The sequence below is a fragment of the Ruegeria sp. HKCCA0235A genome (genome assembly GCF_013033235.1).
Lineage (GTDB): Bacteria > Pseudomonadota > Alphaproteobacteria > Rhodobacterales > Rhodobacteraceae > Ruegeria.
On record NZ_WQDQ01000008.1, the window covers coordinates 7,501 to 63,752 of the forward strand.

56 protein-coding genes and 2 tRNA genes (2 of these 58 only partly in view) are annotated in these 56,252 nt (G+C 55.7%); 31 read left to right on the forward strand and 27 right to left on the reverse strand.

The annotated features are described in order from the left end of the window. Positions 1-256: the beginning of a protein-methionine-sulfoxide reductase heme-binding subunit MsrQ gene (gene msrQ / locus GOW56_RS14240; RefSeq protein WP_171206300.1), read on the reverse strand. The gene continues 359 nt to the left of window position 1, outside the view; only the first 256 of its 615 coding nucleotides appear in the window; its start codon is at positions 254-256; the stop codon falls past the left edge of the window. A gap of 4 nt (positions 257-260) precedes the next feature. Continuing rightward, on the reverse strand, positions 261-1,163 hold the full coding sequence (gene msrP, locus GOW56_RS14245) for a protein-methionine-sulfoxide reductase catalytic subunit MsrP (protein WP_171172626.1): 903 nt from the start codon (positions 1,161-1,163) through the stop codon (positions 261-263). A 331-nt stretch (positions 1,164-1,494) separates the two neighbouring features. Here msrP and GOW56_RS14250 point away from each other — a divergent pair, with 331 nt between their 5' ends. Both GOW56_RS14250 and GOW56_RS14255 read left to right on the forward strand, forming a co-directional pair. After that, positions 1,495-2,310: a cyclase family protein gene (locus tag GOW56_RS14250; RefSeq protein ID WP_171120595.1), complete on the forward strand. Its 816-nt coding sequence runs from the start codon at positions 1,495-1,497 to the stop codon at positions 2,308-2,310. Between the two features lie 120 nt (positions 2,311-2,430). Continuing rightward, positions 2,431-2,967, forward strand: coding sequence for a hypothetical protein (locus GOW56_RS14255; protein WP_171206301.1), 537 nt, complete (start codon positions 2,431-2,433; stop codon positions 2,965-2,967). Between the two features lie 45 nt (positions 2,968-3,012). Here GOW56_RS14255 and clpB read toward each other — a convergent pair whose 3' ends face one another. From clpB to GOW56_RS14275, 4 genes are all read right to left on the reverse strand, one after another. Then, entirely contained in the window at positions 3,013-5,631 is a 2,619-nt protein-coding gene (clpB, locus tag GOW56_RS14260) for an ATP-dependent chaperone ClpB (protein ID WP_171206302.1), read from the reverse strand. A gap of 128 nt (positions 5,632-5,759) precedes the next feature. Continuing rightward, positions 5,760-6,074, reverse strand: coding sequence for a hypothetical protein (locus GOW56_RS14265; protein WP_171206303.1), 315 nt, complete (start codon positions 6,072-6,074; stop codon positions 5,760-5,762). 100 nt (positions 6,075-6,174) lie between these two features. Further along, positions 6,175-7,017: a tetratricopeptide repeat protein gene (locus GOW56_RS14270; protein ID WP_171206304.1), complete on the reverse strand. Its 843-nt coding sequence runs from the start codon at positions 7,015-7,017 to the stop codon at positions 6,175-6,177. Between the two features lie 30 nt (positions 7,018-7,047). Continuing rightward, positions 7,048-7,227: a hypothetical protein gene (locus GOW56_RS14275; RefSeq protein WP_171206305.1), complete on the reverse strand. Its 180-nt coding sequence runs from the start codon at positions 7,225-7,227 to the stop codon at positions 7,048-7,050. Between the two features lie 290 nt (positions 7,228-7,517). On the opposite strand from GOW56_RS14275, the gene pyrF reads away from it, so the two are divergent. Beyond that, on the forward strand, positions 7,518-8,231 hold the full coding sequence (gene pyrF / locus GOW56_RS14280; protein WP_171120607.1) for an orotidine-5'-phosphate decarboxylase: 714 nt from the start codon (positions 7,518-7,520) through the stop codon (positions 8,229-8,231). Between the two features lie 336 nt (positions 8,232-8,567). Continuing rightward, positions 8,568-9,821, forward strand: coding sequence for a DNA polymerase IV (locus tag GOW56_RS14285; protein WP_171206306.1), 1,254 nt, complete (start codon positions 8,568-8,570; stop codon positions 9,819-9,821). 2 nt (positions 9,822-9,823) lie between these two features. Here the strand turns inward: GOW56_RS14285 and GOW56_RS14290 are convergent, their stop codons facing one another. Then, complete coding sequence (locus GOW56_RS14290; RefSeq protein WP_171172618.1) at positions 9,824-10,684, reverse strand: N-formylglutamate amidohydrolase; 861 nt, start codon at positions 10,682-10,684, stop codon at positions 9,824-9,826. A gap of 148 nt (positions 10,685-10,832) precedes the next feature. On the opposite strand from GOW56_RS14290, the gene GOW56_RS14295 reads away from it, so the two are divergent. The 6 genes from GOW56_RS14295 (at position 10,833) to GOW56_RS14320 (ending at position 14,801) form a co-directional block, all read left to right on the forward strand. After that, positions 10,833-10,907 (forward strand) — tRNA-Val (locus tag GOW56_RS14295). Positions 10,908-10,997: 90 nt separating this feature from the next. After that, positions 10,998-11,123: a type B 50S ribosomal protein L36 gene (ykgO, locus tag GOW56_RS14300; RefSeq protein WP_008755722.1), complete on the forward strand. Its 126-nt coding sequence runs from the start codon at positions 10,998-11,000 to the stop codon at positions 11,121-11,123. A 114-nt stretch (positions 11,124-11,237) separates the two neighbouring features. Further along, on the forward strand, positions 11,238-12,398 hold the full coding sequence (locus tag GOW56_RS14305) for a sialidase family protein (RefSeq protein ID WP_171206307.1): 1,161 nt from the start codon (positions 11,238-11,240) through the stop codon (positions 12,396-12,398). Positions 12,399-12,593: 195 nt separating this feature from the next. Then, positions 12,594-13,610 carry a Fe(3+) ABC transporter substrate-binding protein gene (locus GOW56_RS14310; RefSeq protein WP_171172616.1) on the forward strand — a complete coding sequence of 339 codons (1,017 nt, stop codon included), beginning with the start codon at positions 12,594-12,596 and terminating at the stop codon, positions 13,608-13,610. 118 nt (positions 13,611-13,728) lie between these two features. Beyond that, positions 13,729-14,283: a helix-turn-helix domain-containing protein gene (locus GOW56_RS14315; RefSeq protein ID WP_171206308.1), complete on the forward strand. Its 555-nt coding sequence runs from the start codon at positions 13,729-13,731 to the stop codon at positions 14,281-14,283. Beyond that, on the forward strand, positions 14,280-14,801 hold the full coding sequence (locus tag GOW56_RS14320; protein WP_171206309.1) for a GNAT family N-acetyltransferase: 522 nt from the start codon (positions 14,280-14,282) through the stop codon (positions 14,799-14,801). The genes GOW56_RS14315 and GOW56_RS14320 overlap by 4 nt, the downstream gene beginning before the upstream one ends. A 194-nt stretch (positions 14,802-14,995) precedes the next feature. Here GOW56_RS14320 and GOW56_RS14325 read toward each other — a convergent pair whose 3' ends face one another. From GOW56_RS14325 to GOW56_RS14335, 3 genes are all read right to left on the reverse strand, one after another. Next, the gene (locus tag GOW56_RS14325) at positions 14,996-17,788 is read right to left on the reverse strand and encodes a bifunctional aconitate hydratase 2/2-methylisocitrate dehydratase (protein ID WP_171206310.1); all 2,793 of its coding nucleotides are present in this window, start codon (positions 17,786-17,788) and stop codon (positions 14,996-14,998) included. 182 nt (positions 17,789-17,970) lie between these two features. After that, positions 17,971-19,308, reverse strand: a complete 1,338-nt coding sequence (locus tag GOW56_RS14330) for a serine hydrolase (protein WP_171206311.1) — start codon at positions 19,306-19,308, stop codon at positions 17,971-17,973. A 127-nt stretch (positions 19,309-19,435) separates the two neighbouring features. Further along, entirely contained in the window at positions 19,436-20,359 is a 924-nt protein-coding gene (locus tag GOW56_RS14335) for a LysR family transcriptional regulator (RefSeq protein WP_171206312.1), read from the reverse strand. A gap of 122 nt (positions 20,360-20,481) precedes the next feature. Between GOW56_RS14335 and GOW56_RS14340 the strand changes: the two genes are divergently transcribed. Together GOW56_RS14340 and GOW56_RS14345 are read left to right on the forward strand one after the other, a co-directional pair. Then, on the forward strand, positions 20,482-21,495 hold the full coding sequence (locus GOW56_RS14340; protein ID WP_171206313.1) for a D-cysteine desulfhydrase: 1,014 nt from the start codon (positions 20,482-20,484) through the stop codon (positions 21,493-21,495). Between the two features lie 6 nt (positions 21,496-21,501). Then, positions 21,502-22,206, forward strand: coding sequence for an aspartate/glutamate racemase family protein (locus tag GOW56_RS14345; protein ID WP_171206428.1), 705 nt, complete (start codon positions 21,502-21,504; stop codon positions 22,204-22,206). A gap of 50 nt (positions 22,207-22,256) precedes the next feature. On the opposite strand, the gene GOW56_RS14350 is transcribed toward GOW56_RS14345, so the two are convergent. Continuing rightward, positions 22,257-23,141 carry a LysR family transcriptional regulator gene (locus GOW56_RS14350; RefSeq protein ID WP_171206314.1) on the reverse strand — a complete coding sequence of 295 codons (885 nt, stop codon included), beginning with the start codon at positions 23,139-23,141 and terminating at the stop codon, positions 22,257-22,259. Between the two features lie 268 nt (positions 23,142-23,409). On the opposite strand from GOW56_RS14350, the gene GOW56_RS14355 reads away from it, so the two are divergent. The 4 genes from GOW56_RS14355 to GOW56_RS14370 all read left to right on the forward strand — a co-directional run bounded on the left by GOW56_RS14355 (position 23,410) and on the right by GOW56_RS14370 (position 27,752). Then, the gene (locus GOW56_RS14355; RefSeq protein WP_171206315.1) at positions 23,410-24,375 is read left to right on the forward strand and encodes a glycine betaine ABC transporter substrate-binding protein; all 966 of its coding nucleotides are present in this window, start codon (positions 23,410-23,412) and stop codon (positions 24,373-24,375) included. Between the two features lie 67 nt (positions 24,376-24,442). Continuing rightward, positions 24,443-25,498, forward strand: coding sequence for a glycine betaine/L-proline ABC transporter ATP-binding protein (locus GOW56_RS14360; protein ID WP_171172607.1), 1,056 nt, complete (start codon positions 24,443-24,445; stop codon positions 25,496-25,498). Next, complete coding sequence (locus tag GOW56_RS14365; RefSeq protein ID WP_171206316.1) at positions 25,495-27,036, forward strand: proline/glycine betaine ABC transporter permease; 1,542 nt, start codon at positions 25,495-25,497, stop codon at positions 27,034-27,036. Before GOW56_RS14360 ends, GOW56_RS14365 begins: the two co-directional genes overlap by 4 nt. Continuing rightward, the gene (locus tag GOW56_RS14370) at positions 27,033-27,752 is read left to right on the forward strand and encodes an alpha/beta fold hydrolase (RefSeq protein WP_171206317.1); all 720 of its coding nucleotides are present in this window, start codon (positions 27,033-27,035) and stop codon (positions 27,750-27,752) included. Before GOW56_RS14365 ends, GOW56_RS14370 begins: the two co-directional genes overlap by 4 nt. A gap of 268 nt (positions 27,753-28,020) precedes the next feature. Here GOW56_RS14370 and GOW56_RS14375 read toward each other — a convergent pair whose 3' ends face one another. After that, complete coding sequence (locus GOW56_RS14375; protein WP_171206318.1) at positions 28,021-28,926, reverse strand: hypothetical protein; 906 nt, start codon at positions 28,924-28,926, stop codon at positions 28,021-28,023. Between the two features lie 146 nt (positions 28,927-29,072). Between GOW56_RS14375 and GOW56_RS14380 the strand changes: the two genes are divergently transcribed. The 5 genes from GOW56_RS14380 (at position 29,073) to GOW56_RS14405 (ending at position 32,758) form a co-directional block, all read left to right on the forward strand. Further along, positions 29,073-29,148 (forward strand) — tRNA-Thr (locus GOW56_RS14380). A gap of 61 nt (positions 29,149-29,209) precedes the next feature. Then, positions 29,210-29,899 (forward strand): DUF6538 domain-containing protein, encoded by a 690-nt coding sequence (locus GOW56_RS21850; protein WP_254447232.1) that lies wholly within the window; start codon positions 29,210-29,212, stop codon positions 29,897-29,899. Beyond that, positions 29,896-30,411, forward strand: coding sequence for a DsbA family oxidoreductase (locus GOW56_RS14395; RefSeq protein ID WP_254447233.1), 516 nt, complete (start codon positions 29,896-29,898; stop codon positions 30,409-30,411). The genes GOW56_RS21850 and GOW56_RS14395 overlap by 4 nt, the downstream gene beginning before the upstream one ends. Before the next feature lie 198 nt (positions 30,412-30,609). Continuing rightward, complete coding sequence (locus GOW56_RS14400; RefSeq protein WP_171206319.1) at positions 30,610-31,800, forward strand: low temperature requirement protein A; 1,191 nt, start codon at positions 30,610-30,612, stop codon at positions 31,798-31,800. After that, entirely contained in the window at positions 31,793-32,758 is a 966-nt protein-coding gene (locus tag GOW56_RS14405; protein WP_171206320.1) for an ion transporter, read from the forward strand. The genes GOW56_RS14400 and GOW56_RS14405 overlap by 8 nt, the downstream gene beginning before the upstream one ends. A gap of 787 nt (positions 32,759-33,545) precedes the next feature. Here the strand turns inward: GOW56_RS14405 and GOW56_RS14410 are convergent. The 3 genes from GOW56_RS14410 to GOW56_RS14420 form a co-directional block, all read right to left on the reverse strand. Beyond that, on the reverse strand, positions 33,546-34,082 hold the full coding sequence (locus GOW56_RS14410) for a hypothetical protein (protein WP_171206321.1): 537 nt from the start codon (positions 34,080-34,082) through the stop codon (positions 33,546-33,548). Further along, entirely contained in the window at positions 34,066-34,836 is a 771-nt protein-coding gene (locus GOW56_RS14415; RefSeq protein ID WP_171206322.1) for a hypothetical protein, read from the reverse strand. Before GOW56_RS14415 ends, GOW56_RS14410 begins: the two co-directional genes overlap by 17 nt. Before the next feature lie 75 nt (positions 34,837-34,911). Further along, complete coding sequence (locus GOW56_RS14420; protein WP_171206323.1) at positions 34,912-35,427, reverse strand: DUF805 domain-containing protein; 516 nt, start codon at positions 35,425-35,427, stop codon at positions 34,912-34,914. Positions 35,428-35,982: 555 nt separating this feature from the next. On the opposite strand from GOW56_RS14420, the gene GOW56_RS14425 reads away from it, so the two are divergent. The 7 genes from GOW56_RS14425 to GOW56_RS14455 all read left to right on the forward strand — a co-directional run bounded on the left by GOW56_RS14425 (position 35,983) and on the right by GOW56_RS14455 (position 41,336). Beyond that, positions 35,983-36,282, forward strand: a complete 300-nt coding sequence (locus tag GOW56_RS14425) for a hypothetical protein (RefSeq protein WP_152456658.1) — start codon at positions 35,983-35,985, stop codon at positions 36,280-36,282. Positions 36,283-36,646: 364 nt separating this feature from the next. Continuing rightward, complete coding sequence (locus GOW56_RS14430) at positions 36,647-36,946, forward strand: hypothetical protein (protein WP_152456656.1); 300 nt, start codon at positions 36,647-36,649, stop codon at positions 36,944-36,946. A 55-nt stretch (positions 36,947-37,001) separates the two neighbouring features. Next, positions 37,002-37,616, forward strand: coding sequence for a hypothetical protein (locus GOW56_RS14435; protein WP_171206324.1), 615 nt, complete (start codon positions 37,002-37,004; stop codon positions 37,614-37,616). A 53-nt stretch (positions 37,617-37,669) separates the two neighbouring features. Beyond that, on the forward strand, positions 37,670-37,975 hold the full coding sequence (locus GOW56_RS14440) for a hypothetical protein (RefSeq protein ID WP_152456654.1): 306 nt from the start codon (positions 37,670-37,672) through the stop codon (positions 37,973-37,975). 41 nt (positions 37,976-38,016) lie between these two features. Further along, on the forward strand, positions 38,017-38,190 hold the full coding sequence (locus tag GOW56_RS14445) for a hypothetical protein (RefSeq protein WP_171206325.1): 174 nt from the start codon (positions 38,017-38,019) through the stop codon (positions 38,188-38,190). Between the two features lie 781 nt (positions 38,191-38,971). Continuing rightward, a complete protein-coding gene (locus tag GOW56_RS14450; protein ID WP_171206326.1) occupies positions 38,972-40,405 on the forward strand; it encodes a hypothetical protein in 1,434 nt (477 codons plus the stop codon). Further along, positions 40,395-41,336 (forward strand): metallophosphoesterase, encoded by a 942-nt coding sequence (locus tag GOW56_RS14455; protein WP_171206327.1) that lies wholly within the window; start codon positions 40,395-40,397, stop codon positions 41,334-41,336. The genes GOW56_RS14450 and GOW56_RS14455 overlap by 11 nt, the downstream gene beginning before the upstream one ends. On the opposite strand, the gene GOW56_RS14460 is transcribed toward GOW56_RS14455, so the two are convergent. Beyond that, positions 41,337-42,062: a DUF4956 domain-containing protein gene (locus GOW56_RS14460; RefSeq protein WP_217358825.1), complete on the reverse strand. Its 726-nt coding sequence runs from the start codon at positions 42,060-42,062 to the stop codon at positions 41,337-41,339. 214 nt (positions 42,063-42,276) lie between these two features. Between GOW56_RS14460 and GOW56_RS14465 the strand changes: the two genes are divergently transcribed. After that, a complete protein-coding gene (locus GOW56_RS14465) occupies positions 42,277-43,209 on the forward strand; it encodes an SdiA-regulated domain-containing protein (RefSeq protein ID WP_171206329.1) in 933 nt (310 codons plus the stop codon). Positions 43,210-43,375: 166 nt separating this feature from the next. Here the strand turns inward: GOW56_RS14465 and GOW56_RS14470 are convergent, their stop codons facing one another. The 4 genes from GOW56_RS14470 to GOW56_RS14485 are packed head-to-tail and all read right to left on the reverse strand — an operon-like array spanning position 43,376 to position 47,762. Then, a complete protein-coding gene (locus GOW56_RS14470) occupies positions 43,376-44,869 on the reverse strand; it encodes a cryptochrome/photolyase family protein (RefSeq protein WP_171206330.1) in 1,494 nt (497 codons plus the stop codon). A gap of 3 nt (positions 44,870-44,872) precedes the next feature. Further along, the gene (locus GOW56_RS14475) at positions 44,873-46,117 is read right to left on the reverse strand and encodes an FAD-binding domain-containing protein (protein ID WP_171206331.1); all 1,245 of its coding nucleotides are present in this window, start codon (positions 46,115-46,117) and stop codon (positions 44,873-44,875) included. Then, the gene (locus GOW56_RS14480) at positions 46,114-46,251 is read right to left on the reverse strand and encodes a DUF2256 domain-containing protein (protein WP_174831852.1); all 138 of its coding nucleotides are present in this window, start codon (positions 46,249-46,251) and stop codon (positions 46,114-46,116) included. Before GOW56_RS14480 ends, GOW56_RS14475 begins: the two co-directional genes overlap by 4 nt. Continuing rightward, positions 46,251-47,762 (reverse strand): deoxyribodipyrimidine photo-lyase, encoded by a 1,512-nt coding sequence (locus GOW56_RS14485; RefSeq protein ID WP_171206430.1) that lies wholly within the window; start codon positions 47,760-47,762, stop codon positions 46,251-46,253. The genes GOW56_RS14480 and GOW56_RS14485 overlap by 1 nt, the downstream gene beginning before the upstream one ends. A gap of 762 nt (positions 47,763-48,524) precedes the next feature. Between GOW56_RS14485 and GOW56_RS14490 the strand changes: the two genes are divergently transcribed. Then, positions 48,525-48,977, forward strand: coding sequence for a thiol-disulfide oxidoreductase DCC family protein (locus GOW56_RS14490; protein ID WP_171206333.1), 453 nt, complete (start codon positions 48,525-48,527; stop codon positions 48,975-48,977). 173 nt (positions 48,978-49,150) lie between these two features. On the opposite strand, the gene GOW56_RS14495 is transcribed toward GOW56_RS14490, so the two are convergent. The 3 genes from GOW56_RS14495 to GOW56_RS14505 form a co-directional block, all read right to left on the reverse strand. Continuing rightward, positions 49,151-50,170 carry an ABC1 kinase family protein gene (locus GOW56_RS14495; protein ID WP_371807911.1) on the reverse strand — a complete coding sequence of 340 codons (1,020 nt, stop codon included), beginning with the start codon at positions 50,168-50,170 and terminating at the stop codon, positions 49,151-49,153. 306 nt (positions 50,171-50,476) lie between these two features. Continuing rightward, entirely contained in the window at positions 50,477-50,950 is a 474-nt protein-coding gene (locus tag GOW56_RS14500; RefSeq protein WP_171206335.1) for a DUF427 domain-containing protein, read from the reverse strand. Between the two features lie 183 nt (positions 50,951-51,133). Continuing rightward, positions 51,134-52,258 (reverse strand): pyridoxal phosphate-dependent aminotransferase, encoded by a 1,125-nt coding sequence (locus GOW56_RS14505; RefSeq protein ID WP_171171691.1) that lies wholly within the window; start codon positions 52,256-52,258, stop codon positions 51,134-51,136. A 41-nt stretch (positions 52,259-52,299) separates the two neighbouring features. Between GOW56_RS14505 and GOW56_RS14510 the strand changes: the two genes are divergently transcribed. Further along, a complete protein-coding gene (locus tag GOW56_RS14510) occupies positions 52,300-53,055 on the forward strand; it encodes an N-acyl homoserine lactonase family protein (protein WP_171206336.1) in 756 nt (251 codons plus the stop codon). Between the two features lie 49 nt (positions 53,056-53,104). Here GOW56_RS14510 and GOW56_RS14515 read toward each other — a convergent pair whose 3' ends face one another. The 4 genes from GOW56_RS14515 to GOW56_RS14530 form a co-directional block, all read right to left on the reverse strand. Continuing rightward, positions 53,105-53,833: an SDR family NAD(P)-dependent oxidoreductase gene (locus GOW56_RS14515; protein WP_171206337.1), complete on the reverse strand. Its 729-nt coding sequence runs from the start codon at positions 53,831-53,833 to the stop codon at positions 53,105-53,107. A gap of 279 nt (positions 53,834-54,112) precedes the next feature. Then, entirely contained in the window at positions 54,113-55,378 is a 1,266-nt protein-coding gene (locus GOW56_RS14520; protein WP_171206338.1) for a DUF2254 domain-containing protein, read from the reverse strand. Positions 55,379-55,422: 44 nt separating this feature from the next. Continuing rightward, a complete protein-coding gene (locus tag GOW56_RS14525; RefSeq protein ID WP_171171697.1) occupies positions 55,423-55,707 on the reverse strand; it encodes a coiled coil domain-containing protein in 285 nt (94 codons plus the stop codon). Between the two features lie 50 nt (positions 55,708-55,757). Then, positions 55,758-56,252: the 3' portion of a Dps family protein gene (locus tag GOW56_RS14530; RefSeq protein WP_171171700.1), read on the reverse strand. 6 nt of this gene lie beyond the right edge of the window; the window shows 495 of its 501 coding nt (coding positions 7-501); its start codon lies off the right edge, out of view — the gene reads right to left on this strand; the stop codon is at positions 55,758-55,760.

The following is a 56,252-nucleotide window of genomic DNA, read 5'->3' on the forward strand; positions in this document are numbered from 1 at the left end:
CAAACGTGAGCACCCCGATCGCGCGGCGAAACTTCATCAGGTTGAGGCCGACATGCCGGCGCAGGGGTGTGACCGCCAAACCGGCAATCAGCAACTGAAGGCCCAGTTCCCCATATCTGTGCTCCAACGCCTCAATCGGTTCGACCCCCAGACCACCGTTCAGGCCAAGATAAAACAGCCAGGGCGCGGGCAACGCCCCCAGCAGATATATGACCCATACCGGAATACGGCGGAGTATCTGGTTAATCGCCGACATGGTCCTAATAGTTCTTGGTCAGATCCATGCCTTCATAAAGGCTGGCGACCTCTTGTTCATAGCCATTGAACATCAGGGTCGGCTTGCGGGACGCGAAAAGCCCGCCCCCGATCTCGCGCTCTGAAGCCTGAGACCAGCGTGGATGGTCCACGTTGGGGTTCACATTACTGTAGAACCCGTATTCGCGTGGATTGGACATGTTCCAGCTGGTGGGCGGTTCATCCTCGGTCAGCGTGATCCGAACAATCGACTTGATCGATTTGAAGCCGTATTTCCAAGGGACGACCAGACGCAAGGGGGCACCGTTCTGGTTGGGAATTGGGCGGTCGTAAATTCCGGTTGCCATGATTGTCAGAGGGTGCATCGCCTCGTCCAGGCGCAAGCCCTCTCGGTACGGCCAATCAAGAACGGGAAACCGCGTTCCCGGCATCTCGTCCGGGCGATAGGCCGTCTCAAAAGCCACATATTTCGCGCCGTCTTGCACGCCCGCCATATTGAGAAGGTCGGCCAGCTCAAACCCGTTCCACGGAATTACCATCGACCAGGCTTCCACACAGCGGAAGCGGTAGATCCGCTCCTCTATCGTCATCCCGGACAGGATGGCCTGAAAATCATAGTCGCCGGGGCGGTCGACCAGACCGTCAATCGTGACGCTCCAGGGTTCGGTCACCAGCGTATGAGCATATTTCGCCGGGTCATCTTTTCCGGTCCCGAACTCATAGTAGTTGTTGTAGGTGGTGATCTCTTCCCACGTGTTCGGCTCCAACCCATCCTGTGCTGCCGCCGGTTTGGCCATCGCAGTCAGGCCGACACCTGCCAGCCCGGCCATAACCTGCCGCCGGTTGAGGAACGCCGCCCGGGGCGTGACGTCGGCATGTGTCAAAGTATTGGTCCAGCGATGCGCCATATGGGTCTCCGTCATCTTCAGTGGTCGCTATTGACGTAGTGTGCTGATAGCACAGAGCCACGGAAACAAGCGTAACGATTGAGCGAAGTGATTGTAACGTTCCAATGTGATCGGGCATTCGAGTATCGTTTTCAGCACCGAAAACCATAGACTAGAGAGCTTTTGGAGCCCGGCGGAAAACCGCGGTTTTAGTGAATTACCGTCAGAACACGGGTACAAAACTTTACAACTGCGGGCGCAAGGCTGCACTCTGTCAGACGGGCGCCACGCCAAGCCGAACGCGAGGCAAGGCTGCGATTGCAGCCTTTTGGCCGCAATGGGAGGAAGAAAAATGTGTGATATCTGCGTAATGAATGCCGTCAAAGACAAGATGCTGTCTCGTCGCGGGTTCTTCAAAGCTGCCGCCGCTTCGGGTGTTGCAGCAGCCGCAACCGGGGCCGTCGCGCCGGCAGCACTGGCAGCCGGGCATGGCGGTGTCGAAGATATGACCCATACGCTGAGCCCGGATTTCCCGACATGGGGCGGCGAACCCGGCATTTCCGCCGAGCAAGCATTCAACTTTGCTGATCACGGCTTCAATCTGTTCAACCTTTCAATCAACGAACACACGGGCACGCATATCGATGCGCCGCTTCACTTTTCGGCGGATGGGACGTCGGTTGATGAAATCCCCGTCACGGATCTGGTCGCCCCCTTATGCGTCGTGGACATCGCCGCCCGAGCGGCCGAAGACGCTGACACGCGCGTCACCCCGGACGATCTGAAAGCCTGGATTGCGGCCAATGGTGATATCCCTGATGGTGCCTGCGTGGCGATGCATTCCGGATGGGCAGGCAAAACCGCCACGGATGAGTTCCGCAATTTCGACGGCGAAGCGCAGCATTACCCGGGATTCCACGTTGAAGCCGCGCAGATGCTGATGGAGGAGACAGGAGCACGATCAATTGCCGTTGATACCCTGTCCCTCGATCACGGCATGTCCGCAGATTTCGCGACACATTACGCGTGGTTGCCGTCAGGCCGGTTCGGGATCGAATGTCTGGCTGGGCTGGATCGCGTGCCTGCGTCGGGTGCAACGCTGGTGATCGGCGCACCCAAGCACCAAGGCGGCACCGGCGGGCCGGCCCGGATCTTTGCATTGGTCTGACGAATTCCCGGGCGGCTGACCAACGCCCGCCCGGCCATCTTTCCGGCAGAGCCAAACTTCTGCCAAAGTTGCAGACCAAGACTTCGTGCATTCTTGATCTGTTTGGGACACCCTGCCTCCATGTTGCTCAAACCACTTGTTGTTTCTCTGTCTTTGCTGTGCGGACCGGCATTGGCTGATGTGCAATCGTGCAAAAAGCTGTTTGAGCGCGCGCCGCAGGTCCTGAGCGATCTGAACCAGATCGGGTCTGAAGTTTATGAAGACAGCCATCCGGGCCTCGGCTATTCCACCACTTTCGCAGACCCATCTTCCAAGATCACGGTTTTCTTCTATGACCATCAACAAAGGGACGTCTCATCCGAAATGGCCCTTGAAAGCTTCAAGCAAGCTGCACGCGATATCGCTGCAATAGCTGCGCGGCGCGGTGCCGAGCTTGGCGAAATCAACGCCTATCAGTTGCGTGATCCGTCGCAGGTGTTGCCGTATCGGGCCGAGGCCAAGGCATCGGATGGCCTGTCCGAACTTCTGGCAGTCGGCGTCGTGGACAACTGTATTGTGAAGCTGAGGTTCACGGCCCAGTTTCCAATGGAGAAAGCGCAGGTCTGGATGAAGGTCCTCAGTGATTATCTGAACAAAGGCTATGGAAAGCCGACATGAAAAAGGCCCGCCAAAAAAGCGGGCCTTTCAGTTCACGGTGTCAGATCAATGCACCACGGCATCGTCCGGGCGGGGTCGCTCGGAAGTTCCCAAACGATCGCCGATGATCAAACCATCGGGCCCGGCGGTGACCGGAACGACGTCACCATCCTTGATTTCCCCGGCCAGCAGAGCTTCGGCCAACGGGTTCTGCAAGGCGCGCTGTATGACGCGTTTCAGCGGGCGGGCACCGAAGACCGGATCATAGCCTTCATTGGCCAGCCATTCCTTGGCGCTGTCATCCAGGGCCAGCTCGATCTTGCGGGCGGCCAGACGTTTTTGCAGACGTGCCATCTGAATATCGACGATGCCATCCATATCGGGCCGCTTGAGGCGGTCAAAGATGATCGTTTCGTCCAGACGGTTCAGGAATTCGGGCCGGAAATGTGCCCGGACCGCATCCATCACGTCGCGCTTGGCCTGTGAACTGTCCGCACCTTCGGGCAACTGGCTGAGCGCCTGCGACCCAAGGTTCGACGTCAGGATGATCAGCGTCTGTTTGAAGTCCACGGTGCGGCCCTGACCATCGGTCAGAACGCCATCGTCCAGAACCTGCAACAGCACGTTGAAGACATCCGGGTGCGCCTTTTCGACCTCGTCGAACAGCACGACCTGATAGGGTCTGCGCCTCACGGCTTCGGTCAGCACACCACCTTCGTCATAACCGACATAGCCCGGAGGGGCACCGATCAGACGGGCGACCGCGTGTTTCTCCATGAACTCGGACATGTCGATGCGCACCATCGCGTTGTCGTCATCGAACAGGAAATTCGCCACGGCCTTGGTCAGCTCGGTCTTACCCACGCCGGTCGGTCCGAGGAACAGGAACGAGCCAAGTGGACGACCTTCGTCATTCAGACCGGCTCGCGCACGACGTACTGCATTGGCAACAGCGGTGACAGCCGCATCCTGACCGATCACGCGCGAATGCAGTTCTTCTTCCATCCGCAGCAGTTTCTCGCGTTCGCCTTCCAGCATTTTGGCGGTCGGGATGCCCGTCCAGCGTTCGACAACACTGGCGATCTGTTCCGGACGCACCGTTTCCTCGGCCATCATGGCGTTGCTTTCGGCATTCTCGGCCTCGGACAGCTTTTTCTCAAGCTCGGGGATGATGCCATAGGACAGCTCACCCGCCTTGGCGAGGTTGCCTTCGCGCTTGGCGATTTCCAGATCGGCCCGCGCCTTGTCGAGCTGTTCCTTCAAATCCCGCGCGCCAGCCAGCTTGTCGCGTTCGGCCTGCCACTGCGCAGTCATCTCGGCGGATTTTTCCTGAAGTTCGGCAAGATCCTTCTGCAAGGTTTCCAGGCGATCCATCGATGCCGCATCGTCTTCCAGCTTCAGCGCCTCTTCCTCGATCTGCATCTGAAGGATCTGGCGATCCAGCTGATCAAGCTCTTCGGGCTTGGAGTCCACCTCCATCCGCAGACGCGACGCCGCCTCGTCGACAAGGTCGATGGCCTTGTCGGGCAGGAACCGGTCGGTGATATAGCGATGCGACAGGGTCGCCGCCGACACCAGCGCCGAATCCGAGATGCGCACGCCGTGGTGCAGCTCGTACTTCTCTTTGATACCGCGCAGAATGCTGATCGTGTCCTCGACCGTCGGTTCCTGAACCATCACCGGCTGGAAGCGGCGCGCAAGGGCCGCGTCTTTTTCGACGTATTTGCGATACTCGTCCAGTGTGGTCGCACCGATGCAGTGCAGCTCACCCCGTGCAAGCGCAGGCTTGATCAGGTTGGCGGCATCCATCGCACCATCCGATTTGCCCGCGCCAACCAGCGTGTGCATCTCGTCGATGAACAGGATGATCTCACCGGCGGCCTCGGTCACCTCGGTCAGAACAGCCTTGAGGCGTTCTTCGAATTCACCACGGTATTTCGCACCGGCAATCAGCGCACCCATGTCGAGCGCAAGCAGCTTCTTGTCCTTCAGCGATTCCGGCACGTCGCCGTTGACGATGCGCAGGGCCATGCCCTCGGCGATCGCGGTTTTACCGACGCCGGGTTCACCGATCAGAACCGGGTTGTTCTTGGTGCGGCGCGACAGAACCTGCATCGCGCGGCGAATTTCCTCGTCGCGGCCGATGATCGGGTCGATCTTGCCTTCGCGCGCGGCCTCGGTCAGGTCGCGGGCATATTTCTTGAGCGCGTCATAGCCCTCTTCCGCCGTTGCGGTGTCAGCAGTACGCCCCTTGCGGATGTCGTTGATGGCTTCGTTGAGCTTTTGCGCAGATACGGCACCCGCCTCCAGCGCCTCTTTGGCCTTGGATTTGACCATGCACAGCGCCATCAACACGCGCTCGACCGGAACAAAGCTGTCGCCCGCCTTGGTTGCGATCTTTTCAGCCTCGTCCAGAACCTTGGCCGTCTGGCCGTCCATGTAAATCTGACCGGCATCACCGCTGACTTTCGGGATCTTGCCCATAGCTGCGTCAAGCGCCTCGACCACGCGGTTCGGCGCGCCGCCCGCGCGTGTGATCAGATTGCTTGCCAGCCCCTGATCGTCATCCATCAATGCTTTGAGTATATGTGTGGGCTCCAGCCTCTGGTGCCCCTCGCGCAGCGCAATGGTCTGCGCCGCCTGCACGAACCCCCGTGCACGTTCGGTGAACTTGTTCAAGTCCATGGTATTCTCCTTTTCCAAGCGCCCGGAGAATTTGCGCCCGCTTGGCAGCACGCAGTGGTCCGGGCCTTGACCTCAATCTGGGAAACTTCTCCGCCGCTTCAAGAGGCTAGAGAGTGAAAAAAAAAGCCTCAACCACGCGGAATCGTATAGACGGTGTAGCCCCCGGTTTCGGCCACCTGCTGGGCATCGCTCGTCTCGACCAGCGACTGCGCGGCGGCGCTGCCCGTGGGGCAGGATACAAGGTCGGCGGTGTGGTCGAGGAAATTGCCGGTAAAGGCGGTTTCGCCGGTCAACTGGCACCAGTCATCTTCGGACCGATAGCCGCGGACAAGATACAAATCATCATTGGTCGGGGGCGGCGCGGCGCCTGTTTCGGTCTGTGGCGGCGTGTCGGTACAGGCGGCCAGCGCGGCCACGACGGCCAGCGGAACAAGGTGCTTCATGGTCTGTCCCTTTGATGCAATTTTCGTTTCAGAATGGCAGCACCATAGCACAGTTGGGACAAAGCGGGGACACCGCTGGCTCCTTTGTCAGCCGTGGGGGTCAACCGCCTTCGATCTGCCGGATCAGCTTTTGCGCCTCGTCATCGCCCTGCTCGGCCGCGAGGCGAAGAAACCTCAGCGCCTCTTCGACATCGCCGATTTCATAGAGCAACCGGCCGAATTTGCGCTGCGATTTCACATCGCCGAGCTTTGCTGCCCTGCCCCAGAACAACAAGGCTGCTTCCGTGTCCTGGGGCACACCGTCCCGCCCGTGATAGGTCAAAGACCCGAGATTGTGCAGCGCCACGACATTGTTCTGCTTGGCGGCCTGGAAATAATAATCCAGCGCCTGTTCGATGTCCTTGGAGTAGCCGTTCTCGCCGATCTCGTGGATATAGCCCAGACGCGCCGCGGCATCGGCGCTGCCGTTTCCGGCCGCCATCTTCAGACAGTCGACCGCGCGCTGCATATCGCGCGTGACATGCGTGCCTTCGCGATAGATTACGCCGAGATGCAGCAGAGACGGCTCATATCCGAAGAACGCGGCCCTTTCGTAATAGTACAGCGCCTTGTCGATGTCGGGCGCAACACCTTTCCCGTTCTCGTAGCCATAAGCGACGTTGTGCATCCCCATCGGCAGACCGGTTTCGGCAGCCGCCATGTACCAGGCAAACGCGGTCTCGTGGTCCGCGGGAACGATCTCGCCATCATTATAGAGCGAAGCGAGCGTGTTCATCGCCAGCCCGCTGCCCTCCATTGCGGCCAGTTCCGAAAACTCGAGCGCCATTTCCAGCTTGCCACCCTTCATCAGCGCCCGGCCAAAGGCGGCCACGACCTCGGCATCGACATCCTGGTCTTTCAGCAGCAGATCGGCACAGATCGCCATCGCATTCTCGGCGTCCATGTCGGCCCATTTTACCCCGTCGAGATAGGGCTACTGCCCCGGAGCAGCAGCGGCCATCAGGCAGTCATACTCTCCGTCCGAATAGTCGGGGTCCTGCGGTGGATCGTCAGGGTCGGGGTCCGGCCGGGGGCGCAGGTCGGAAACCCGCAGGCGCCGTTGCGGTTCCTTGGGGTCGTCGGCCTTTGCCGGCGCAGGGGTCTCGCCGGTCAACCCAACCAGCAGATCGTGCGCCAGTTGCGAATAGATCGGGCAATCGACGTAGATCTGTGCAAAACTCTCGATCGCGGTCGCCGACCCGCTGTCCTAGACGTCCGCCCGACCAGTCGGGCCTCGCCGCAATCCGTGTCACCGGCACAGACCGCGCCCGCCCCGACCAGTACAGCCGCCGCGGCCAACACACCCAACCGTATCATCCCGTATTTTCCTGCGTCTTTTCTTGTCTCAATGCGTCACACGCTCTACAGAAGCGCCGATCCCGCCAAGTTTGAAAGGCCGAAACAATGTCCCAAACCGCCGATGACCGCCTGATCGTCGCCCTCGACGTCCCCAACGCGCTGGAAGGGCTGAAGCTGGCCGAGACGCTGGGCGACGCCGTGTCGTTCTACAAGATCGGCCTGGGCATGCTGACAGGCGGCGGGCTGGCATTGGCCAATGAGCTCAAGCAGGAACACGGCAAGCGCATCTTCCTGGACATGAAGCTGTTCGACATCGGCAACACAGTGGAAAACGCGGTGCGGGGGTTGGCGCAGTTCGATCTGGATTTCCTGACCGTGCATGGCGACCCGCATGTGGTGCGCGCCGCCAAGGAAGGCGCGGCGGGCAAGGATCTGAAAATCCTGGCGGTGACCATCCTGACCTCGCTGAACCGCGACGACCTGGATGCCGGCATGATGAAGGCCGGTGACGTTCAGGACATGGTGGTGGAACGCGCCGCCCACGCCTTCGAGGCCGGGGCCGATGGCGTGATCGCCAGCCCGCAGGAGGCCGCCCTGATCCGCGCCCTACCCCAGGCGACGGGCCGGCTGATCGTAACCCCCGGCGTGCGTCCGGCAGGCGCGGCACTGGGCGATCAAAAACGTGTGGCCACACCTGCCAGCGCCATCCAGGGCGGGGCGGATCATATCGTAGTTGGCCGCCCCATTTATCAGGCCGAAGATCCGAAATCCGCGGCCGCGGCCGTTTTGACCGAGTTAAATTCTCTGAAAACGAGATGAGCAGGATCATCGTTTCAACAGGGATTCACGCTGAAAAAACCGCCGCAACAGGTTGACCTTACGTCAATTTTTCGCGAATCCGCGCCAAATCGTCCCTGTGCCAGAAAACACACATTCAAAAAGCGAGTTTTTGAAAAGCGCGCTTAACCCTATCTCAGCCCGAAAATCTTAGCGATTCTTAAGGGGATTTACTCCCCAACGAACCTATCCTTCCTGAGGTTCGTTACTTCCCCCCGCGAAGCGCGGGGGGTTTCTTTTCTCTGAATGATCTTTGATCGATATCACTGGATGATATAAAGAACCCCCAAGACAACTGCGGAACACACGAGGACGCAGATGCCCGGTCTTTGCCGAGATTGCCTGACCCCTTTGACGAACGAACGGCGCTGCACGGCCTGCGGCAGCCCCAGGGTAAAGTCTCATCCCGAACTGTTTGATTTGTCCATCGCGCATATGGATTGCGATGCCTTCTATGCTTCGGTGGAAAAGCGGGGCAATCCGGAATTGGCAGACAAGCCTGTCATCATCGGCGGCGGCAAACGCGGTGTTGTGTCCACGGCATGCTACGTGGCCCGAATTCGCGGTGTGCGATCCGCCATGCCCATGTTCAAAGCGCTGCAACTGTGCCCCGATGCCGTCGTGATCAAACCACGCATGTCCGTGTATGCCCAGGTGTCACGGGACATCCGCGCCATGATGGACGAACTGACACCAGTGGTCGAACCCCTGTCGCTGGACGAAGCTTTCATGGACCTGTCCGGCACCGAACGCCTGCACGGAGCCCCCCCAGCCGTCATGCTCGCGCGCCTGGTCAAACGCATGAAGGATGAACTGGGCGTGACAGGATCCATCGGGCTGAGTCACAACAAGTTTCTGGCCAAGGTTGCCTCGGACCTCGACAAACCCCGCGGGTTTTCGGTGATCGGCAAGGCAGAGACGGCAGAGTTTCTGAATGACAAACCCGTAAGGTTGATCTGGGGCATTGGCCCCGCCGCGCAGGAATCACTGGATCGGGCAGGGATTCGAACCTTCAACGACCTGCTGCGTTGGGATCAGGAGGCTTTGACTGCGCGTTTCGGCTCGATGGGGTATCGCCTGTGGCATTTGGCACGGGGTCAGGACAAACGGCGCGTTTCAGCCCATGAACCGATGAAATCCATCAGCAATGAGACCACGTTTTTCGAGGACACCGCCAATATTGATGTGCTGGACGGACATTTGTGGCGCATGGCCCTGAAGGTCTCGGACCGGGCCAAGGCCAAGGATCTGGCTGGCCGGGTCGTTACGCTGAAGCTGAAGAAGGCCAATCACAAGGTTCTGACACGGCGCGTGTCATTGCGGGACGCAACGCAGATCGCGGACAGGATTTATCGCACCGCAAAAGGGCTTTTCGATCAGGTGGGGGATCAGGGGCCGTACCGCCTGTTGGGATGTGGCCTGTCTGACCTGTGCCCGGCGGATCAGGCCGACATCTCCGGCGACCTGCTTGATCCCGGCGCCGACCGCAGATCACAGGCCGAGCGGGCCACCGACCAGATCCGCCAGAGGTTCGGCCCGGAAGCAATCGTGAAGGGCCGTGCTTTGCGCTAGTTTCATTCCGCCGCCAGACGATGAGGTTTGGAACCGATCCTGGATATGTCGCGCACCACCTGCCGAAGGAGTTTCGAAAACGTCATGAAATTGGCGTTCGGCGCAATCTTTTCTTCGTCCATATACAAGGCCCGGTCGATTTCAATCTGGATCGCGTGTTGCTGGCGGGTGGGGCGGCCATAAGTCTGAGTCACATAGGCCCCCGCAAACGGGGCATTACGCACAACATTCAGACCTGCCGCAGCAAACGCCGATTCGACGAGGTCCACGATTTCAGACGAGGCCGAAGCACCGAACCGATCACCCAGCACGATCTCGGGCCGTTTGTTTCGGGTCGTACCAGCCATGGCCACCGCCTCATGCGGCATGGAGTGGCAATCCACCAGTATGGCCTGGCCGAATTTCTCGTGTGATTCGGCCAGCAGGGATTTCAAACGTGCATGATAGGGGCGCCAATAGGTGTCGATACGCAGCCGCGCCTCGTCCATGGTCAGCTTGCCGCTGTAGATTGCCCGTCCATTGGCCACAACGCGGGGTATCACACCCAACCCTGATGCGACCCTGGGGTTGTGCCCATGCCTGCGGGCACCGCTGATCAGCGCCGGGTCCAGTTCATCCAGACTGCGATTCAGGTCCAGATAGGCGCGCGGCATGGTCGCTTTGATCAAAGGCGCGCCATTTTCGGCCGCAGCAGCAAACAATTGATCCACGAAGGCGTCTTCCGAGGATCGAATCACGCTTTGATTCAGAACGGACCGCTTCAAAAACGCTTCTGGATAATTCCGCCCGCTATGCGGGGATGAAAAAACCACGCATGAACTGCGGTTTTCTGGCATATCCAATACAAAGGCTGCGTTCTGCATGATCCCTCCATGTTCGCAATCAACATAGACCGGAAAATAGTTCTACCAAACCCCTTGAACCCCTTTGCGACTCCTTTTATAGACCCCGCTACCGGCGCGGGGTTCCGCGCCCCATTTCGTTATGGGGCTGGGCACGCAAAGGGAAAGTGGGCGGTTAGCTCAGCGGTAGAGCACTTCGTTGACATCGAAGGGGTCACAAGTTCGATCCTTGTACCGCCCACCATGATTTCACTGTTCCGGAGATCCGGGACACCCGAGTAACCCAGGCGCTGGCCACGTCCTTGATGAAGGCGCCGCAGATTGGAGACAGACCATGAAGGTCAAGAACTCGCTCCGCTCGCTCAAGAATCGGCACCGCGACTGCCGTATTGTGCGTCGCAAAGGCCGCGTCTACGTTATCAACAAGACGCAGCGCAAGTTCAAAGCTCGTCAGGGCTGAGAACAGCGAAACACCGTTTTAGAAAACCGCGCTCTTGAGCGCGGTTTTTTTTGTTTTCTGCACCTGTGCGCCCGACGTGCTACCCTTGCTTCGATATTGCGGAGTGTAAAACCCATGCGCGAACACGGCATCGACGTACTGGTGGGGACGACCAAGGGAACGTTCATTGTCTCTGGCGATCAGAACAGGTCAGGCTGGAAAGTGACGGGCCCGCATTGCGAAGGATGGCCGATCAACCACGTCATCGGCGACAAGGAAACGGGCACGCTTTGGGCCGGGGGCGGTGGTGACTGGCATGGCGCCGGTGTCTGGTGTTCCGAAGACGGCGGTGTGACTTGGCAGGTCGCAAAACTCACCAAAGGCCAAATGGACGAGTGGGCCGCCAACGATCAGGATTTTGCCCAGATGATCGGCTGGACCGGAGAACCCGCACCATTCGCCGATGAGTTTTCGCAGGTCTGGTCTTTGCGTTATCAACATGGAACGTTGTACGCTGGCACAAAACCGGCCCGCCTGCTTGCCAGCCACGATAATGGTCGGACATGGGACACGCTTGAGGGCCTGACAAACCACCCCTCAGCACCCGATTGGAATCCCGGCGGTGCGGGGCTGGTCCTGCATACAATCGTGACTGACCCAAATGATTCGAAAAAGCTCTGGGTCGGCATTTCCGCTGCGGGTGTGTTTGCAACCGAGGATGGCGGCGCAAGCTGGGAGCGGCGCAACAGATTGTCCAACGCCGAATCTTGCACGCATCATGATCATCCCGCTGCCCCCAGGGATGGTGAAACGGGTCATTGCGTCCACAACATGGTTCAAGCTCCAGGAACCGCGGATTTGCTCTACCAGCAAAACCATCACGGTGTCTGGCGCTCGGCCGACGGAGGGCGCAGTTGGGATGACATCACCAAAGGCCTGCCATCCACCTTTGGATTTCCGATTCATGTGCACCCACGTGATCCGGACACGATCTGGACATTACCCTTGAACGGAGGCAGCATCGGGCGCTATCCACCGGATGCCGCCGCGGCAGTTTGGAAATCCACAAACGGAGGCGCAACATGGCAAGACCAGCGGCGTGGGTTGCCGCAAGAAAGCTGTTTTTTCACTGTTCTGCGACAGGCCATGGCCGGAGACCACCGAGACCCCGCCGGTATCTATTTCGGGACCAACAGCGGCTCGGTTTTTGCCAGTGTTGATGAAGGGGACACCTGGACGGAAGTCGCGCGCCATTTGCCCACGATCCTTGCAGTTGAGGTACTTGATCGTGAGTGATCCAGACACTGCCGTGTGACGCGGATCTTTCCGTTCAACACAAATCGCGCCCGCCCGGAAAAGCCTCGCAAGTGCGCCTGCGCTCATTTGACCAAGTAAATCTGTCGGATTTTCTTGCATCTCGCTGAGAATCGTATAATTGAGCAAATCAGTCGGGATATCGACCGACGCGAAATTCAATTGTTGGGGCAAACTATGCTGAAATCCACAACCTGCCTGGCTGCCGCTCTGTCGGCATTGATCGCAACATCAGCCGCGGCTGAAGGCGAGCTGAACCTTTATTCCTCGCGCCACTATGACACTGACGAACGTCTTTACACGGACTTCGAAGAAGCGACCGGCATCAAGATCAACCGGATCGAAGGCAAGGCGGATGAATTGATTGCGCGGATGGAAGCTGAAGGCGCGAACTCTCCGGCGGATGTAATGCTGACGGTCGACACGTCTCGCCTGGCGCGCGCCAAAGATGCGGGCATTCTGCAAGCAATCGACAGCGAAACCCTGGAGGAGCGCATCCCCGCCAACCTTCAGGACGAAGACAACCAGTGGTTCGGCTTCTCGCAGCGCGGTCGGATCATCTTTTTCAACAAAGAAAACGTTGCCAATCCGCCGGCCACTTACGCAGACCTCGCCAAGCCGGAATACAAGGGCCTGATCTGCATCCGGTCCTCGACCAACACCTACAACCAGACCCTGCTCGCCTCGATCATCACACATGAAGGCGCCGAAGCTGCAAAATCCTGGGCCGAAGGCGTTGTCGCCAACATGGCCCGAGACCCGCAGGGAGGTGACACCGACCAGCTGCGTGGCATCGTTTCGGGTGAATGCGACATCGCTGTATCGAACACCTACTACTATGCACGGGCTATCCGCAAAGACGTCAAAGGCCTGTCCTCTGACCTCGACAAGATCGGCTGGGTCTTCCCCAATCAGGACAGCTATGGTGCGCATATGAACCTGTCGGGCGGTGGCGTCGCGGCACACGCGCCGAACAAGGAAAACGCAATCCTGTTCCTCGAGTATCTGGCAAGCGATCAGGCGCAGAAGTACTTCTCGGCGGGCAATGACGAATTCCCGGCAGTACAGAGTGTTGAACTGGCGGAATCGGTAAAGGCACTGGGTGAGTTCAAAGCTGACGACGTGAACCTGTCGGAAGTCGCAAAAAACATCCCGGAAGCACAGAAAATCTTTAACGAAGTCGGCTGGAAGTAATCCACTGCCTCGTCAAAAGCTGGCAGAGGGCGCGGAGTTTCTGCGCCCTTTTTCATTTACATATACATAATTTTTATGTAATTTTCCCATAAATGAAAACTTCTCTCATTTGTGATCCATGCTCGACAACCTCTCAAACCGCCTTGCCGTCCGTTTGAACGAACTTCGCCACGGGCGCGGGTGGTCCCTGGATCAACTGGCCGCCCACAGCGGAATCAGCCGCGCCACGCTGTCCCGCATGGAGAAAGGAGAGGTCAGCCCCACCGCTGAGAATCTTGGGCGCCTCTGTGCAGCTTATGATCTGCCGATGTCCCGGCTTTTGATGATGGTCGAAGACAGCTTTGACCCCAAAGTGGCGTTTGAACGCCAGACCGAATGGCGGGATCCCGAAACCGGCTTTACCCGCCGTGCAGTTTCACCGCCTGCAAACGGCTTGAACGCCGAGGTCGTGGAATGTCACCTGCCGCGCGATACGGTCATCACTTACGAGGCGCCGCCCAAATCCGGGCAGGAACACCATCTGATCCTGATCGACGGCGCACTGACACTGACAGTTGACGGAACCCCCCATGCGCTGAGCGCCGGAGATTGCCTGCGCTATCACCTGTCGGGCCCAACCCGGTTTGAAACCGGGGCATCTCGCGGTGCGCGTTATCTTTTGGTGCTGATATGATCTCGCGTCTGACCGATCTCGATTTCAGCGCGGCAGTGGATGATCTGGCGGAAATCCTCCACGCCTGTGTGCATGACGGGGCCAGCATCGGCTTTGTCCTTCCGTTTACCGAGAGTGACGCACGAAAATACTGGCTGCAAAACGTTCGACCTGGGCTGAAATCCGGTGCATTGGAGCTGTTTGTCCTCCACCACAACGGGCGCATTCAGGGCACGGTGCAACTGATCCCCGCGACCATGCCCAATCAGCCGCACCGCGCCGATGTCGCAAAACTTCTGGTGCACCCGAACGCCAGACGGCGCGGTTTTGGCCGTGCCTTGATGGAAGCCCTCTTTCAGCGAACGGCAAAGTTGGAACGCACGATGCTGGTTCTGGATACCCGCAGCACCGACCCTTCTCGATTGCTTTATCTGGACCTGGGGTTTCAGATCGCCGGGGAAATTCCGAACTATTGCCGGAACCCGTTCGAAACCAGACTGGAACCCACAACTTACATGTATAAAGAGCTGTCAGCCTGACGCCAAACAGCGACCGTATGGCCGTGGATCATGGATTTTTCCCCAATGGTCCACGCGAAGTCGTGCGAAAGGTCCGGGGCATTCCCATGCCGCGCTTTTGCGCGGCGCGCGCTGCAACCAGGCCTGAACACAGCGGAACTCAATCGCCCGGCCACCTGAAGGGATGACCGGGCAATCAACTTTGTGCCTTGCGTTTAGAAATGCGCTGACTTCGTGCCTGCGGGCTTTTCCATCGGAGGCGCAAATTTGGTCAGGTCGATACCTTTCACGGCCGATTTGTATTCCTCGGCGGTCGGCATTCGGCCCAAAACAGCCGACAACACCACCACCGGGGTCGATGCCAGTAGGGATTCGCCTTTCTTGTCCGCCGCGTCCTCAACAACACGCCCCTGGAACAGGCGTGTGGACGTGGCCAGAACAGTGTCACCCTTTGCGGCTTTCTCCTGGTTGCCCATGCAGAGGTTACATCCCGGACGCTCCAGATACAGGATATTCTCGTATTCCGTCCGTGCTTTGCTCTTTGGGAACAGATCGTCGAATTCAAAGCCTGAATACTTCTGAAGAATGCTCCACTCGCCTTCTTCTTTCAGCTCATCGATGATGTTGTAGGTGGGCGCAGCAACGACCAGCGGGGCCTTGAATTCTACTGTGCCCTTCTCCTGCTCGATGTTTTTCAGCATTTGCGAGACGATGACCAGATCGCCTTTGTGCACCATGCACGATCCAACAAATCCCAGATCGACCTTCTTTTCCCCCTTGTAGTGGGAAACCGGCCGGATCGTATCATGGGTATACCGCTTTGAGACATCGGCGTTATTGACATCCGGGTCGGCGATCATGGGTTCGCTGATCTCATCCAGATCAACCACCAGCTCGGCAAAATACTTGGCGTTTTCATCCGGTTTCAGGGCCGGCTTTTCACCCGACTTGATTTCCGCGATGCGCGCGTCGGCCTTGTCGATCAGGCCTTGCAGTGTCCGGGCCTCGTTATCCATTCCCTTGTCGATCATGATCTGGATACGGCTTTTTGCGATTTTCAGAGATTCGATCAACGTGTCATCCGCTGAGATGCAGATCGAGGCCTTGGCCTTCATCTCGGCCGTCCAGTCAGTAAAGGTGAATGCCTGATCCGCCAGCAATGTGCCGATGTGAACTTCGATTATCCGGCCCTGGAACACGTTGTCGCCGAATTTCTTCAGCATCTGCGCCTGGGTGGCGTGAACCACATCGCGGAAATCCATGTGATCCGCCATCTGGCCCTTGAACGTCACCTTGACCGATTCCGGGATCGGCATGGTAGCTTCGCCAGTGGCCAGCGCCAGTGCAACAGTACCCGAGTCAGCACCAAACGCGACGCCTTTGGACATACGTGTATGCGAGTCGCCACCAATGATGATCGCCCAGTCATCCACGGTGATGTCGTTCAGAACCTTGTGGATGACGTCTGTCATCGAGTGATAAACACCTTTGGGGTCACGCGCGGTGATCAGACCAAAGTTGTTCATGAATTTCATCAGTTTTGGGATATTTGCCTGCGCTTTGGAATCCCAAACCGAAGCAGTGTGACAGCCAGACTGATAGGCGCCGTCAACGGTGGGCGATATCACTGTCGCCGCCATGGCTTCCAGTTCCTGTGCCGTCATCAAGCCGGTGGTGTCCTGCGAACCGACGATGTTGACCTTCACCCGAACATCCGAGCCCGCATGCAGAACTTTGCCTTCGGCCACGCCAACCGCATTCTTGTTGAATATCTTTTCAACCGCCGTCAGGCCCTGCCCTTCATGCGAGATCTCTTTGGACGGTGCGAAAGCGGATTTCAGCTCGATGCCGAGCGTCTCGGCCGCGAATGTCTGGAGCTTTTTGCCAAAGACAATAGCATAAGATCCTCCGGCCTTTATGAACTCGGTCTTTTGCGGCGTGAAGGATGATGACAGATCGACCAGCTCTTTGTCGCCTGCGTCATTGTACAGCTTTTTGTCCTTGGTGTTGATGGTCAGTACCGTTCCGGTCTCGACGGAATATTTCTGCTCGAGGATAGGATTGCCGTCATTGTTCAGGATCGGATTGCCGTCGGCATCCTCTTTCTTGACCCAGTTCTTGAGATCGATGCCGATCCCGCCGGTGACGCCGACAGTGGTCAGAAAGATCGGTGAAATCCCGTTTGTACCGGCAACAACCGGCGCGATGTTCACGAATGGAACATAGGGGCTAGCTTGCTTTCCGGTCCACAATGCAACGTTGTTTACACCGGACATGCGCGACGATCCAACGCCCATCGTCCCTTTTTCAGCAATCAGCATGACACGCTTGTCCGGGTGCTGTTTTTGCAAGTCCTGAATCTCGGCCTGTGCTTCGGGTGAGATCATGCACTTGCCGTGCAATTCACGGTCCGACCGCGAATGCGCCTGATTGCCGGGCGACAGAAGATCGGTCGAAATATCCCCTTCGGCCGCCACATAGGTCACAACCTTGATTTCTTCTTCGATGTCGGGAAGCCGGGTAAAGAACTCGGCCTTGGCATAGCTTTCCAGAATGTCCCTGGCAACGGCGTTCCCGGCCTCAAAGGCTATTTTCAGACGGTTGGTATCTGCGTCGTACAGGAACACCTGGGTTTTCAGAACTGCCGCCGCTTTCTGCGCAATCTCTGCGTCATCGCCCAGCGCCAGATCAAGCAGAACCTCTACCGATGGGCCGCCCTTCATATGCGACAGCAATTCAAACGCGAAATCCTGCGAGATTTCTTCGACCGTCGCTTCACCCAGGATGATCTCTTTCAGAAAGCGCGCCTTTTCACCTGCGGCGCTGGTTGTGCCCGGAAGCGTGTTGTAGATGAAGTAGTTCAGTGAATCGGCACGATGAGCGTGACCCGTATCTTTGATCTGCCCGATGATTTCCTGCAAAAGAGCACCGTCTTCGATGGGTTTGGGGTGCAGACCCTGTTCTTTGCGCGTCTCGATTTCGTTCAGGTATTCTGTGTAAAGGCTCATGACGGTTCCGACCATTTAGCTGATGCACCGGGCCATGTGAAAGCCCGGCACCTTGAATTTGTATGCGGCGGTATACCAAACTGTGCCGGCGTGCAAGATACCGATCTGCGACCCAGTGTCCTGCCCTACGGGCGATGCCCGCCGCAATGTCGGGCGGTGCGTCGATGGGAATGTTCGATCCCCTACCCCCCGAAAGCCGCAATAAGCGCTTTCGCCAAGGGCAAAGAAGAATAGCCCACCCGTGAAGGTGTAAGCCCCATCCGCACGACGACCATGTCACGCGACGGGAAAATTCCGATGGACTGACCGTCATGCCCTTGCAACCAAACCGCGTCTTCAAACGGTGGCAGGTCGCCCGGCGATTTCAACCAAAGATGACCTTTGGCATATTCCCCACCAGACGCCGCAACGGGTTCGAACATCCAGTCCACAAAACCTGTGGGCAAAATCTGTGCGCCGTCCCAAACCCCTTTTTGCAGCAGAAACTGGCCATACTTCGCCCAGTCTCGGGCCGTGGCGTACATATAGCTGGATCCGATGAATGTATCGGCGACATCTGTCTCGATGATCGCCGAAGCCATGCCAAGCGGTTCAAAAAGCGCATCCCGAGGATAGCTGAAACCGCCATCGGCCAGCTTGTCCTGCCACACCCGGGACAACACGGTGGACGTGCCGGAGGAATAGTTGAAGTCGGTTCCAATGCCGGCTTCCAGTGCACGGTCGGCAGCGAAAACGGCCATGTCATTGCTGAGATACAGCATCCTGGTCACGTCTGACACGTCTCCGTATTCTTCATTCCATTGCAGACCGCTTGTCATCGCCAGCATGTCCGCAACAGTAATGTCTCGCCTTGCGTCTTCTGCCCATTCGGGAAAGCTGTCGACAAGGGTGTCCGATACATTCATCTGACCCGCGTTGATCAACGTTCCGATCAGCCCGGCCGTGACCGTCTTGGTCATGGACCAGCCCAGCAACGGTGTGTCGGCGTCGAACCCTTCCGCATAGCGTTCGGCCACGATGCGCCCGCCTTGAACCACCACTACGGCGCGGTACCCTTCGCCAAGCAGCGTATCATCCGACAAGACGGCCTGAATTTTGGGATCTTGAGACTGCGCAACGTCGTTTCCTGTTGGCCAAAGACCTGCCGGCGCGGGCTTGGCGGCCTCAAGCCCTAGCGCACTCAGGGATGTAGCCTGCACGTTGGTGCAGCCAAGCCCCTGCCGGAACTGCGATGTGGCGGGCGCGAAGAACCGAAAGAGTCGCGCATGAACAGTCTGCGCCTCTCGATCGACCTCAATCGAAACATGTTTGAGCAGCGGATGCCCCGGGGCCTGCACATCCACCGCAAGGACCTCTTCCGGATCACGTCCGGCAATGAAAACATTCGAACAGACAATCTTGGCCGAGTAATTCGTGCCTACTTTCAACAAATCGGGCGGGGCGATCAGCAGATAACCAAGCAGCCCCACGATGCCAAGAACCACGACACCTATACCCGTTTTCAATACCTTCCCGAACATCCGCTGACCTGCCCTGTTGCTGTCATTTCAGCACAGGTTAGATACATCCAGCTCGGTTTTGCCACTATTCCGTTGCGTATTCTTCCGATGCTAATCGGCAGGCCCGGCACCTTTCTCGGTGAACGGCTCAGGTCGCCTCGTCGCTTTGATCCTGCGACAACCAAAAGCTTTGCGATTGCCCGGCAAGACGTTGCCAAATCTGTTCACTGAACTCTGGCTTCGCTTCGGCCAAACGGACCATTCTTATTGTCAGCGCCTGCGCAGGCAGGGCGTCTTCAACGCTTACAAGCTGTCCCTGAGCAAGCGGCGTGGCGACCAAAGAATAGGGCAACCAGGCAACGCCGATTTCCTTCACGGCACAATGCAGCATCGCCAGCGTCAGGGCCGTCTCGGCCTTGGCCACGAGTCTGGTTTCGTCGGGCAACCGCAGTGCAATCAACTGGGAAAACACTTGCCCAAGAAAAACATCAGGCGGGTAGACAATCGCAGGAATGGTCTTGCCATCCAATTCCCCGCGCATTGCCGGTGCGCATACCGGGATCAATGTGTCGGCACCAAGCGTCTTTGCCTCAAACGCACTTTCGAGGTTCTGCACAACGCCGCCCGATGCAGCGTACATGATCGCGAAATCAACTTCTTTCGAGATCAGTTGCAACAGGCATTCGTCCTGGTTCCCCGATCGCACCTGAACCGAGATATCGCTGTTTTCGGTCAACATCCGGACCACCTTCGGCGAGACGGTTGTCGTCAGCGCATGCTGGCACACGAGCGACAAAGACTGGCTGGCCTGATCGCTCTCTGTTTTCAAACTGTGACGCAGTTTGTGCAGACGCGCGCTCAGTTCGCGCAGTTCAGGTTCCAACGCCTGAACGCCCGGCATCAGGGATACGGGTTTGCGGCGACGATCAAACAGGGTCGCACCGATACTGCCTTCGATGAGCCGCACCCGACGGGTGAAGGCAGATTGGGTCAGCAGCCGTTTTTCCGCGGCGCGCGTCAGCGATCCGCTGTCCAGCACGGCCAATATGTCGTCGATCCATTCCAAACGCATGTGAACCAGATAGCCCAGACCTTACTAATATGCAATTTTTGCAACATACTTACTGAATTTCGAATTAGCAGAGCGGCAACACACAGCGTAAATTGACGAAAATCAATATTAGGAATTGTGACATGCATCTTGCGCGCTTTCCCCGCCTTCACCTCGCCCATCTTCCGACACCGCTTGAACCGATGAAGCGGCTTTCCAAAGAACTGGGGGTGGAAATCTGGATCAAGCGCGACGATTGCACCGGCATGTCAACCGGCGGCAACAAGACCCGCAAGCTGGAATTTCTGATGGCCGAAGCAGAAGCGCAGGGCGCCGACATGGTGATGACGCAAGGTGCCACCCAAACCAACCACGGTCGACAAACCGCAGCGTTTGCCGCCAAGCTGGGCCTTGATTGCCATGTTCTTCTGGAAGATCGCACCGGCTATCAAGATGGCAACTACAATACAAACGGCAATGTCCTGCTGGACCACTTGCACGGCGCGACCACCCAGAAGTTTCCCGGGGGTCACGATATGCCGGGCGAAATGGAAAAGGCTGCCGCGAAGAAACGGGCAGAAGGCCGCAATGTCTATGTCATTCCCGGCGGCGGCTCGAACCCGACCGGGGCGCTGGGCTATGTAAACGCGGCCTTTGAACTGCTGGGGCAGGCCAATGACAGGGGATTGCGGATTGACCGTCTGGTACATGCAACCGGGTCATCCGGTACGCAGGCAGGTTTGGTGACAGGAATGTGCGCCATGAATGCGCAGGTGCCGGTGCTTGGCATCGGGACAAGGGCACCTCAGCCAAAGCAGGAACAGATGGTTTACGACCTCGCCTGCAAGACAGCCGAAAAACTGGGGTGCGCAGGCGTGGTAAAACGCGAAGATGTCATGGCCAATACCGACTATGTCGGTGAAGGCTATGGACTGCCCACTGAAAGCGGCATCGAAGCGATCCAGATGTTTGCTGAATTGGAAGGTATCCTTCTGGATCCCTGCTACTCGGCCAAGGGCGCTGCGGGCCTGATCGATCTGGCGCGCAAAGGCGAGTTCAAAGACCAGCGGGTCGTTTTCCTTCATACGGGCGGCGCCGCGGCTTTGGCGGGGTATGACTTTGCGTTCGATCACAAAAACCGCTGGGTGAATATCTGAGCAATGATGCTGCGCCCCATCGGCATTCTTGGCGGCATGGGCCCCGAGGCAACGATCCTCCTCCAGCGCAAGCTGGTGGAGGCTGTACCGGTGCGCGATGATCGGGACCACATTCCGCTTCTGATCGACATGAACACACAGGTGCCATCGCGGATCGCGCATCTGATCGAAGGGTCGGGCGAAGATCCGGGGCCGACACTGGCGACGATGGCGCGACGTCTTCAGGATGCCGGCGCCGTGGCGCTGGCAATGCCCTGCAACACGGCGCATCACTATGCCAAGGCGATCACCGATGCCGTGACCGTTCCGCTGTTGAATATGGTTGATCTGGCTGCGGATCACGCCGCCGGGACACTCGGGAAGGGTGGGTGCGTTGGTGTGCTCGCGTCTCCGGCGGTGCGCCGTACTTGTCTTTTCGAAACAGCCCTGCAAGCGCGCGGGCTGTCGACCGTTTGGTCCACGGATGACGACGCGATGCTGGCCGCGATCCGCGCGATCAAGGTCGATGGCCAAAGCGACAAGGCGCGCGAAACGCTGCGCGCGTCTTCAAAGGCACTGGTCGAGGCGGGGGCAGACTTGCAGTTTGTCGCTTGCTCCGAGTTTTCCCTCATTGCCGACAGCGTCGCGGACGACGCCAATGCAGTGGACACGGTCGATCTGCTGGTCCGCGCGATCGTCAGTTTTTCTCAGACGGGCTGCAATGCGAGTTAGCGTAGGGCTTTTTCAACGGCAGTCGCTGGGCCCATAATGGTTTTGTCCGGTCACAACCGCTGCCAAAGCTGGTACGCGATCTGATCCAAGCTGGCCGGATTGGAAAAGGCTGAAATCGTCAATGTCGCGCACCATGCATCATCACCGACCGGCACCAGCAACCCCTGATCCAGCTCCGCCGAGATCGACGTTTCGGGCATCCAGGCAAATCCGCTGCCAGTCATCAATCTTCGCTTGATCGTCTCGACCAGGCTATCGACATATATCGTTTCGGTATTCTGGGGTTTCCGGTCAACGGTGTTTTCAACGACCATGCCCAAGAAGGACGATCGGTCATAGGCCAGATAGGGGATCGGTGGGCCATCCTGCCGGGACAAATCCCAACCCAGTGCCCGCACCGGCTGAGTGGCAGCCACCGGGATCAGACGGTCCTTCAACAGATCCTTTCGCTCGAACGCGGTTTCGTCGATCATGGGCGAGACAGTATGGTGATAGTAGCACAGCAGGATATCCACCGCGCCTTCGACCAAAAGATCACAGCAGGTGCTCAGAGAATCGGACAGGACCCGCGTGCGCAAATCGGGGATCTGCTTTTGCAACTCTTCTATGCGGGTTGCCAAAAAATTAACCGCTATGGTGTGCAGAACCGAAAACCGGATGAACCGACTGTCGCCCCGGTCGGCGTCCCGCAGGGATTGGCGGGATTCAGACAGCTGTGAAATTGCCGCCTGGGCAACAGGCAGGAATTGTTTGCCGGCCTCGGTCAATTGAACCGGATAGGTTGCCCGATTGACCAAAGGCAACCCCACCCAGCTTTCCAAGGCTTTGATTCTGCGGCTGAATGCGGATTGCGTGATGTTGCGTTCATCAGACGCACGGGTGAAGTTCAAGGTCCGAGCGAGGCATTCAAAATCGCGTAGCCAATTCAAATCCAATGCGTATCCCCGCTTGTGAAAGAGCATCTTCAGCAACGATACAGAAAACTATGCAGAAACAGAATAGTTTGATGAAATGTTCGAATTGGCTCTCGGAAAAGCTCCTGTTCTAGACTTCCGGGCAGGGTCTGGCGGTTGGTCTTGTTTCAGCCTTCCGTCCGAATGTGTCGCCAAAGGCATGTTGGCGCGCCCCTATTGCGCGATAGGAAAATCGAACGACGGAAAAAACGACGCCGAACCACGGTGCATTTCAACAGAGGAGAAGACCATGAGAACCAATCTGAAAAAGCTGGGGATGGCTGCTGCGCTCAGCGTCTGCGCTGTGCCGGCATTCGCAGCCGAAGAAGTGAAAATCGGCGTGCCATCCTGGACCGGAGCACAGGCGATTGCCCATGTGCTTGGCGCGGTCGTGGAAATGCGCATCGGGGGCAAAGTGGAATATGTGCCCGGCAACAACGCCACGATCTTTCAGGCGATGGATCAGGGCAAGGGCGACATCGACGTTCATCCCGACGTTTGGCTGCCCAACCAGGAAAGCTTCACCAAGAAATATGTGGACGAAGCGGGCACCGTCACCCTGTCATCGAACCCCTACGAGGGCAATCAGGGTTTCTGCGTCAGCAAAGACTTTGGTGAAGCCAACAACATCACCGACATCGCCGATCTGGGCCGCCCGGATGTGGCCGCATTGATGGACAGTGACGGCAATGGCAAAGGTGAAATGTGGATTGGCGCGCCGGGTTGGGCTTCGGCCAACGTGAACGAAGTCAAAACCCGCGACTATGGTTTACTTGATTTCATTGAGCCGATACGTGCCGAGGAAAGCGTGAAAACCGCGCGGATCAAGGACAGCATCGCCAAGGGCGAAGGCTACGCCTTTTATTGCTACAAGCCGCATGCCGTCTGGTACATGTTCGACGTCCAGATGTTGACCGAGCCACAATTCGACCCGGCAAAATACGTGATGGTCCAACCGTCTGATGACCCGGACTGGTACAACAAATCCAATGTTGCGACCAAGGACGCCCTCAAGAACGTGCAGATTGCGTGGTCCAACACGCTGCCAGAGCGTTCTCCGGCGATTGCCGATTTCTTGGCGAATTTCGCATTGACGGCGGATGATGTCAGCGAGTTCGCCTATGAGATCAGCGGCAAGGGCCGTGATCCGGCAGAGGTTGCACGCGAGTGGGTCGAGGCGAACCCTGATCGTGTCGACGCTTGGCTGGGCCTCTGATCGAGCTTCCAGAAACAGGGTGGCGGCATCTGTTGGCGCCACCCAAAAGCAGACCTCTGGGGGACTTATGAGCGACGATACCATTATTGAAATCTCGAATGTCTGGAAGATTTTCGGGGGCAGGCCCGATGTGGCGCTGCAGGCAATCCGCGACCGTGGATTGGACAAGGCCCAGGTGCTGGCGGAATACAACTGTGTTGTCGGCGTCGCGGATGTCAGTCTTTCGGTCAACCGGGGCGAGATATTCTGCATCATGGGCCTGTCAGGCAGCGGGAAGTCCACTCTGGTCCGCCATTTCAACCGGCTGTTGGAGCCTACCGCGGGCAAGATCGAAATCGAGGGCACTGACGTGATGGCTCTGGGTCCGAAAGAGCTTCAGCAGTTTCGCAACAACAAGATCGGTATGGTTTTTCAGAACTTTGCGCTGATGCCGCATCGGTCTGTGCTGGACAATGTCGCAATGCCGCTGGAGATCCGGCAGGTCAGCAAGAATGAACGCATGCGTCAGGCCGCTGCTATTCTGGATATCGTCGAACTCGGAGCCTGGGGATCGAAATTCGCACACGAGCTGTCCGGGGGTATGCAGCAACGTGTGGGCCTTGCCCGGGCACTGGCAGCGAACCCGGATGTGTTGTTGATGGACGAACCGTTCTCGGCTTTGGACCCGTTGATCCGGCGGCAATTGCAGGATGAGTTCATTCGACTGAGCAAAATCCTGAAAAAGACGACGATCTTCATCACCCATGATTTGGATGAAGCCGTCCGCATCGGGAACCGGATCGCGATCATGCGCGACGGCAAGGTGGTGCAGATCGGAACGGCCGAAGACATCGTCATGAACCCCGCCGATGACTATGTCGCCGATTTCGTGGCGGGTATCTCAAGGCTCAAGGTGGTGCGTGCCCACGCGGTCATGCGGCCCATACCGGAACATGTCGCGACCCATGGTCCTCTGCCCTCGGACGCCCCGCGTGTGAATGAAGGCGAAAACCTGAGCACGCTGATCAATCTGGCAATCGACACCGACAGCGCGATCCTTGTGGAGGACGGCGGCGTGGATGTTGGCGTCATAACCCGTGCCGATCTGTTGCGCACCGTGATCGAAGGAACCGAAGTGTCATGAGTTCTTCAGATGTGAACCCGCTGGAAGATACCGAGAACGAGGCCGCTTTGGCATATGCCGAAGAGCGGCGCGAAAACATCCGTGCCTTCGTTCGCACCAGCCCCGACTATTACATCCGCAACTTCGACAAGATCGGCGCTTCGTCCCGATTTACGCCGACTTTCAATCTGATGGCCGGGTTGTTTGGCCCGGTCTGGTTCGGTGCACGGGGGTTGTGGTCATGGGCGCTGCCATTTTTGATCCTCGAAACAATAGCCTATGTGCAGATCGCGCGCGGGATGTTCGGCGACTTGGCGGCCGAGGCAATGGAACGCATCGCGTCAATTGAAGGGACGCTTGAGCTGCGCCGACAGCAGTTGGCCGCTGCCATCGAAAACAACTCGGACAAGATCGACGTCTATCAGCGGACGGTGGACTCGCTCGAGGAAAACATAGGCGGCATCCGCGCCGAAGCCGAAGCAATGGCCGCTGAAGGGCCTTACATCGTTCTGACCGGCCTGATCATTCTGATCATCGTCAAGCTTGTTCAGTCACAGGTGGCAAACTGGGCGCTCGAGGCGCGTTTCTCGGAATGGCTGTCAGATCGTTCAATCCGATCTGCAATGCCGGTATCGCAGATCGTGTTCAGCGCGATCTTCATGGCGCTGATCGTTGCTGCGGCGATGATGCATTACAGCTTTCCGGGGCGTTTCTCGTTGCTCAGCCATTTCCCGACAGACCCCAATATCCGCCTGACCAGCATCACCTGGGTGGAAGACTTCATCGCCTGGTGCGTGCGCAACAGCGAAGCGTTCTTTGACGGGCTGACATTCGGTATCCGTACCCTGCTGGACGCGCTTGAGGTCATCTTGGTGCAGACGCCATGGATCGTGATCGCCAGTCTCATCATTCTGCTGACATGGCTGACTGCGGGCGTCAGCACGGCAATCTATTCGGGCGCGTTTCTGGCCTATATGGGGCTGTTGGGCTTTTGGGAGGGCGCAATGACCACGCTGGCCTTGTTGGGGACAGCGGCGTGCCTGTCGATTGTCATCGGAATTCCACTGGGCATGTTCGCGGCGCGTCGCCCTCGGTTCTACGCTTTCATCCAGCCGATCATGGATTTCATGCAAACCATGCCCGCCTTTGTTTTCATGGTCCCCGTGATCGCGTTTTTTGGTGTCGGCAAGCCGGCGGCAGTCGTGGTCACGATGATTTTCGGTGGTACGCCCGTGGTGCGCCTGACCGTTCTCGGCTTGCGTGGCGTGCCCGAAAGCGTGCGCGAGGCGGCGATCAGTTTCGGCGCCAACAAATGGTACCTGCTCACCAAAGTCGACTTGCCGCTGGCAAGCCCGTCGATCCGGGCGGGGATCAATCAGACAATCATGTTGTCACTGGCAATGGTTGTTGTTGCGTCTCTGATCGGTGCCAAGGGGCTGGGCGAGGATGTTCTTGAAGCGTTGCAATACGCGAATGTGGGCCAGGGTATTCTTGCAGGGTTCTCAATCCTGTTCTGTGCCATGATCCTCGATCGGATTGTGCAGGGCGGCCGGAAATGACACCCATCGTGTTTGTTCACGGGTTCCTGGGCGGCAGTCGGCAATGGCAGCGGCAGGTCGAGGCTTTGCAAGGTTACGATGTCATCACGCTGGATCTGCCGGGTTTTGGCGAAAATGCGCAACGTGACGCGTTTTGCAGCATCTCGGGATTCGCGGACTGGGCGCTGAATGAGCTGAAGGCGCGCGACATCGAGACATTCCACCTGGTTGGTCACTCGATGGGTGGAATGGTCGCGCAGGAAATGGTTGCCCGTGCGCCCGAGCGTGTTGACCGTTTGGTTCTTTATGGCACCGGGTCCGTAGGTGTGCTGCCCGGGCGGTTTGAGACCATCGACACCTCGAAAACCCGTGCCTGTGCAGACGGGCCGAAAGTGACGGCGCGGCGGATTGCGGCAACCTGGTTTCTCGAACGCGAAAAAGCCTTGGAATATGAACTTTGCGCCACGATAGCCCAGAAAAGCAACCTGAAGGCCATGCTGTCAGGTTTGGATGCGATGCATTCCTGGAGCGGCGCTGAAAACCTGCCGGCAATCAGGACGAAGACGCTGATTGTCTGGGGGGATCGTGATCGCACCTACCCATGGAGTCAGACGGAACAGCTGTGGCAATCCATCCCGAATGCAAACCTAGCGGTGATACCCAACTCTGCACATGCGACGCATCTGGAAAAAGCTGAACTGTTCAACGGGATATTGCGAGATTACTTAGTTGCCTGATGAATTGTGCCAAACAAATGAACCGGTCAGTTGAAGCCATTCTGCGGAAAACCGGATGATCAATTTGGTCGAACGCCATGGTCCGTCATATTAATCCGTTGATCGGCAGGGTTTCCGTGTCAACACGTCGCCGCAAGACCACCAGTTCGTGGCCTGATGTTCAGCAGGGCCCCAAATACCCATGCGTTCCTGCCATCACGCTGGATTCGCGAAAAAAGCTACCTTCGCACCATCTGTGCACCCAATCCAACGGCACTGCGCAAACCAATCAGATTTGCAGAACATGAACGTTCGGCATGGACCGGATCGTGGCCAGATCCTGCTCGTAAAGCTCTGTGAACGCTTCAACTATGTCGGAATTCCAGCCCGGTAAATCGAGCTCTTCTTCGATTTGCTCCGGCCGGGCGTATTCGTCCAGAATATTCGCCATCTCTTCACGTCGGCGGCCGTGATCGATGGCGTCCCCTTTTCTCACGATGTCCAATACATGACGTTGTCCGGCTTCTGTCAAAAGGGAGGACAGGAATGCAAACTCTTCATGAAGCACAGCCTCGTCAGGCAGTCCCGCTATGGCGCGGATGATATCGCCCCAGATAAGCGGGGAATTCTCGTGTTCCCACAAGGTGAGCTGAACCTGAGGCGCAAGATCCCGCAGGTCTTCGATCATGCCAAGCCAGCTGAGGCAGCTTAAATCGGTGCTGGCCAGAATGTCCCGCCGATGGTCTTCATGGATCGAGGCCAGAATCTTTGGGATAAAAACCCCGGGGTTCACCAGCCCTGCAAACACTTGAACCTGCACGCCGTCCAGCAGAGTGTCCGTATGGGCTGTTCTATTCCCCGCAAACGGATAGATCTGGCCGTCTTGCAGCGCGGTGCGCCTGGGGCCAAAGAACTTGTCACTCGACACAACCACGCGGTCCAGATTCTGGTTTCCGGCCACAAGCTCGGACAATCTGTTCCGTGCGTCTGCATCAGATACACCCTGCAGAATCGAGTCAGACATCACTTTGACGAATAGCCGGGACCGACGCGGCCCCAGAACCGCAGTTCGGTATTTGGCAAGTACGCTCCTGTTCGCGCCAAGCGAGGACATCACCAGCCCTTCATCCGAAAAGGCAACACCGGCGTGTATGGCAACCTGCATTTTTTCCTTTACCCCTTGGCTTTTCTGCATAGCCGCGTCCGTTACCACTCGCGAGATATTTGCAACGGATGAATTCAGCGTTTTTTTGCACGTTCTCAGGAAATCGGGCAATGTCTAAGTTTGGGCTAAAATTCAGGCTTGCAGTCTACTGCCAGAGGAAGTAATCGACAGCCAGTGCCCCTATAGCTCAGCTGGTAGAGCAACTGATTTGTAATCAGTAGGTCCGCGGTTCGAGTCCGTGTGGGGGCACCATCTCCTCAGCTAACACATTGTTATCGCTTCAGCTTTTAGCCACTGCTAGGAGCCGTAGACCATGTCGGAGACCATTTCGCGCCCATTCACCTTCATCAAAGATGGTGTTTTCTACTTCAGCCGCCGTATCCCGAAAGAGTTGAGAAACCACTACACGTCGCCTCGGATCACGTATTCGCTACGGACAAAATCGCCCAAGATCGCTGAAGCAAGAGCCAGAAGAGCAGCCGATCAGCTGGACGAGTACTGGTATCACCTGCGTTGTCGTGATGCAAAGCTACCAGAAAGCTCATTTACCAAAGTGGGGATGAACAATGGTCTACCGGAAGCCGAGTTACCCGAGACTTTTGATGGCGATCAGTTCCGGGTCTTGCTAGCCGCTGAGAAGTATCAGACAGGTTTCGACCAGCCCCTGCTGCAAACCATGTATGTCGTGAAACGGTTGGCAGGAGTTCAGGCTGTTCAGACCCTCTCCAGGCAAAACCGCATGGCACCGGGTAAGTCACGAACCTTTGTCCTCGATTTCGCCAATGAAGAGGAAGACATCTTCAACGCGTTCAAGCCCTACTATGAGGACACACCGGTCGGGGATAACGCGGACCCACAGAGGCTCAACGAGTTGCAGCACCGTCTGTTGGAATGGGCGGTCTTCACACGTGAGGATGTGAGTGCTTTTTCATCTGTTTGTTACGGGAAGCCGCGCGCGATACTCAGACCGAACTGGATATCCATTGGCATCCATTCGAGTTGATTCCGCAGATGGCCGAGGGTGGTGAGAACCTGCGCGAACACTTGGCATCGAAATACGGGACGACGTTGGAAGGGTCGATCAAGGCACGAGCCCGCCTGACCGAGATGGGCGCGGCACTGGGGTTCACGTTCAATTACGCCGATGACATGCGGATGTATAACACCTTCCGTGCGCATCAATTGATTGACTGGGCCGCCGAGCAAGGCAAAGGCCATGAAATGAAGCAGGCCCTTTTTTCGGCGTTCTTTACACGCCGCGAAAACGTCTCGGACATACAGGTTCTGGCCGATGCGGCTGCTGGCATCGGGCTGAACCGCGCGGATGCGTTGGACATGTTGCAAAGCCAAGATCGGGCCAATCACGTGCGCCAGAAAGAGCAATTCTGGATCAGCCGAGGAGTTCAGGGTGTGCCCGCAATGGTGTTCGGCAAACGTCACCTTGTGACCGGCGCGCAGGGCGAGGAAAACTACGCACGCATCCTGCTGCATCTACGAGACGACAGGGCCGCGTGACATCCGTGGATACCGGGCACTGCCAGCGCAATAAACCCACGATCGAACAGGTATTGCCTGGCATGCCATCGCTGAACAACCATTGTGGGGGTTGCATGACGAAAGTCTCCGCGACAACCTTCATCTTATAGTGAAACTCAATCTGGGTGGCCGCTTGTCGGCCACCACAGCCTTTCAACCCTGAAGAGTTCCCAATTTATGGCATTGCATGACCACCCCATGTGGCGAAAGCCCCAACATCACCAGGACCTTGACCATGCACATGATCATGTCCACTGGGCCGAGCTGTTCTACGACCTGATCCATGTCGTGACGATCTTTCTGCTGGGCAATTACTTGTCGCATCATCTCGATCTGCATGGGTTTCTTGTGTTCGCTGGTATCTTCATCACGCTCTGGTACGCGTGGGGCGAACTCAGCATATTCAACTCGATCTTCGTCAGCACCGATTTCTGGCACCGGCTGATTATGGCCGTGATGATCTGCACGGTGATGTTCATGGCAGCGGCGATCCCGGCTATTGACGGCAAGGGTTGGGTTTTCTTCGCGTTAGGATTTGCAGCGAACAGGGCCATGCTCGCGGCGCTGTACTATCGCGCCCGGCGGGCCAATTCATCTGGCGAGTCCATGTCGACGGCCCAGATCCGGAATTTTTCGGTTTTTGCGGTGATCTTTGCCATCACGGCATTTCTGCCAACACCCTTGGCCTATTGGGTGTTTGCTGCCGCAATGGTGGCCACGCAGGCGATGTACATGATCCCAGGCCTCACTGTATTGCGCTTCGAACGTTTCGTCCCGCGCCTTGGCCATATGGCGGAACGGTTTGCTCTGCTGACACTGATCGTTCTGGGCGAAGGGTTCTTCAAACTCGTCGTAACTTTGTCCGAGAAAGGCATCTACAAAGTCTCACTTGATGTGCTTGTTAATTTCGTCATCGGTGGCGTTTCGATGTTCGTCATGTGCTGGATTTATTTTGACTTTGTCGGCAACGCCAAGCCCAACGACAAGAAGGTGTCGACATTGGTCATCTGGTGGCTTGCGCATCTGATCTTGATGTTATGCGGCGTCATGGTAGGCGTGGCCTTAGCTGCCGAGGTCAAAGTCGGTTTTTGGGAGCCATACCCGACCGAATATGCCGCCATTGGCTGTTTCGGCCTTGCAGGATATATCGCCATGCTTTGGGTGCTCCAGAACGTTATTGAACACCGTCTTGCATCGGACTTTGGGCGCTGGGATGTGCGGGTATTTGGGATCGTTCTGGCTATTGCCTGTTTCTTTATCGTCCCCCATGTTCCCTCGTTGGTTGGCAATCTGATCTGGGGCACAGCCTTGCTATCGCAAATCGCGATCCCCCTGACGCGCGCCTGGACGCAATTTCGGCATGAGTGAGGCAGTTACAAATTCGGGCTATCTAAAAAGGAAAGTCTATTGGTGGCTCGAGCGCCCGGACAGGGCGGCCACCGGTCCATGGTTGCTTGAAATAGCTCTAATTGCCCTCATCACACTGAACGTGGCCGCCGTTATCCTGGAGACGGTCGACTCCATATATACCCGTTGGGGCCTGGCGCTGAACCTCTTTGAGGGTTTTTCTCTATTCGTATTCGTGGTCGAATACGCGGCAAGGCTGTGGGTCGCCACCGAAAATCCAAGTTACAAAACGCGCGCTGCCTGGGCCGTCTCCCCGATCGCCATCATCGATTTATTAGCGATTTTACCTGCGCTGCTCTATTTGATCTTCCCGGTTGATCTGCGTCTGTTGCGGACCTTCCGCATGTTGCGGCTCCTCAAACTCACGCGGTACTCGCCTGCACTCGGAATGCTGCTCGCTGTGTTTGAGGAAGAGGCCGGCGCCTTTTTTGCAGGTTTTTTCATCCTGATGGTGATGCTGATCTTTGCTGCCAGCGGTGCCTGGCTGGCAGAGCACGAGGCGCAACCGGAGGCATTCGGATCGATCCCAGCGGCGATGTGGTGGGCGATGGCAACGCTTACGACCGTTGGTTATGGCGACGTGACGCCCGTGACAGTTGCCGGTAAGATCTTCGGCGCTGCGATTACGGTGATTGGCATTGGGATGGCCGCATTGCCCGCAGGGATCATTGCCAGCGGCCTGAACGACCAGTTGCACCGCCGACGGGCCAGCCTGGAACGTGAATTTCGAAAGGCCCTGGAAGACGGCGATATCTGCGACGCGGACGAAGCCGTTATTGAAGCCGTTCGCAAGCAATTGGGTCTCTCGCGTCGCGCTGCCGATCATATCCGAAACCGCGTGCATGCTGAGACCGTGTCACAGGCCGATCACTGCCCTACCTGCGGGCAAACTGTGCAAAAGGCCAAGCCCCAAGCGTGAGCAATTGGCCTGCCACGGATCAGGTGCCGAGCTCCCAACTGGATTACAGCAGATCTGTGAAAATGTGGGATTTCGAATAGAGTGTTTCGCGTGCTTGGGTGTTTCACCGCTGTCCTACGCGATCTGTGTTGTCGACGGCATCCACACAACTTGCTGTCGATTGCACGATGGAACAGAACAAACTTTCTTAGGTTTTTGCGAGTTCAAGCCGGGGGCGAATGACCCAAGCCTGCTTTGGCTGCAATAGCCGCTTCTGTACCAACAGCCGTCCCTTGTTCCAGGGGCGCGACGTGTTGCAAAAACGGGGACTTGGTTTTCGAACACTGTGATGCCTACATCCATTCCCGTCCTTCCCAAAATCGGCAAGTTGCCAATGGCTGTGGTCTGGTTGCTGCTCGCGTGCCTTCCCTTCGCACGAAGTCGCCCAAGCTCGCTGAAATGAAAGCCAGAAGAGCTGCCGATCAGCTCGATAAATACTGGTACCACCTGAGGTGTCGTGACGCAGAACTTGTGGGGAAGCACATGCTGAGGCTTCAAAATGCAGCGGGAGCCGACCACTCTGAACTGCCGCTGTTGCCTCCTCGTCATCTGTTCTTTTGTCTGAGGTCGTGGGGATTTACCTGCGGTTGAAGGGTATAGGCCGCCCTGTGACTTAAGAAAAACCGCAGAACCTAACCCATAAATCTGCGCGGTGTTTGGTCACAGCTTTCCCATAGATCTGCATGCTCCAGAGAACCCCAGGAACAAACAAGGTCCTCTGGCACAGTTGCTAAACACAAAAAACAGTTTACTCCCAGCTTCCAGCAGACGAGCGCCAAGTCTTGGCTTCGGCATCCCAAACACTGGCGCTGACGCATGGCGTCGGATTTATTCCCTCGCAATCGGATCCATGCACGTCCGCAAGGACAATACGTTGGCGCCCAAAATCAACGACCGTCCAGCCTTGGTTGAGCAAGGAATGCACCTCTTCGCTAACCCAAAAGTGCGACATGCATCCGCCGGTACCACAGTAAAGGGATGCGGCGCTCGAACACGCAAAACCAGACTCATTCAGAACCCAGTCGCGTTGTAGATCTCCGTCGAGATCGACCCTTTCAACCGCGCCCCAGGCTATGTCAAACTGACCGTCGTTGAACTCCGCGCAGGCTCGTGCCGCCAGATCAACCTTCGCCTGCAAACCGGGCGGAAGTTGCGATACATCAGCCGCGACAGCTGGTGAGGTCCAAACTAGTCCCGAAACAAGTACGATCCCGGAAACCAAATACTTCAGCTGGTGCTCTATTGGGGAAACTGATTGGAAGGCGGCGTCAATTGCATTGATCATATCTGAAGTCTCCGTATTCCAGCCAGTTTTCCGCGCCTTCGTTAAAAATCAGAAACTCGGACCTGTCTTCCCCAAGCAGGGCGACGACAAATCCGACCGGCGGCTTAGAGTTTCCAAAGTAACTATAGGCGGTCATGGCTCTGATCAACTCGCCATTGACCGATACTCGCGCGTCCCACTCCCCGTCCGGAGTGTCCAAAATTACCGGTTCGATCACGCGCTCTACCGCTCCGCCACCACAATAGGCGATGCCTTCGGGCGCTTCGTAGGAGGCCCCCTGACGAGCACCTGAATCGCAGGCGGAACGAAGGGACTGAATTGCCGCGCTGGAACCTTTCAAGTCAAAGATTCCATAGCTGATATCTTGATCAATCATGGACAGATTAACCGATGCATTGGCCGCAAGCTGGTCCAGTACAAAACCATAGTCCTCTTGACTATTGAAACTGACTTCGACGGGATAGTTGTCGACGATCTGCACGGCAGCGTTTTCTGCGCCAACCTGAAATGCCCCAACTTCGGTGGTGCCGTTCTTCAAAAATCGAATGGAAAGCCCCTGCTTCTGCACAATGTCCTGGCTGTCCTCATATCCAGCCGGAGCAAAGCGGATACGGTTACACTGAAGTTCCAGCGTCATGTTTCCGGTCTGAATAAATGCATTGGGACTAGGCCCGGAACTGAACGACCACTCCGCCGATGCTGTGGTTGCCATTGCCATCATCAGCGCTCCAACGGAAATCGGCTTGAAATTCATTCTTTCTCTCTCCACGGCGTTGCATTTGGCTCTTTCTTTCAGCAGAGCGTCGGGCCCACCGCCCGGACAGCCAGATCAGGAAACAGGTGCGCCGTATTCGTTTGCGCCTTCTTGGGAAGGTCGTGTCAGCCACCAGATCATCAGGATGGACAGAACCAGTTGAAGAATTGAGAAAACAACAATGCCGGTTGCGCCCAAGACTGCCGCAGGTCCTCGTAGTGTATCGGGGTTTTCCGTTCCTTGCTCCAATACCGAGAAGAACGCCACCCCACCCAGCATAACAAAAAGCGTTGTAATGCTAAGCGCCATCGGCAGCAGCAAGTACCAGCCAGGTCGCCCTGTATCATGCAGCCTCCGCCAACCGGCGGCTAGCATGGGAATAAGAACGGCCAGTTGGAAAACAGAGGACAAAACCCGAGATCCCTGCCCCGTTTCGGGATTGGTCCCGAATATGATCGTATCCAGCACAGCTAATACGGCACTCACGAGAACCACGAACAAGAAGAACCACCAGTATTCTGATCGTAAAGCCCGACCAGAGAACTGGAAATATTTCGAAAAACACGTTTTTACTGCTTCAACGAATCCCATGTTTTTGTCCCTTCGTCGTTGCTTGGCGGCGTCAAAAACGCTTGGCCGCGTAGGGAACACTCGCTTTTGCGAAAATCCCCACATTCTTTTTGTTTGAAAGCAAAAGCCTTTCGCACGAAAGCCTAGAGAAATTTACGCGCGGAAAAAATATTGATTTATGAAAAATAAGATTCAAATATGAGAATTCGACGCAACTTTATTTTACCTCCGTTGTTGTCGCTGTCGCCCGATTTACCGGGCCCTTCCGACTGCCGGAGTGAGTGCTGGCAGTCGGAAGGCGTTTTCAATGATCGAGCGTTGGGAGAACGCGATGCCAAGACTCAAAGCACTAGCTCTTCTTCCAACGTTCGCTCCAGCTTTTCCAGTGCGGTCACGCGTTGTTGGCAGTGCATGCGATCAACGCAATATTGTTCTGCCGGCCAAACCTTGAATGGCGAGTCTTTTGCAAACGGCAGTCACCATATCGAGGTATGTTCTATTGGGCGCATAGACGCTGGAGCTTAAAAAATGTCGCTTCCAACTCAATTGAGATCAACGAACCAGAGGGAGAAGAAAATGACCAACAAGATGGTGATGGTTGCAGGCACGACATGTTTCGCACTGCTTGCGGCCTGCGACGATACGGGTACATCAAGCGCGTCTGCCGAGCTCACGCCCGCTCAGCAAGCGTGTTTGCGAGACGTGGCCAACACAACGAACAATTCGCAAGTCGTTGTTCTGTCGTCTGCGTTTAGCGAGGCGGGAACCCAGGTCACCGTCGGCGTTGGCGAGGATCGTGCCCCATGGAACTGTATTGCTTACAGTGATGGCGCCACAGCCGGTATCGAGTTCCTGGGCGACGAAGGCGCATTGTGACCTGTTTGGTGCGTGGCTGAACACGGCCGCGCAGCACTGGCTCGCTCATCGGAATGCTCGACTTGGTTTGTAGAATAGCCACTATCATATTCGCGATCCTTTACCTGTTGGCGTTGGTTGCGTTCTTGACGGGTACATTTGGCTGGTTGGGGCAAGAAAAAGACCCTTTGTCCGGGGTGTTCCTTTTGCCGTTGGGGTTGCCCTGGATACTTCTAGCGGACTTGGTCTCGGAGTCGACCAAACCGTGGTTCGCGGCGCTCGCACCGGTTTTCAATCTTCTAGCGCTGGTCTTGATTTGCAAATGGGTACGCAGTTTGCGGCAGTAGTGAACGCCGAACGCATTCTCACCAAAAGGGAGGAAAACATGGGAAAAGTGATCTTGGGTATCGTGATCGGGCTCGTCCTCGGCGTGGTTGGGGCGATGACCTTGGGTGGAGGTGCCGCGATGGGTGTCGGCGTTGCGACAGGCTTGTCCGCCGGTGTCTGCTCTACATTGAAAGGCGCACAAGCCGAGAATCTGATCACCGCCGAGCAAGCGGATCAGATCCTCAATCGCGTGAATTCCGAGATGGCATCCCTGCAAGGAATTGAAACGACGGACGAGATCGTCGGAAGCGCACAGGCATGCGATGAGTTTCTGTCCAAGTTGCGGGAAGCGAAGTGATGTTCCGCTTTGCACAGAAGAACACTGTAAGGATTAGCCAACAGGGGACAATCTGATGAAACTCCGTTTACTGAACCTCCTCACACCCATGTTTGCAATTTCGGGCACAGCTGCTCTTGCAATGTCGGAAGCCGATGACGCGTGTATCGATCATTTACGGCAACTTGGTGGGCCAGACGGTCAATCCGGTACGATTGAGAGCTCAGAGTTTTCCGAAGCTGGCACACTGGTCATGCTACGTGACGCAGGTGGGACACTTTGGCGATGCATCGCGTACAAGGATGGAAGCATCGGAGAGATGTCGGTTGTCGAGGCGATGGATGATGGTGGTGGAGCTATGGCCGGTGCCGAAGGATCTACTGAAAGCCGACGCGTCAAATTTGATGCTGGTTCAACTGGCGCCGAACTCGTTGGCCAACTCGCGCCCGGAGCGTCCCAGCAATACGTCCTTGGCGCCAAAAACGAACAGTTCCTTTACGTTCGCGTTGCTCCGCGAAATGGCACCTTGGACTACGTTATTCGAAACCCCGATGGTTCTGAACTGTTGGGATTGATGTCGGCGGACAAGGAGTATCGAGGGCAGCTGTGGCAATCCGGTGATCATGTTGTCGAGGTTATCAACCGCGGCAACTCTTCCGTCGGCTACAACGTAATTTTCGGTATTGAATAGGTGATCGACGGAAAACCCTGGAACGGCAACTCAAATCAGCTAGGAAAAAACAGATGAAATCCAAAGTCTTTTTGGTGATCGGTACAGTGTGTATTTCTGTACTCTCAGCATGCGACGAGAGTGGCGGGTCAGTGGATGCGAGTGCACCAACTGTGGGCAGCTCTAGCGATCTTTCGTCATTTGAAGGGGCCAGAGCGGGTCAGGCTGAAATGGGCATCCAAAGTCTTGGGTTTGAACTTATCCGAAGCGAAGGGCTAACCTCTTACTGGTTTAACAAAGATACCGGCGCATGTGCGCGGATCACGACATCTGAAGGAAGGTATTCAGATGTAACTATGCTGCCATCAGGCGACTGCTGACAATTTTCAACAATCCCAAATCTGAAAAAAGGAGCTCTAGTTTGCATTTCGATCTGGCACATGCGGCGGTCATCGTTGTCGCTTTGATTATCACAAACCTGGCATTGAAATCGGCCGGCGTGATCAACGAAGAAAACAAACACCAGTGGAATTGGAAAGTTGTTCTGGCCTACTTCGTGGTCGTCGTTATCATCAATCTGGCGTGGCCAATTTGAAGCTTCGCTTCGGGACGCTAACCGCCACCAAAGATGTTTACGGTGAATGTGTCTCTCCGAGAGATTACCGGCTGGAAAAGTGTGAGCATCACGGGCTGAACACAGAAAGGAACACGCATGCGGTTTTTGACGTCACTTATATTCATTGGTGTTCTGGCAACCGCTGCGACTTCTGACGTCACCAGCCGAAACGGTGGCCCTAGCAACAGCCAAATGCTTTCAAAAAGTGGCGACGGAGGGGTCGATGGCGTCGCTTTCTTCCGCCCAGTCTTAAGCGGTGTGTTGTATCGATCCGGTTTCAAGGGCGGCGACAAGGATCGAACGGGTCTGAGTGACGTTCAACGCGAAACCTTGTGCGAAAAAGGGTTTTCAACCGGGTTTTATGCCGACTTCGGCAAAAACACTCAGTACGGCCGCACCAGTTGTGGGAACGGATCCTTTGACTATCAGAGCGCCAGATCCTCCCGTCCCGGTGCCGTCATGGCATCCATACACGAAGTAATTGAAAACCCTGGAAAGGGCCCTGTCCTGGTACACTGCATGTGGGGCGTTCATTCCTCGGGTGCATTGTCGGCAATGGCGCTTGTTCAGTTTTGCGGTTGGACGGAAGAAAGGGCCAAAGGTTATTGGAATGATGCCCGAAACGGGGCCCCTTGTTCAGGCGGGTGTGACCAGTGGATTGACTCAAAATTCTCCAAGTTCAGTGTCGACCCCAATCTGAAGATTTCCGCCGAAAAACGGGCTGCGATTTGCCCTAGATGATATCCGGAGGAATATTCAAATGAAGTTCCATCTTCTGGGGTCTCTTGCTTTCATTGCACCCACCATCTTGTGGGCGAGCGACGATGTTCTGGGTGAAGCCACGACTTTTGATAGCCCTAACGGATTTACTGAGCGCTGTATTCGGATCGAAAAAGTTCCAACGGGCGCGTATAAGAAAAGCGATCTTGAGGAAGAAACTGCCTATTGCGAGATCGATTTCTATACGCCCGAAATCGCTATTTGCCCCAAAACCTGGAGCACCAGCCCAGGAATGGCCGTCTACGATATTTCGGAAGGACCCTACGTGGGGAACCGTTCCGAGTTTGAGAGAAACGCTTGCAAAGAGGGCAAGTCGGCAAAAGAACTGGCCAAGGGCAGAGTGGCCAAATTCAAATCCACCATGAACCAAAAGGGTACAAGCGGAACGTTTTCCACCTCGTCGCTGCTCTACTACCATTTCTCAAGGTATTTCGACGCGACGGTGAAAGTTCCGGTGGCGGTCTGGCGCAGCATGGACGCTCAGGCGCATCTTACCGAGGTTGCAGAGCCCGGCCTTGCGATTTCCGGTGGATCTCATGGCGGGCGCATGAACCATGAAGGCTGGCGGGTCTTCGTGGCAGCGGATGCCAACCCGAACTCATACCAACCGACGGATGATCTGTTCACCGCAGATCGAACGCAGATTTACGGTGTCCTGCTTGATAGCCCGGGTCATCGCTACGGCTCGGAAATCAACGGCACCCGTAAATCCGGTTGGGGCAAAGGCCAAAATCGCGATTTTCAGGAAACACCCGCTTTCCTGGCCTTGCGGTCGTCAAAACCCTTGCCCGAGGCCATTGCAGAGGGCGTCAGGGAAGGCCGAAAGGATCGGCAGATCAACAAGGACCTTGGGCCCGATGTCAGCGACCAGCAGATGGCATTCTGGATGCAGGAGCTTACCGAGATTGTTCTGCTCGACTTCATCTTCAGCCAGCAGGACCGTGTGGGAAACATTGATTTCACGCCCTACTGGTATTGGGTCGAGGACGGAAAACTCAAACACAAGAAAACGAAGCACCATCAGCCGAATGATGGAGACGTTCCCGCCGACGCAATATTGATCCGTCGCAGCAATCTGAACGACAACGATGCCGGTGGGCGCGTCGAATATGCCAACTTTGCAAAATCCACTCAGATGCTGGAGAAAATGAGGCATTTCTCTCCAAACACGTACCGGCGCCTGGTTACGTTGAACAGCGACCTTCAAACGCAAGGTCCGGTTTACGGCTGGTTGTCACAAAGTTTTGGGCTGTCGGACCGTCAGATTGCGCAGGTCGTCAAAAACACCGCGCTGGCAACATCCATCCTAAAAAGCAATTGCTCTAATGGCGATCTGGTGTTTGACTTGGACCCTGTTGCATTCTTTCTGAAAAAAGATACCGAGGCAGAGAGCTTGGACTGCAATGATCCGTAAGCGTTCGATCACCGTTGCGGCGTTCATTTGGACCGCCGTTCTGGCCAGCAAAGCGGCCGCTTTGGATGTGATCGTCATATCGGATCTGAACGGCAGCTATGGCTCGGTCAAATATGATGCCCGCATCGAAAAGGCGATCAAGCGGATAATCGAGATTGATCCCGATCTGGTGATTTCGACCGGCGATATGGTCGCTGGACAACGCATCCCCAACCTTTCAGACAAACAGGTCAGAGAGATGTGGAAAGCGTTTCACAAGGCGGTGTCAGACCCGCTGGAGGCTGCCGGAATTCCATTTGCGGTCACGCCAGGAAACCATGATGCCTCGGCCTATCGCGGGTTCGAGCGCGAGAGAAAAATATATGCCGAGGAATGGGGCTCCAGAAAGCCAGACGTCGACTTCCTGATGTCGGATGACTATCCGTTCTTCTACGCGTTTGAAATGCAGGGTGTAACCTTTGCGTCTTTGGATGCCACGACCCTTGGGCCACTATCCGGGGATCAGCAGGACGAACTTGAGCAACTTGGGGCAAATGGAGACCCGATTGTCACTTTCAGCCACCTCCCGCTGTGGCCTTTCGCGATCCAGCGCGAACGCGAAATCATCGGTGACCCGACGCTTGAAAAAATCTATCTGCAAAGCGGCGTCGTTCTGCACCTGTCTGGCCACCATCATGCCTTCTACCCTGGCTGGAAAGACGGCGTGGCCTATGTCTCGCAAGCTTGCTTGGGTGGTGGCCCGCGGCGGCTAATCGGTGATCGCGCCAGGTCACCTCACAGTTTCACGCATGTCACCTTCCAGCCGAACGGAGAGTTTGGGATAGCAGTATATCGAGGGCCGGATTTCGAAAGGTCTGTCGACTTCAAGTCGCTCCCGACAGAGATCAGATCCCCGGATGCGGTGTTGAAACGTTTAGACCTTGTGAAATGACTAGAGGCTGAGTTTCAACTCAACTTTTTCAGGGACCAAATCGTTTATCATCTCTTCGATGCGGGCCTCGGAAAGCCCACCCGAGGTAATGAAAAGCAATGAAATTCGGGATTTGCCCGGAACATGGTGTTTTCTGATCAGCTTCCAGCCGGCGTCCGCGGCCATGGCTTCAATGGCGCCGCTGACGTTCAATGAGTGTTCTTCGTCTGAAGCTTTGAGCGAAATTTCCACGCCCTTGTTACGTCCACCGAGCCAAATGAAACACCAACATACAACCGCCACCAGTGTGGCCATCAGCGGCAAGCCCAAACCGACCGCAAGACCAAGAACAGTTACGACTATCATTTCAACAGTGTCTACCGGATCATCCAGATTGGAGCGAAACCTGAGCAAAGCTCCGATGCCAAATATGACAAAACCAATCATTGATCCGTGCTGAACCACCAGGAATCCAACAGCCATGCCAATAAGAGCATAAAGGAAGAATAGCCTCGGCATGACCAAGTCGCCGATGCTTCTACGGGCTTTGCGTCTCACCGGATGATAGACGATCAAGCCAGCCAGAATGATCGTGACCACCACATCGAGAGTAAAGAAATACAGTTCCTGTTTGCCGCGAAACTGAGTCCATTGGCGTTCGATCAGAATTTCTGATTCCGAAGCTCCGGCCAGCATCGTTGCAGGGTCGATTTGCGACACCGCAGCGCCTGGCAACAGCAGCATCAACAACACGGTTTTAAACGGGAATGTCGTATTCAGCTTTTCTTCCTTCCTGCTCAGGCCAAGGGCTTAGGCTTCACCACAGGCACATCGTGCCCCATTCAATTCAATCGCAACAAGCGGGAGCAGGTAAAGAGTTCAATGAGCATTCTTCCGACATCGCATCTGAGTTGTGATAAGAACGCGATAAAGGGATGTGTTTCACGGGCGAGAAAACTGAATGGCAGAAATCAAACTGTTTCCGTCAAAACCTGAAATTTCACGGAGCTTCTTTATACTTAGACGGCTCGCTTTTGCGCCCGGATTATTGGCGGCGGCGTTCCTGCCATGGGCTGGTCTTGCCTGCGCCGAAAGTGCTGGTTTGGTTCTGGTCGATAGGTTCAAGGTCGCAGACAAATCAGAAGGGTTTTCAGAGCCTTCAGGTCTGTCGCTTTCCAGCGCAGAAGGCTTCTTGTGGTCTGTCAGCGATGCCGAACCTAAACTGCACCTACTTGGAATCGACGGGGCATTGGGAAACTCTTTCAAGTTGCCATCACTGAAGGGATCAGACCTTGAGGGTGTCGCTTCGCGAAAAGATGGATCTGTTTTGGTGCTTCAGGAAACTGACCGGTCAATTCTAGTCGTTCACCCAACCGACCCCATTCAACTGACAACGGTTCCACTTGCTACTCTCAAGGGTTATTCGGATGCAGCTGAAATGCTCGTCGGCAATCCATTGAACAAAGGGCCTGAGGGCATCACAGTCGATCCGGACACTGGGCGAGTATTCGTGGTCATCGAAGGGAAACCGCGGTTGTTGCTGGTATTGTCACCAGAGCTGACGGTGATTGAGGAAATAACCCCCTTGGATCGCGAATCTGGTTTTATGTCCGATCGCGTAAATGACGATGAGCTGGATGTAAGCGGATTGGCTTGGTCTGCGTCCTCAGGTGTACTGTGGATTCTGAGCGACAAAGGGCGCCAGATCTTTTTGTACAATCCCGAGACGAGAACGGCAGAGACAATAGAACTAACTTATTTGAAAGACGGCGACCGTAAGGTTGTAAAGCATCCAGAAGGGATCGCCCTCGATGAGTCCAATGGACTTCTCTACATCCTGACAGATGATGCCGATAAATCGCGACTGTATGTTTTTGATATTCCCGAATTTTGATAGCTAGAAAACGAAGCTCACACCGCCACAATGGCTTCCACAAGTTGTTGCAGCTTGCTTTGTACGCATCTACCTTTGTCCGCCTCAATCAGAACCTCCGTTGTAGTGTGGCTGGGACTAGGCGACCTTAATCCAGCGCAGGACATTGCGCGGGTAAATTTCATGTTCACGTCATACGTCGCAAAAAGGCTTCAGCCGTCGTGACATGCTTGTTTTTGACCTCTGGCGACATGCGCCCAGCCGTACGGCACATCATCGCCCAACGGGGGTTGCCAGCAAGTCTATCGGTGTGTTTCAGGATAAAGCGCCAATAAAGCCCGTCCCAGATATCTGCCCAGGGCCCTTTGCCCCAATGGCTCATTTTTCGAATGTAGTTTGAGCCGGAAAAATACGGTTTGGTGGTGATCAACCCGCCATCGGCATGCTGGCTCATCGCGTAGGCATTGGGAACCATCACCCAATCATAGCTGTCGACGAACATTTCCATGAACCAGCGATAGACATGGTCTGGATCAATCTCACACAGAAACATAAATCCTCCCAGTACCATAAGGCGTTCAATGTGGTGGCAATACCCGGTTTCGAGCACCCTTTTGATCGTGTCGTCCAGCGGATCAATACCAGTGGTTCCGTTGTAGAAAGAGCGATGCATAGGGCGATGATGGCCCCAATGGTTTGTAGTGCGCATCTGCACACCAAGGTTCTCATAGGTAGCACGCATAAACTCGCGCCAGCCAATGATCTGGCGGATGAATCCTTCTACCGAGTTAAGGGGAATGCCCTTGCGATCAGCATGCGCCAGGGCAGCGTCCAAAACTTGCTTCGGCGTCAACAAGCCAATGTTCAAAGCAGGCGTAAGAACGGCATGCCACAGCCAGTTTTCCCCCTCGACAATGGCATCTTCATAGTCGCCAAAGTGTTCGAACCGCCGTTCCAGAAACTGCGCCAGCCAGTCGGATGCGGCTTTGTGTGACGTCGGATAAAATAGCGTATCCAGGCCGCCCAATGCATCTGGAAATTCAACGATAACGTTCGCTTTTGCAGCTTCATCAACTGCGTCATGGGCAGGCCAGTTGATCCAAGGCAGGCTGCCCAACAGCGCCTTGGGCACTTTTTTGCGGTTTTCCTCGTCAAAACTCCATTGTCCCCCGGCCGGTTGGCCGCTGTCCATCAACACGTTCAAACGGCGGCGTTGGCCCTTGTAGAACTCTGCCATGAACCAGTGTTTTCGACCGGCAGACCAATCCAGATTGTCGGCCCGCGTATTCAGAAAGCCGGGGGATGGCTGGATATCGAGCGTGATGTCGGTATTGCCAGCCGCTGCCCGAAAACGTCTTTCTGCAATGAAGTCTACTGGATCAGCCATGATCACTCGGCTGACACCACGATCACGCAAGTTTTGAAAAAGTCGCAGACATGCACCCGCCTGCCGCTCAAAGGGCCAGATCGCAGCATCAAAGCCCTTGGCGACCAAGCCATCGCGATAGCGCGCCATTGAGGCGCGGTGCAGCCAAAGCTTTTGCTTGTGCATCGTGGCGGGATAATACGCGTCGCCAAAGAACAGCGGGTCTTCGAAAAGCACAACAGTATCGGGCCGGGCGGCCAGGCCCGGGTGTTGGGCAAACAATTGGTTGGGAAGTAAAAGGGCGGCAGTGGACATGGGCTATGGTCTTTGTTGGGTGGCCAAGTTCAGTTGGCGTAGAAGCGACGGGATCTTCTTTCGAAGGCCGAAGAACCCGGCCTTCGCATGAGGCCATGTTATAGCGTCGTACGGCCGCATTATCCTGTTCAAAGAAAGGCCTGCGTCTCTCAATACAGGTTCCACACGATCCAGCCGTGACCGAGTGGGACCGACAGGCGCATAGGCTGTTGCAATGGTCGTAACACCTGCATTCCGTGCTGCCTCGATCAACGTACCACACCAGTCCTCGGTCGATTGCCCGAGTTTTCCGTGGGGTTCCAAGACGCTGCTCATCGCGCCCTTGGCAAAATCCTGTACAACATCTCCCATCTGGTTTGGAGACCGACCACGTGTCGCCAAAAGTCCAATCGCGGCAACGGGCGGTGTCGGCATCAATTGATGAGCTGACAGATCATCCTCTGTCAACAGCAACAGATAAGAGGTGCCTGAGGGCATGTGCGGACTTGAAAGGGGAACGAGCGGGTGTTCTACCGGCTCGGTCAGCGGTTCTGCAAATTTGGCCAGGCCTTTAGGTTGAAACCGTCCTTCAGTGTATTTGGCGATGTTGTCAGGGCGCGCGAGGTAAGTCTTGCCTTTCGTGTGCAATCCGCCAACCCAGCGCCAGCTCAGCGTGTTCGATGCGGGATCGCCATCCAGCAAATGTCGCAAAAAGAAATCTGCACCAAGCTGCCAGGGTAAGCGAAGTGTAAAAATCCAGATTGATGCAAACCACATGCGCGCATGGTTATGAAGGTAGCCTGTCGCCACCAGTTCCCGCGCCCAATGGTCGAAACAGTCGATGCCGGTATTGCCGTTCACTGCATCATTGAAACGGGTCTTTAGGCCCTCATTATCCCTTAATCGCTCACAAGCGCTCAGCAAATCCCGCTGATACAGTGACCAGACGCTGGGCCTTTGTTCCAGCCAACCCTTGAAGTACGTGCGCCAAAACACTTCTTGCACGAATTTCTCCGCCGCGTTGAAATTATGCGACGCTAAAACCGTTGCCAGTACTTCTTTCTCTGTTATCAAACGGTGGCGCAGCCAAGGTGACAAACCCGATATATTGCTGCGACGCTCAGTCCCAAAATCGTAGTTTCGCGTACTTGCGTAATGGCGCCCGGTGCGTCCCGCGAACTGCTTCAGCCTTATAAGACCGTTGGTCCGTGTGGGTTTGAAATCGAACGTCTCTTTCGCTTCATCAAGTTCTGAAAACATCTCGATCATGCAGCCGACCTGCATTTTTTTGAGCAGTATTTCACCTCACCCCAAACGTTTCCCCATTTCTTGCGCCACGTGAACGGGCGCTGGCAGACCGGGCAAACCTTCTGGGGTAAGTCGGCTTTCTTGCGCATCTTCATCACTGATCCTCCAGAGGCAGGCTGAGTTGCTTTTGATCTTGAGACGCCCGCGCGACTTTGCGAGGATTCCGCCGATTCTTTCGGCTGGCGTGTTTTGTCACGATGGCGTGTGCCTCGGAACGAAACTCCGCACTTCGGCGAACTCCCCAAACCCGCTCGCGCGCGGCCTTGGCTGCCGCTAGATGGTCAAAAACACGCTCTGGATAAAGCGTTCCAATGATGTCTTTCGCGTTGTGAGCTTTCCAGGGTTCATGGATATGCTGATCTGCAATTTGGGACAATTCCGGCAACCATGTCCGAATGAACAACCCTTCTGGATCCTGATCATAGCCCTGCTTAACCGGATTATAGATGCGCACGGTATTGATGCCAGTGGTGCCTGATTGCATCTGCACCTGACTCCAGTGAATGCCCGGCTCATAGTCGGTAAACATGCGCGCCAAATGCTCACCCGGGGCCCGCCAATCCAGCCAAAGATGATAACTCGCAGTGGCCATCACCATTGCGCGCATCCGAAAGTTAAGCCAGCCCGTTGCCCGCAATGACCGCATGCATGCGTCCAGAAATGGATATCCCGTTTCGCCGTTGGACCATGCGGTCAAGAGCTGGGCATCAGTCGCTTTCGGCCGAAGACCATCGTAGAGCCGATGCAGATTTTCAAATTCAATCCGGGGTTCATCCTCAAGTTTCTGAATAAAATGGCAATGCCAATGCAAACGGCCCGAAAACGAGCGAAGCGACTTACGCCAATCTTTTGCCTGCGGCGGCAACCGGCGTCTCTGATTTTCAGTAGCTTGGGACACCTCGCGCATCGAAAGCGCACCCCAAGCCAGATAGGGCGACAGCCGCGAACACGCAACGGCCCCCTCCAAGGGGCTGGACATTTCGCGTTGGTACCTTTTGCCACGGTGGGTCAGAAAACTGCTCAGACGTTCCAAACCCGCAGCTCGTCCACCGGCTTGACGACCAACACATGTATCATCCCGCAAGCCAAGGTCGCGCCCCGTGGGAATATAGCCTGGTTCTACGTCGATATGCTTAAGCGCAACTGGTGAAGCAACGGGCAAAGCCATAAACCGATCCCAACGTTCCGCCCAGCCATCGCGAGACCTGAGCCTGCGAAGAACGCCATGGTTTTGTACTTCGTGCCACCGCACGCCGTGGTCCCTGCACCATGCAGCAACCTGACGGTCCCGCTGATACGTCCAATTGTTTCCTGTTTCTTCATGTGACCAAAGTACGTCTATCAGACCACGATCTTTTAACTCGGAAAGGACCGCCACAGTTTGTCCCTTGCGCAAAATCAGTGGTTGTCCCAGTTTCCCAAGGTCATCACGCAACTCAGCGATTGTCTCAGCAACAAAGTTCCACTGCCGTGTTGACGCGTCAGGTTGCTGCCAAAGCTCAGGTTCAACCACATAGAGTGGCAGAACTGGCCCGACCTCAGACGCTTGCGCCAGTGCCGGATGATCATTTACCCGTAAATCCCGTTTGAACCAGACGACCTGCACGATACCTCCGTTTTCAAGGTTTGTACGCATGGCCACTAGAAATGGATCTATGTTCCAGTCTTCCTCGCATTCCGCTAGGACGTGGTTTTTTGCAGAGAAGCCATTGGCCTTCGGTACATGAATGTCGGAAGCGTTCGCGAACCCACCGAAAGCACGTGGCCAAAAGAAAAAGACCCCGACAAAGGTGACATTGGTAAGTGATCGCTCTGGGCCCTAAACCACCAAAAAAGGAGCGGGTTAGCCCATCTCTGTCTTATTTGAATGTCTGATTTCTGAGTAAAGGATAAAGAGACCAGCCCGTCGATTTGAACGCTACCAGGCACGGTTTGCAACGGACCTCAGAGCATCCACCCCGAAAGCTCTGTAAACGCAAGAGGGAGGTATTCAAACGGGACCATCCTGTTTGCGCATCGAAAGAAGAAGCTTGACTTATGCGGTATCAAGCCCCGTGGATCATGAGCTGCGCCAACCGCTGAGCTTGTGAGGCTGAGCTTGTGAGATTGCAGTAGTCATCTTCTGGTAGGGCAACTTTTCAGTGCCTTTCGAAAAACAGCGAGGTACCTACAAACCCCTCACCTTATTCAACAAAATTGCCCGCACGCCTGCTATTCAGGCGACGCAATCGCTAAAATTTGGCTAGCATCATCACAAGTTGCGGCCTCATAACGCATCTGTATGTCACTGCTGAACCCTCGTTTCTTCGGTATCTGCGCTAAGTCTTGCAACGGGACGGATGAAGCCCACAAGACGAGGTCAAACAAAATGGACAAAACGGACAAAGCTGAGGTTGCTCTCACATCTGATGACGCCGCAACCCATCATTCGTTTGCTACGGTTTATTACGACGGATCTTGCCCGCTTTGCTCCGTTGAGATCGAACACTATGCCTCCTGCGAGGGCGCTGAACGCCTGAGGTTTGTCGACGTTTCCAAATCCAATGTTCGAATTGATGAAGATCTAACGCGGCAAGAAGCTATGGATCGTTTCACTGTACGTCGACCAGATGGAGTGCTTGTATCCGGTGCACGCGCGTTTACGGAACTCTGGGGCACTTTACCCAAATGGCGTTGGCTGGCACGGGTGGCAAGCTTGCCGGGGGTAACGCCTTTGCTAGAGCTTGCATATCGGGGCTTCCTGCCCCTAAGACCGATGCTTTCGAGGATCGCGTCTTGGGTCGGAGCGAAGTCGGCTAACGGGACAGGTTCGTCGACATGATCAATCTGGACAATGGTCGTTTCAATGGCTGGTTTGGCTCGTCAAACGGGGCTCGAACCCGCACTTTGCAGCACTCGCATCATACTCGCGCTTTGTTTTGGGTTGGTCACGCATATCGGTGCCGCGGGTTTTGCTATTGCTCGGTTTGCTGGGTTAGGGAGGATGGAGGTCGTTCAGATGACATACTTTGCAAGAAGCGTCTTTACAGGCAGCGAGGCACTCAATCGCGTGACCAACAAGAATATCCCCCCAATCTTTCGCTGAAGGTAAAGAATATCCATTCGCATTGGGGGCGGGATATACCCGGCCCGGGCCAAGGCCATGCCTTCCTTGTTCAGGTGGTTAGAGAGCGTTCGGTCAGAAAAATCAAATTCATTCGCGGATAGGATTGCGTCGAAAACAATGCGGATCATTCCGAGGATCCGGTCGTCGAACGGGCCATCACCTTCAACAAGCTTCAATTGGATGGCAGCGTTGCGAAGCTCTTCGTCATCTTCCCGCAGGCCTGCACGCAGCAGATGCATATACCCATCAATTGCCGATGGTTGCAGGGCTCGGGCCGCGCCAAAATCCAAGAGGCTGATCTTCCCATTTGCCGGGTTGTATCGGTAATTGGCAAAATTTGGATCGCTTTGCATTATACCGAACTCGAAAACCTCGCGCAGCGTGAGATCGACCAAGGCTTCTGAGACTCGATTGCGTTCCTCTCTGGTCGCATCACTCACGGTCTCGATGGGTCGACCTTCCAGAAAGGACATCGTTAGAACTTCGGGAGTGCTCCAATCCGGAAAGAACTCCGGAATTTCGAAGGCTTCATCACCCTGCAAGAGGTCAGCAAAGTGGCGCATGTGCCGCCCCTCGCGTTCATAATCCGTTTCTTCACGTAATTGACTGCGCGCCTCTTGGATATACGGCCCCAGATCAAAGCTTTTGGGAAGTAGACCGGACATTCGAACCAACGCGGCCACATTGGCAATATCGCTGTCGATACTGCGAGCGATACCGGGATATTGCACTTTGATCGCCACATCGCGCCCGTCTTTCAAAGTTGCACGATGTACTTGCCCGATACTCGCCGCCGCAATGGGCCTTACATTGAAAGTTTTGAAGGATTTGCGCCAATCTGTACCCCAGGTTCGGTTCAGGACGTCACGCAATTGCTTCGGTGGCATGAAATGCGCCTGATCTCGCAAACGTGCCATGATGTCAGCCAGCTCAGGTGGCAAGACCTCGCCTGCATCCATCGAAATCAGCTGACCCACCTTCATCGCTGCCCCTCGCATGCGCGAAAGCTGATCCGCGATCCGTGTCACGTTACCTGGGGACATCAACAAACCACGCATATCGGGTCGCGCACCGCGACCGATCTCTCGAAGGGCGCGTACTGCCACGTTTCCTGCAATGCCTGCCGTCATGCTGCTTAAACCGGCAACACGGACCAAACGGCTTGTAGGAACTGCCAAAGAGGTTGGTGAGGATTTAGGGTCAGTCATACATCCTCACCAAAGTTCCGTGCCCGGAGAGCCTTTGATGCGACCTTTCAAATTCTCGGTGACCCAACCTCCATAAAAGTCCCCGGGTTGCGGGATCACGCGATGCTTGCCAACGAAACAACCGCCCATAAGCCCGGCGAAAAAGGCGACATAGCCCTTTATCTGTTCAAACCTGGTGGTTGGTTCCTCGTAACTCCATGCGGCTTTTGTGGCCTTGGCCGCCCCGCTCTGAACGTCCCAGTAACTCGCAACGCCCTTCCATTCGCAGTATGACCTGATCGAGGTTTTTGTCAGAACGGCATCAATGTCATGCGGTGGGATGTAGTACGTTGGGGCGTGGTGGGTCTCGAGAACCTGAAACGCCTGATCGGTTTCTACGATTGTTCGGCCGCCAAACTCTATCCGTACGTTATGGGGCACCTCTCGCAGCGCAGGTGGCCGCGGATAGTCTTGCACATCTTCAATTGTCAAAGCTGTCATTGCGGACCCGGATTGTGTATTAGGCTGTTCCTTCTGCGAGATAGCGCGCCGACAGCGTTATTCTAGCGAAAGAGCTTTCAACACAAGGTAGGCGAACTTGAACCACAATTGGGCTTAGTATCAGCTTTGATCGGGCTGTTCTGTTAGACCGACTTTGCAGCCAGAACCGTTAAAATGAGTGTCTTAAGTCTGCCAGTTCGCCAACAGTTCGCCCATGCGCTCTAGGCCAAGGTCGAGATTGGCAGCAGCACCTCCTCCGACGCCTAGTCGGACGTGGTTCTGCATCCCGTATGACGAGCCCGGTAAAAGAAATGTCCGATACGGATCGGCGAGCAAGCGTTTGGCGAAAACATCGCCATCAATCCCGTCAAGCCGTGCCAAACCAATCAACCCAGCCTGAGGTTTGACCCAATCGAGGCGGGGTTGTTCGGCAACAAACCGATCAAGGCGTTCCAGTGTTTTCATCCCATCTGCGCGCGCAGTTTTCATTGACTGATTGTATCGGTCAGGCCTTAAAGCGATTTCGGCAATGACTTCGCCGAGTATATTCATTATCTCGCTGGAGTTTTCCCGCAGAATTATGGCATCCCAAATCAGATCGGGATCACGGCAAATCATCCAGCCGGTGCGCAGCCCCTGGAGCCCCAATGCTTTGGAAACGCTGCCCGTCGTGATACCCCTAGGATACAAACCGGCAATCGAAGGGGCACGAGACCCGTTCCATTCCAATCCTGCGTAAACTTCATCAACAACCAGCCATGCGCCGACACGGTCTGCAATTTGTACAAGCCTTTCCAGCTCTGCCCGGGTCATCAGGCGGCCGGTTGGGTTATTGGGGTTGGTGACAAAGATGAGCCGCGTGCGTTCCGTTACTGCGGCTTCAACTTCGTCCAGCGGCAATAACCAACCAGCGCTCACTTCTCGGTCGACAACTTTGAGAGTCGCGCCAACAGCCTCTGCCAATACGCCCGCTTGCGGCCAGCCCGGGCGTTCTGTTACGATTTCGTCACCCGGTTGGACCAATTGCATGAATGCAAGATAATTGGCTTCCGCAGCGCCTGCGGTGATCAGAACATCGTCTGGTTTGCAAACATCAGACAAGCCTGCGCGGTCCAAGACATGTCGTCGTAAGGCAGGCAGGCCCCGAAAGCTTTTTTGGTTCCAATCCAGCGGCAGTGCTGGGTCCAGCGCATCCATAAACTCACCCAAACACGGCGACTCTGACAAGGAAAACCCAACGAAAGCTTCTGGATCCGCTTCGGTGGTATCCAGCAGGTACTGAAAAAGTGTGTGTATCTTGACTTTCATGCTCAACTCAAAATCCTTGTAGTCAATCAGGGAGAGAGTCTGTGCAAGCAGAAGGATTTGTCAAAGGGCGACCGAGTGACTTGGCAGTTTTGAACTACGGGCTGTTCAAGGTCCATTCCACCGGCCGCATTATTGGGATCTGCGGGTTTCTGATCCGGACGGACTTAGGAGAAGCAATACTCATCGACACTGGGTTTCCTGAAAAATACGCGACCGATACCGACGCCGCAGTCAAAGAAGATCGATTGGACGAGTTCGGCGAGGTCCTGAAGTGTGAACCAGACAATCTGCCACGCGCACAACTGGCAAAACTCGGACTGACTCCGTCAGACATCACATTGCAGATTTGTACGCACACTCATATCGACCATATCGGCGCATTGGGCGACTTTCCAAGCAGTCCAATTCTTATCTCTTCCGCGGAGCGAGCCTTGCCTCGCCCATTGTATTGGGGCGATATACGGCCTTTGGAATGGCCCGACCAGGATTATCTCTTGGTTGATGGCGACGCAGAAATTGGACCGGGCATCTTCGTTTTGGCTTCACCCGGTCATGCGCCAGGTCAGATCGCCGTGATGGTAGATCTTCCTTCGGGTGCAATTTTGTTAACGAGTGATGCAATATCCCGACCGGCAGAAATCGACGAGAAGTTTGCAGGCTCATGGGACGAAGATGCCGCAATTGCCAGCGCAGACAGGTTGATGTGTCTAGCATCCGAGCGAGATGCCTTTGTAATCTATGGGCATTGTCCCAAGCAGTGGCCCGTTCTGAAGAAAGCACCAGAAGTCTACCGTTGATCCCAACCTGTGGCTCACTTTTCCCGAAAAGTGATGTCGCGCCTGCCAGTTATCTGACGTCGCGCCCTTGATTCAGAATAATCACGTTCCCGCTGGAAACATCACCGGCCGGCGAAATGAGAAAACTGACCCAAGAGGCGATTTGCTCGGGTAGCATCGCGCGACCATGCGGCATGGCATTAACGGCTTTCTCCAAGACTTCCTCGGTCAAGACATTGAACAAGGGTGTCTCGGTCATGGCAGGTGCCAGTGAATTCACACAGATTTTTTCGTTTGCGTATCGACGGGCAAGGTCTTTCGTAAGGGTATCCATAGCAGCCTTTGACGCCCGGTAGTGCGGAGGGTCGAAAACATCGAAATTGTAAGCTCCGTTCGAAGAGATATTTACAATCTTTTTGATGCCTTCGCGTTCCAGCATCAACTGAACCGCCTGCTGGCAACAATGGAACGCAGAGTTAAAGTTGATTGCCATCTGTTTTTCGAGTTCCTCGGGCGGAATGTGCGGGAAGTCGGACATGAAGCAGGTGCCCGCGTTGTTTACCAAAGCATCCAGACCGCCGTGCGCTGACTTAATGCCATCAAACGTCTGAGCAATAGCCATGGAATCCGTTAGGTCGACGGAGATCGGCGTGAAATCTGGGCCCAATTCTGTTGCCAGTTCGTCCAGACCCTCTTCATTAAGGTCCAGTCCAACGACGTGGAACCCATCTGCCCGAAATTGGCGGCAGATGGCCTTACCCATTCCTCCCGCGGCGCCAGTCACAACCGCTGTTTTCATAGCAACTCCTCCCACCTTGGCATGAATTGGGGTACTTCGAATTAAAGAAGGAAACTCACAACCCTTTTATCTGAAAGCTGCGAAAGTCAATTCTGCTTGAATTCAGTGCCCGCCCGTTTTGGGCTTTATGCGATCATTCCCTGCTGTCTGCTTTCATCATCTGCTTGCCGTCTTTTTTTAACTTGAAGGCAAGCCCGGCACTCAAGTACTTCTCGATAACACTGCGGATGGCCCACGCACTTCTCCCCCGCAGAACGGGACTACGCGCGTTAGGAAAGTTTAACTAAGCCCTCGCATTGCAGTTTCGATTTGACCACAAAACTTATCAATATCGCGCTCCAGCATGTCGCTTTCTCGGGTCTCATCTCTGACTGCGGTTAGTTCATCTACAACAGCCCGCGCTTCCTTTTCTGGAGCCGCTTCAGCAATGCGCACCAAAGCTCGAATAAGGGCGGCCGTCACGAGGCCATTGCCCCGAGCGGCGCGTCTTAGAGCTGGCATCGAGTCGTGAAACAATGACTCTGCCGTGATGGATGGGTAAACCACCCGTACGGCTCCGTCGTCATCTCGATACACACCCGTGCAGAGCTTGGACGACCACGCACGGGCCAGAGAGGCCGATAGACGGTCGATGCAGACAATTGCGGTGAACGTGTCGTTGACACCCGGCGATAATGCCCGAAGTGCGATTTCAACGAGAAGATGGACAGAAAAACGGATATCTCCGTTAGGGTCTCGCGCGGGGATCAACGGAGCTGCCGCCTGCACCAGATCATTGAGGCTCTCATCACAATCACCATGAACATTGGCCAAAATGTCCGATGGAACCATAAAGTCACCAGGCTGCACATCAAAAACGACGACTGCTCCTGCTTGTTTGGCCGCACGCACCAGTTCTTCGGTGTTGATCGAGTTCACATAACCAGTTCCCGAAGCCTGGACCGGGCGCTTGTCTCCCTTCTCGGGGATTGCCTCTGAGGATGGAATATCTGCACTGTTTTCGATCGCGGTGCTCACTTGACCATCCAAAGCTTCAGAAATCCGCGCCGCCTCCTGATCAATGGTTACGCGCGTCGATACTGTATGGACGAAGAGCAGCAGCAATAGAACTGAGACGATTGAATAGATTATGCCAACCACCACGGCTAAGTTCACTGATGTGTCATCGCGTACCAACCACAAGATCATCAAGCTGTATAAAAACGTTGCTCCAAGTGAACCAACTGCAACCTGGTTTACCCTGTCTTCGCCGAAGCGCTGCAAGAGCCTGGGCCCAATAGATCCTGCCGCCAAAGTGTAGACCAGAAGAACAATGGAATAGACCATGACCAATGCGGACATGGATGCTGCCGAGATTGCGCTCAGTACATCGCTCGCAGTGCGATTCGAAACGCTGAGCCAATCGGAAGCGGACCAACCCCACTTCACAAGCGCTTGCTCGGTCTTGAAGACAATCCCAGCCACCACAAGACCTGAAAGACTTATGGCGGCAGGGATGGTTAGGAACCCGCGAAAGTATCTCACTAATTCTCTGGGTGTTTGCATTCCAGTCCCCATTCCCAACACGCGCTTTCTTAACGAACTCTGCTTTACGCGAACCGGTCGGCCGCTTTTTTCAAAGCACTCTGCATGTTATTCCATGCAGCCTCGTAGCCCTCTTTGACGTCTTCCCAGGCCTCGTCGCTGGTCGACTTCAACTCTTTCAGCTGAGCTTCTGCGTCTGACCTTACCTTATAGAGCTTGCTGAGTTGTTCCTCGAGCTCGATCTTGGCATCCGCTTCCGCCACTTTCAGCTTGGCTTCAAGAACATCAATCTGGGCATTCCAACTATCCAGTTGCAGCTGTGCCTTCTTCTCGTACCCAACACGTGTCATGAGTTTTCCTTTCTTCTCAAACGGTGGTTCAGATCGACGGGAGCCGCCCACTAGGCCGCAACAATCGCCTTGAGCATCCAGACTGCTTCTTCATGCTTGGCCATCCTGGCGTTCATCAGATCCTCTGTAGCCCCATCGCCATAACGGGCGGCAGTCGCGGCAGTCTCACGCAGGTTTCGGGCGATCGCTTCATGGTCTGCAACCAACTGCTTGATCATACCTTCTGCGTCTTTCACCGTCTCTTCTTCGGTCAACTTTGCCTGGCTAACCATGTCAGTGAACGAAATCGGTGCCACCTGACCCAACGCGCGCACGCGCTCGGCCAATTCATCAGCGGCCTCAAACAGGTCACGATACTGACGCTCTGTAAGCTCATGGATCGGCAGGAATAGCGGGCCGACGACGTTCCAATGTGTGCCTTGCGTTTTCACCATCAGGATCATTGTATCGGCCAGTATTTCCGTCACCGCGTTGGCGATCCACGCATTTTTGTCGATGCCTGTATCGTTCGTTTCTTCCTGAACTTCAGACTTCAAAACTTGCTG

What these genes read in the sequence shown, in the direction of transcription:
- msrP (WP_171172626.1), bottom strand. Translation starts at nt 1,163, where the DNA reads ATGGCGCATCGCTGGACCAATACTTTGACACATGCCGACGTCACGCCC.
- GOW56_RS14250 (WP_171120595.1), top strand. Translation starts at nt 1,495, where the DNA reads ATGTGTGATATCTGCGTAATGAATGCCGTCAAAGACAAGATGCTGTCT.
- GOW56_RS14255 (WP_171206301.1), top strand. Translation starts at nt 2,431, where the DNA reads ATGTTGCTCAAACCACTTGTTGTTTCTCTGTCTTTGCTGTGCGGACCG.
- clpB (WP_171206302.1), bottom strand. Translation starts at nt 5,631, where the DNA reads ATGGACTTGAACAAGTTCACCGAACGTGCACGGGGGTTCGTGCAGGCG.
- GOW56_RS14265 (WP_171206303.1), bottom strand. Translation starts at nt 6,074, where the DNA reads ATGAAGCACCTTGTTCCGCTGGCCGTCGTGGCCGCGCTGGCCGCCTGT.
- GOW56_RS14270 (WP_171206304.1), bottom strand. Translation starts at nt 7,017, where the DNA reads ATGGACGCCGAGAATGCGATGGCGATCTGTGCCGATCTGCTGCTGAAA.
- pyrF (WP_171120607.1), top strand. Translation starts at nt 7,518, where the DNA reads ATGTCCCAAACCGCCGATGACCGCCTGATCGTCGCCCTCGACGTCCCC.
- GOW56_RS14285 (WP_171206306.1), top strand. Translation starts at nt 8,568, where the DNA reads ATGCCCGGTCTTTGCCGAGATTGCCTGACCCCTTTGACGAACGAACGG.
- GOW56_RS14290 (WP_171172618.1), bottom strand. Translation starts at nt 10,684, where the DNA reads ATGCAGAACGCAGCCTTTGTATTGGATATGCCAGAAAACCGCAGTTCA.
- ykgO (WP_008755722.1), top strand. Translation starts at nt 10,998, where the DNA reads ATGAAGGTCAAGAACTCGCTCCGCTCGCTCAAGAATCGGCACCGCGAC.
- GOW56_RS14305 (WP_171206307.1), top strand. Translation starts at nt 11,238, where the DNA reads ATGCGCGAACACGGCATCGACGTACTGGTGGGGACGACCAAGGGAACG.
- GOW56_RS14310 (WP_171172616.1), top strand. Translation starts at nt 12,594, where the DNA reads ATGCTGAAATCCACAACCTGCCTGGCTGCCGCTCTGTCGGCATTGATC.
- GOW56_RS14315 (WP_171206308.1), top strand. Translation starts at nt 13,729, where the DNA reads ATGCTCGACAACCTCTCAAACCGCCTTGCCGTCCGTTTGAACGAACTT.
- GOW56_RS14320 (WP_171206309.1), top strand. Translation starts at nt 14,280, where the DNA reads ATGATCTCGCGTCTGACCGATCTCGATTTCAGCGCGGCAGTGGATGAT.
- GOW56_RS14325 (WP_171206310.1), bottom strand. Translation starts at nt 17,788, where the DNA reads ATGAGCCTTTACACAGAATACCTGAACGAAATCGAGACGCGCAAAGAA.
- GOW56_RS14330 (WP_171206311.1), bottom strand. Translation starts at nt 19,308, where the DNA reads ATGTTCGGGAAGGTATTGAAAACGGGTATAGGTGTCGTGGTTCTTGGC.
- GOW56_RS14335 (WP_171206312.1), bottom strand. Translation starts at nt 20,359, where the DNA reads ATGCGTTTGGAATGGATCGACGACATATTGGCCGTGCTGGACAGCGGA.
- GOW56_RS14340 (WP_171206313.1), top strand. Translation starts at nt 20,482, where the DNA reads ATGCATCTTGCGCGCTTTCCCCGCCTTCACCTCGCCCATCTTCCGACA.
- GOW56_RS14345 (WP_171206428.1), top strand. Translation starts at nt 21,502, where the DNA reads ATGCTGCGCCCCATCGGCATTCTTGGCGGCATGGGCCCCGAGGCAACG.
- GOW56_RS14355 (WP_171206315.1), top strand. Translation starts at nt 23,410, where the DNA reads ATGAGAACCAATCTGAAAAAGCTGGGGATGGCTGCTGCGCTCAGCGTC.
- GOW56_RS14360 (WP_171172607.1), top strand. Translation starts at nt 24,443, where the DNA reads ATGAGCGACGATACCATTATTGAAATCTCGAATGTCTGGAAGATTTTC.
- GOW56_RS14365 (WP_171206316.1), top strand. Translation starts at nt 25,495, where the DNA reads ATGAGTTCTTCAGATGTGAACCCGCTGGAAGATACCGAGAACGAGGCC.
- GOW56_RS14370 (WP_171206317.1), top strand. Translation starts at nt 27,033, where the DNA reads ATGACACCCATCGTGTTTGTTCACGGGTTCCTGGGCGGCAGTCGGCAA.
- GOW56_RS14375 (WP_171206318.1), bottom strand. Translation starts at nt 28,926, where the DNA reads ATGCAGAAAAGCCAAGGGGTAAAGGAAAAAATGCAGGTTGCCATACAC.
- GOW56_RS21850 (WP_254447232.1), top strand. Translation starts at nt 29,210, where the DNA reads ATGTCGGAGACCATTTCGCGCCCATTCACCTTCATCAAAGATGGTGTT.
- GOW56_RS14400 (WP_171206319.1), top strand. Translation starts at nt 30,610, where the DNA reads ATGGCATTGCATGACCACCCCATGTGGCGAAAGCCCCAACATCACCAG.
- GOW56_RS14405 (WP_171206320.1), top strand. Translation starts at nt 31,793, where the DNA reads ATGAGTGAGGCAGTTACAAATTCGGGCTATCTAAAAAGGAAAGTCTAT.
- GOW56_RS14410 (WP_171206321.1), bottom strand. Translation starts at nt 34,082, where the DNA reads ATGATCAATGCAATTGACGCCGCCTTCCAATCAGTTTCCCCAATAGAG.
- GOW56_RS14415 (WP_171206322.1), bottom strand. Translation starts at nt 34,836, where the DNA reads ATGAATTTCAAGCCGATTTCCGTTGGAGCGCTGATGATGGCAATGGCA.
- GOW56_RS14420 (WP_171206323.1), bottom strand. Translation starts at nt 35,427, where the DNA reads ATGGGATTCGTTGAAGCAGTAAAAACGTGTTTTTCGAAATATTTCCAG.
- GOW56_RS14425 (WP_152456658.1), top strand. Translation starts at nt 35,983, where the DNA reads ATGACCAACAAGATGGTGATGGTTGCAGGCACGACATGTTTCGCACTG.
- GOW56_RS14430 (WP_152456656.1), top strand. Translation starts at nt 36,647, where the DNA reads ATGGGAAAAGTGATCTTGGGTATCGTGATCGGGCTCGTCCTCGGCGTG.
- GOW56_RS14435 (WP_171206324.1), top strand. Translation starts at nt 37,002, where the DNA reads ATGAAACTCCGTTTACTGAACCTCCTCACACCCATGTTTGCAATTTCG.
- GOW56_RS14440 (WP_152456654.1), top strand. Translation starts at nt 37,670, where the DNA reads ATGAAATCCAAAGTCTTTTTGGTGATCGGTACAGTGTGTATTTCTGTA.
- GOW56_RS14450 (WP_171206326.1), top strand. Translation starts at nt 38,972, where the DNA reads ATGAAGTTCCATCTTCTGGGGTCTCTTGCTTTCATTGCACCCACCATC.
- GOW56_RS14455 (WP_171206327.1), top strand. Translation starts at nt 40,395, where the DNA reads ATGATCCGTAAGCGTTCGATCACCGTTGCGGCGTTCATTTGGACCGCC.
- GOW56_RS14465 (WP_171206329.1), top strand. Translation starts at nt 42,277, where the DNA reads ATGGCAGAAATCAAACTGTTTCCGTCAAAACCTGAAATTTCACGGAGC.
- GOW56_RS14470 (WP_171206330.1), bottom strand. Translation starts at nt 44,869, where the DNA reads ATGTCCACTGCCGCCCTTTTACTTCCCAACCAATTGTTTGCCCAACAC.
- GOW56_RS14475 (WP_171206331.1), bottom strand. Translation starts at nt 46,117, where the DNA reads ATGATCGAGATGTTTTCAGAACTTGATGAAGCGAAAGAGACGTTCGAT.
- GOW56_RS14480 (WP_174831852.1), bottom strand. Translation starts at nt 46,251, where the DNA reads ATGAAGATGCGCAAGAAAGCCGACTTACCCCAGAAGGTTTGCCCGGTC.
- GOW56_RS14490 (WP_171206333.1), top strand. Translation starts at nt 48,525, where the DNA reads ATGGACAAAACGGACAAAGCTGAGGTTGCTCTCACATCTGATGACGCC.
- GOW56_RS14500 (WP_171206335.1), bottom strand. Translation starts at nt 50,950, where the DNA reads ATGACAGCTTTGACAATTGAAGATGTGCAAGACTATCCGCGGCCACCT.
- GOW56_RS14505 (WP_171171691.1), bottom strand. Translation starts at nt 52,258, where the DNA reads ATGAAAGTCAAGATACACACACTTTTTCAGTACCTGCTGGATACCACC.
- GOW56_RS14515 (WP_171206337.1), bottom strand. Translation starts at nt 53,833, where the DNA reads ATGAAAACAGCGGTTGTGACTGGCGCCGCGGGAGGAATGGGTAAGGCC.
- GOW56_RS14520 (WP_171206338.1), bottom strand. Translation starts at nt 55,378, where the DNA reads ATGCAAACACCCAGAGAATTAGTGAGATACTTTCGCGGGTTCCTAACC.
- GOW56_RS14525 (WP_171171697.1), bottom strand. Translation starts at nt 55,707, where the DNA reads ATGACACGTGTTGGGTACGAGAAGAAGGCACAGCTGCAACTGGATAGT.